55 protein-coding genes (2 of these 55 running past the window's edge) are annotated in these 55,246 nt (G+C 66.0%); 38 read left to right on the plus strand and 17 right to left on the minus strand.

Annotated features, from left to right (window positions below; all coding sequences use genetic code 11):
• From PJW05_RS00895 to madM, 15 genes are all read left to right on the plus strand, one after another.
• Positions 1–468 carry the end of an HlyD family secretion protein gene (locus tag PJW05_RS00895; protein ID WP_271410068.1) on the plus strand. It extends 594 nt beyond the left edge of the window, so 468 of the gene's 1,062 nt are visible here — the last part of the coding sequence; the start codon falls outside the window, past its left edge; its stop codon occupies positions 466–468.
• A gap of 4 nt (positions 469–472) precedes the next feature.
• Positions 473–1,501 carry a DUF2955 domain-containing protein gene (locus PJW05_RS00900; protein WP_271410069.1) on the plus strand — a complete coding sequence of 343 codons (1,029 nt, stop codon included), beginning with the start codon at positions 473–475 and terminating at the stop codon, positions 1,499–1,501.
• A 75-nt stretch (positions 1,502–1,576) separates the two neighbouring features.
• A complete protein-coding gene (locus PJW05_RS00905) occupies positions 1,577–2,548 on the plus strand; it encodes a GGDEF domain-containing protein (RefSeq protein WP_271410070.1) in 972 nt (323 codons plus the stop codon).
• Positions 2,549–2,643: 95 nt separating this feature from the next.
• Entirely contained in the window at positions 2,644–3,237 is a 594-nt protein-coding gene (locus PJW05_RS00910) for an RNA polymerase sigma factor (protein WP_271410071.1), read from the plus strand.
• Positions 3,234–4,238: a FecR family protein gene (locus PJW05_RS00915; protein ID WP_271410072.1), complete on the plus strand. Its 1,005-nt coding sequence runs from the start codon at positions 3,234–3,236 to the stop codon at positions 4,236–4,238. Before PJW05_RS00910 ends, PJW05_RS00915 begins: the two co-directional genes overlap by 4 nt.
• A 244-nt stretch (positions 4,239–4,482) precedes the next feature.
• Positions 4,483–6,897: a TonB-dependent siderophore receptor gene (locus PJW05_RS00920; protein WP_271410073.1), complete on the plus strand. Its 2,415-nt coding sequence runs from the start codon at positions 4,483–4,485 to the stop codon at positions 6,895–6,897.
• 245 nt (positions 6,898–7,142) lie between these two features.
• Positions 7,143–8,819, plus strand: coding sequence for a malonate decarboxylase subunit alpha (gene mdcA, locus PJW05_RS00925; RefSeq protein ID WP_271410074.1), 1,677 nt, complete (start codon positions 7,143–7,145; stop codon positions 8,817–8,819).
• Entirely contained in the window at positions 8,819–9,670 is an 852-nt protein-coding gene (locus PJW05_RS00930) for a triphosphoribosyl-dephospho-CoA synthase (protein ID WP_271410075.1), read from the plus strand. The genes mdcA and PJW05_RS00930 overlap by 1 nt, the downstream gene beginning before the upstream one ends.
• 2 nt (positions 9,671–9,672) lie before the next feature.
• Positions 9,673–9,972: a malonate decarboxylase subunit delta gene (locus PJW05_RS00935; RefSeq protein WP_271410076.1), complete on the plus strand. Its 300-nt coding sequence runs from the start codon at positions 9,673–9,675 to the stop codon at positions 9,970–9,972.
• The gene (locus PJW05_RS00940; RefSeq protein WP_271410077.1) at positions 9,965–10,819 is read left to right on the plus strand and encodes a biotin-independent malonate decarboxylase subunit beta; all 855 of its coding nucleotides are present in this window, start codon (positions 9,965–9,967) and stop codon (positions 10,817–10,819) included. Before PJW05_RS00935 ends, PJW05_RS00940 begins: the two co-directional genes overlap by 8 nt.
• Positions 10,816–11,598 carry a biotin-independent malonate decarboxylase subunit gamma gene (gene mdcE, locus PJW05_RS00945; RefSeq protein WP_271410078.1) on the plus strand — a complete coding sequence of 261 codons (783 nt, stop codon included), beginning with the start codon at positions 10,816–10,818 and terminating at the stop codon, positions 11,596–11,598. The genes PJW05_RS00940 and mdcE overlap by 4 nt, the downstream gene beginning before the upstream one ends.
• 130 nt (positions 11,599–11,728) lie before the next feature.
• Entirely contained in the window at positions 11,729–12,346 is a 618-nt protein-coding gene (locus PJW05_RS00950; RefSeq protein ID WP_271410079.1) for a malonate decarboxylase holo-ACP synthase, read from the plus strand.
• Positions 12,343–13,263, plus strand: a complete 921-nt coding sequence (gene mdcH / locus PJW05_RS00955; protein WP_271410080.1) for a malonate decarboxylase subunit epsilon — start codon at positions 12,343–12,345, stop codon at positions 13,261–13,263. Before PJW05_RS00950 ends, mdcH begins: the two co-directional genes overlap by 4 nt.
• A gap of 60 nt (positions 13,264–13,323) precedes the next feature.
• Positions 13,324–13,728 carry a malonate transporter subunit MadL gene (madL, locus tag PJW05_RS00960; protein WP_271410081.1) on the plus strand — a complete coding sequence of 135 codons (405 nt, stop codon included), beginning with the start codon at positions 13,324–13,326 and terminating at the stop codon, positions 13,726–13,728.
• Positions 13,729–13,733: 5 nt separating this feature from the next.
• A complete protein-coding gene (madM, locus tag PJW05_RS00965) occupies positions 13,734–14,498 on the plus strand; it encodes a malonate transporter subunit MadM (RefSeq protein ID WP_271410082.1) in 765 nt (254 codons plus the stop codon).
• Between the two features lie 70 nt (positions 14,499–14,568).
• Here madM and PJW05_RS00970 read toward each other — a convergent pair whose 3' ends face one another.
• The 3 genes from PJW05_RS00970 to PJW05_RS00980 all read right to left on the minus strand — a co-directional run bounded on the left by PJW05_RS00970 (position 14,569) and on the right by PJW05_RS00980 (position 16,633).
• A complete protein-coding gene (locus PJW05_RS00970; protein WP_271410083.1) occupies positions 14,569–14,913 on the minus strand; it encodes a hypothetical protein in 345 nt (114 codons plus the stop codon).
• Position 14,914: 1 nt separating this feature from the next.
• Positions 14,915–15,505 carry a hypothetical protein gene (locus PJW05_RS00975; RefSeq protein ID WP_271410084.1) on the minus strand — a complete coding sequence of 197 codons (591 nt, stop codon included), beginning with the start codon at positions 15,503–15,505 and terminating at the stop codon, positions 14,915–14,917.
• A gap of 210 nt (positions 15,506–15,715) precedes the next feature.
• Complete coding sequence (locus PJW05_RS00980; protein WP_271410085.1) at positions 15,716–16,633, minus strand: LysR family transcriptional regulator; 918 nt, start codon at positions 16,631–16,633, stop codon at positions 15,716–15,718.
• Between the two features lie 243 nt (positions 16,634–16,876).
• Here PJW05_RS00980 and PJW05_RS00985 point away from each other — a divergent pair, with 243 nt between their 5' ends.
• On the plus strand, positions 16,877–17,458 hold the full coding sequence (locus tag PJW05_RS00985) for an RBBP9/YdeN family alpha/beta hydrolase (RefSeq protein WP_271410086.1): 582 nt from the start codon (positions 16,877–16,879) through the stop codon (positions 17,456–17,458).
• Between the two features lie 209 nt (positions 17,459–17,667).
• Here the strand turns inward: PJW05_RS00985 and PJW05_RS00990 are convergent, their stop codons facing one another.
• The 5 genes from PJW05_RS00990 to PJW05_RS01010 form a co-directional block, all read right to left on the minus strand.
• Positions 17,668–18,858, minus strand: coding sequence for an MFS transporter (locus PJW05_RS00990; RefSeq protein WP_271410087.1), 1,191 nt, complete (start codon positions 18,856–18,858; stop codon positions 17,668–17,670).
• Between the two features lie 220 nt (positions 18,859–19,078).
• A complete protein-coding gene (gene tcyN / locus PJW05_RS00995) occupies positions 19,079–19,825 on the minus strand; it encodes an L-cystine ABC transporter ATP-binding protein TcyN (RefSeq protein ID WP_271410088.1) in 747 nt (248 codons plus the stop codon).
• Complete coding sequence (tcyL, locus tag PJW05_RS01000; protein WP_271410089.1) at positions 19,825–20,493, minus strand: cystine ABC transporter permease; 669 nt, start codon at positions 20,491–20,493, stop codon at positions 19,825–19,827. Before tcyL ends, tcyN begins: the two co-directional genes overlap by 1 nt.
• Positions 20,490–21,287: a cystine ABC transporter substrate-binding protein gene (tcyJ, locus tag PJW05_RS01005; RefSeq protein ID WP_271410090.1), complete on the minus strand. Its 798-nt coding sequence runs from the start codon at positions 21,285–21,287 to the stop codon at positions 20,490–20,492. The genes tcyL and tcyJ overlap by 4 nt, the downstream gene beginning before the upstream one ends.
• A gap of 110 nt (positions 21,288–21,397) precedes the next feature.
• The gene (locus PJW05_RS01010) at positions 21,398–22,399 is read right to left on the minus strand and encodes a D-cysteine desulfhydrase (protein WP_271410091.1); all 1,002 of its coding nucleotides are present in this window, start codon (positions 22,397–22,399) and stop codon (positions 21,398–21,400) included.
• Between the two features lie 284 nt (positions 22,400–22,683).
• Between PJW05_RS01010 and PJW05_RS01015 the strand changes: the two genes are divergently transcribed.
• The 9 genes from PJW05_RS01015 (at position 22,684) to PJW05_RS01055 (ending at position 30,671) form a co-directional block, all read left to right on the plus strand.
• A complete protein-coding gene (locus PJW05_RS01015; RefSeq protein WP_271410092.1) occupies positions 22,684–23,466 on the plus strand; it encodes a MetQ/NlpA family ABC transporter substrate-binding protein in 783 nt (260 codons plus the stop codon).
• 231 nt (positions 23,467–23,697) lie between these two features.
• Positions 23,698–24,888 carry a trans-sulfuration enzyme family protein gene (locus PJW05_RS01020; protein ID WP_271410093.1) on the plus strand — a complete coding sequence of 397 codons (1,191 nt, stop codon included), beginning with the start codon at positions 23,698–23,700 and terminating at the stop codon, positions 24,886–24,888.
• 314 nt (positions 24,889–25,202) lie between these two features.
• The gene (locus PJW05_RS01025; RefSeq protein ID WP_271410094.1) at positions 25,203–25,841 is read left to right on the plus strand and encodes a peroxiredoxin; all 639 of its coding nucleotides are present in this window, start codon (positions 25,203–25,205) and stop codon (positions 25,839–25,841) included.
• Positions 25,842–25,896: 55 nt separating this feature from the next.
• Positions 25,897–26,472, plus strand: coding sequence for an NADPH-dependent FMN reductase (ssuE, locus tag PJW05_RS01030; RefSeq protein ID WP_271410095.1), 576 nt, complete (start codon positions 25,897–25,899; stop codon positions 26,470–26,472).
• Positions 26,473–26,575: 103 nt separating this feature from the next.
• Complete coding sequence (locus tag PJW05_RS01035; protein WP_271410096.1) at positions 26,576–27,553, plus strand: sulfonate ABC transporter substrate-binding protein; 978 nt, start codon at positions 26,576–26,578, stop codon at positions 27,551–27,553.
• A 110-nt stretch (positions 27,554–27,663) separates the two neighbouring features.
• Positions 27,664–28,818: an FMNH2-dependent alkanesulfonate monooxygenase gene (gene ssuD / locus PJW05_RS01040; RefSeq protein WP_271410097.1), complete on the plus strand. Its 1,155-nt coding sequence runs from the start codon at positions 27,664–27,666 to the stop codon at positions 28,816–28,818.
• Positions 28,819–28,828: 10 nt separating this feature from the next.
• Entirely contained in the window at positions 28,829–29,614 is a 786-nt protein-coding gene (ssuC, locus tag PJW05_RS01045; RefSeq protein ID WP_271410098.1) for an aliphatic sulfonate ABC transporter permease SsuC, read from the plus strand.
• Positions 29,611–30,423: an aliphatic sulfonates ABC transporter ATP-binding protein gene (gene ssuB, locus PJW05_RS01050; RefSeq protein WP_271410099.1), complete on the plus strand. Its 813-nt coding sequence runs from the start codon at positions 29,611–29,613 to the stop codon at positions 30,421–30,423. Before ssuC ends, ssuB begins: the two co-directional genes overlap by 4 nt.
• A gap of 32 nt (positions 30,424–30,455) precedes the next feature.
• Positions 30,456–30,671, plus strand: a complete 216-nt coding sequence (locus PJW05_RS01055) for a TOBE domain-containing protein (protein WP_271410100.1) — start codon at positions 30,456–30,458, stop codon at positions 30,669–30,671.
• 176 nt (positions 30,672–30,847) lie between these two features.
• Here PJW05_RS01055 and aguA read toward each other — a convergent pair whose 3' ends face one another.
• The 5 genes from aguA to PJW05_RS01080 all read right to left on the minus strand — a co-directional run bounded on the left by aguA (position 30,848) and on the right by PJW05_RS01080 (position 36,498).
• Positions 30,848–31,954, minus strand: a complete 1,107-nt coding sequence (gene aguA / locus PJW05_RS01060) for an agmatine deiminase (RefSeq protein WP_271410101.1) — start codon at positions 31,952–31,954, stop codon at positions 30,848–30,850.
• A gap of 85 nt (positions 31,955–32,039) precedes the next feature.
• Positions 32,040–32,918, minus strand: a complete 879-nt coding sequence (aguB, locus tag PJW05_RS01065; RefSeq protein ID WP_271410102.1) for an N-carbamoylputrescine amidase — start codon at positions 32,916–32,918, stop codon at positions 32,040–32,042.
• A gap of 197 nt (positions 32,919–33,115) precedes the next feature.
• Positions 33,116–33,760, minus strand: a complete 645-nt coding sequence (locus PJW05_RS01070) for a TetR/AcrR family transcriptional regulator (RefSeq protein WP_271410103.1) — start codon at positions 33,758–33,760, stop codon at positions 33,116–33,118.
• A gap of 155 nt (positions 33,761–33,915) precedes the next feature.
• On the minus strand, positions 33,916–34,974 hold the full coding sequence (locus PJW05_RS01075) for a polyamine ABC transporter substrate-binding protein (protein ID WP_271410104.1): 1,059 nt from the start codon (positions 34,972–34,974) through the stop codon (positions 33,916–33,918).
• A 144-nt stretch (positions 34,975–35,118) separates the two neighbouring features.
• Positions 35,119–36,498, minus strand: coding sequence for a glutamine synthetase family protein (locus tag PJW05_RS01080; RefSeq protein ID WP_271410105.1), 1,380 nt, complete (start codon positions 36,496–36,498; stop codon positions 35,119–35,121).
• Positions 36,499–36,776: 278 nt separating this feature from the next.
• Between PJW05_RS01080 and PJW05_RS01085 the strand changes: the two genes are divergently transcribed.
• From PJW05_RS01085 to PJW05_RS01120, 8 genes are all read left to right on the plus strand, one after another.
• A complete protein-coding gene (locus PJW05_RS01085) occupies positions 36,777–37,529 on the plus strand; it encodes a gamma-glutamyl-gamma-aminobutyrate hydrolase family protein (protein ID WP_271410106.1) in 753 nt (250 codons plus the stop codon).
• Positions 37,530–37,671: 142 nt separating this feature from the next.
• Positions 37,672–39,030 carry a glutamine synthetase family protein gene (locus PJW05_RS01090; protein WP_271410107.1) on the plus strand — a complete coding sequence of 453 codons (1,359 nt, stop codon included), beginning with the start codon at positions 37,672–37,674 and terminating at the stop codon, positions 39,028–39,030.
• Between the two features lie 63 nt (positions 39,031–39,093).
• A complete protein-coding gene (locus PJW05_RS01095; protein ID WP_271410108.1) occupies positions 39,094–40,461 on the plus strand; it encodes an aspartate aminotransferase family protein in 1,368 nt (455 codons plus the stop codon).
• A gap of 158 nt (positions 40,462–40,619) precedes the next feature.
• Positions 40,620–41,720 (plus strand): polyamine ABC transporter substrate-binding protein, encoded by a 1,101-nt coding sequence (locus PJW05_RS01100; protein WP_271410109.1) that lies wholly within the window; start codon positions 40,620–40,622, stop codon positions 41,718–41,720.
• A gap of 159 nt (positions 41,721–41,879) precedes the next feature.
• Entirely contained in the window at positions 41,880–42,950 is a 1,071-nt protein-coding gene (locus PJW05_RS01105; protein WP_442969235.1) for a polyamine ABC transporter substrate-binding protein, read from the plus strand.
• Positions 42,951–43,089: 139 nt separating this feature from the next.
• Positions 43,090–44,232, plus strand: a complete 1,143-nt coding sequence (gene potA / locus PJW05_RS01110) for a polyamine ABC transporter ATP-binding protein (protein WP_271410110.1) — start codon at positions 43,090–43,092, stop codon at positions 44,230–44,232.
• Positions 44,229–45,140, plus strand: a complete 912-nt coding sequence (locus PJW05_RS01115) for an ABC transporter permease subunit (RefSeq protein ID WP_271410111.1) — start codon at positions 44,229–44,231, stop codon at positions 45,138–45,140. Before potA ends, PJW05_RS01115 begins: the two co-directional genes overlap by 4 nt.
• A complete protein-coding gene (locus tag PJW05_RS01120; protein WP_271410112.1) occupies positions 45,137–46,021 on the plus strand; it encodes an ABC transporter permease subunit in 885 nt (294 codons plus the stop codon). The genes PJW05_RS01115 and PJW05_RS01120 overlap by 4 nt, the downstream gene beginning before the upstream one ends.
• Before the next feature lie 135 nt (positions 46,022–46,156).
• On the opposite strand, the gene PJW05_RS01125 is transcribed toward PJW05_RS01120, so the two are convergent.
• A complete protein-coding gene (locus PJW05_RS01125; protein ID WP_271410113.1) occupies positions 46,157–46,909 on the minus strand; it encodes an NRDE family protein in 753 nt (250 codons plus the stop codon).
• A gap of 167 nt (positions 46,910–47,076) precedes the next feature.
• Between PJW05_RS01125 and PJW05_RS01130 the strand changes: the two genes are divergently transcribed.
• Genes PJW05_RS01130 through PJW05_RS01145 form a run of 4 tightly spaced genes read left to right on the plus strand, consistent with a single transcriptional unit; the run spans position 47,077 to position 50,469 of the window.
• Positions 47,077–47,859: a sulfite exporter TauE/SafE family protein gene (locus tag PJW05_RS01130; protein WP_271410114.1), complete on the plus strand. Its 783-nt coding sequence runs from the start codon at positions 47,077–47,079 to the stop codon at positions 47,857–47,859.
• Between the two features lie 9 nt (positions 47,860–47,868).
• Positions 47,869–48,669: a prolipoprotein diacylglyceryl transferase gene (gene lgt, locus PJW05_RS01135; RefSeq protein WP_271410115.1), complete on the plus strand. Its 801-nt coding sequence runs from the start codon at positions 47,869–47,871 to the stop codon at positions 48,667–48,669.
• Positions 48,669–49,463: a thymidylate synthase gene (locus tag PJW05_RS01140; protein WP_271410116.1), complete on the plus strand. Its 795-nt coding sequence runs from the start codon at positions 48,669–48,671 to the stop codon at positions 49,461–49,463. The genes lgt and PJW05_RS01140 overlap by 1 nt, the downstream gene beginning before the upstream one ends.
• A gap of 7 nt (positions 49,464–49,470) precedes the next feature.
• Entirely contained in the window at positions 49,471–50,469 is a 999-nt protein-coding gene (locus tag PJW05_RS01145) for a ribonuclease T2 family protein (RefSeq protein WP_271410117.1), read from the plus strand.
• A gap of 1 nt (position 50,470) precedes the next feature.
• Here the strand turns inward: PJW05_RS01145 and PJW05_RS01150 are convergent, their stop codons facing one another.
• The 3 genes from PJW05_RS01150 to PJW05_RS01160 all read right to left on the minus strand — a co-directional run bounded on the left by PJW05_RS01150 (position 50,471) and on the right by PJW05_RS01160 (position 54,853).
• On the minus strand, positions 50,471–51,841 hold the full coding sequence (locus PJW05_RS01150) for a GTPase/DUF3482 domain-containing protein (protein WP_271410118.1): 1,371 nt from the start codon (positions 51,839–51,841) through the stop codon (positions 50,471–50,473).
• The gene (locus PJW05_RS01155; protein WP_271410119.1) at positions 51,834–53,222 is read right to left on the minus strand and encodes a DUF2868 domain-containing protein; all 1,389 of its coding nucleotides are present in this window, start codon (positions 53,220–53,222) and stop codon (positions 51,834–51,836) included. Before PJW05_RS01155 ends, PJW05_RS01150 begins: the two co-directional genes overlap by 8 nt.
• Positions 53,223–53,317: 95 nt before the next feature.
• Complete coding sequence (locus PJW05_RS01160; RefSeq protein ID WP_271410120.1) at positions 53,318–54,853, minus strand: nucleobase:cation symporter-2 family protein; 1,536 nt, start codon at positions 54,851–54,853, stop codon at positions 53,318–53,320.
• A 307-nt stretch (positions 54,854–55,160) separates the two neighbouring features.
• Here PJW05_RS01160 and PJW05_RS01165 point away from each other — a divergent pair, with 307 nt between their 5' ends.
• Positions 55,161–55,246: the 5' end (the start) of a dihydrofolate reductase gene (locus PJW05_RS01165; RefSeq protein ID WP_271410121.1), read on the plus strand. 427 nt of this gene lie beyond the right edge of the window; the window shows 86 of its 513 coding nt (coding positions 1–86); it begins with the start codon at positions 55,161–55,163; its stop codon lies beyond the right edge, outside the window.

Consider the following 55,246-nt stretch of genomic DNA (forward strand, 5'->3'; position numbering starts at 1 on the left):
GAAATTCGCGCCGAGCGCGCCGGCACCCTGAGCAACCTGCAGCTCTCCGCGGGCGCCTTTCTCCACGCAGGCAGCCCGGTCGCCGCGCTGGTGGCGGACGAGGCGGACATCAGCGCCGACTTCCGCGAAAAAGCCCTGCGCTACGTGCGCCTGGACGATAGCGCCTCGGTGGTCTTCGACGCGCTGCCCGGGCAGATCTTCGGGGCCAGGGTCAGCGCTATCGACGCCGGTGTGAAGGAAGGTCAGCTGGACGCCAACGGTGAGCTCGCCGCCCCCGCGATATCCGACCGCTGGGTGCGTGATGCCCAGCGCCAACGCCTGCATGTCAGTCTCACCGAACAACTGCCCCAGGCCCTGCCCAGCGGCGCCAAGGCCACGGTACAGCTCTACCCGCGCGATTCGCACCTGGCGGACCTGTTCGGCCACCTGCAGATCGCCCTGATCAGCATCCTGCACTACCTGTACTGATCCCATGAACCGGCGAACCGTCCTGACCGAGAATGATCTGCGCCAGTGCCTGCGCCTGGCCGGCGGCGGCACCCTGGGGCTGTTCCTCTGCAAGCTGATGGGTTGGGACAACGGCGCCTTCTTCTGCGTTTATCCCATGCTGCTGCTCGGCCTCACGCCCAGCATCAATGCCCATGTGGTGCGCCAGTTCCTGCTGCAGGCGCTGGTGGTCAGCGGCGAGGTGCTGTTGATCTACGGCCTGTTCGGCGACCGCCCGCAGCTGATAGTGCCGCTGGCCTTCCTCGGCTTTCTCTGGCGTTTCCGCCTGATGGCCCAGGGGCCGCTGTTCATGTTCGGCGCCCTGGGCTGCGTGTTCCTCTCCATGCAACTGCACTTCGCCAGTTACCCGGACACCCACCTCTACGACCTGGTTGCCAGCAACCTGGTGGCCGCCGGCCTCACCGTGCTCATCGCCTGGCTGATGTTCTGGCTGTTTCCCGATGCCGAACCGCGCCCACCCCGGCCGGCGCCGGCGAAGGACCTGCCCAGCCAGCGCCACGAAGCGGTGCTTGGCGCCAGCATTGCCACCCTGTCGTTCATCCTGTTCCAGAGCTTCGACCTGCGCGATTCGCTGTCGGCCCAGGTGGCGTCGATCCTGGTGCTGTTCCCCATGCACTGGAACGGCATCCGCTTCGCCGGCCGCATTCGTGCCCTCGGCACCCTGCTCGGCTGCGCCCTCGGGCTGCTGCTGCAACTGGTGCTCTACAGCCACTACGACGTGCTGCCGCTGGTGACCCTGATGTACTGGACTGCCGCCTTCTGCTGCGCGCGGCTGCATGTGCTGGAGGGCGCGCAGGGCATTGGGTTCGGTGCCCTGACGACCCTGGCCATCGTGTTCGGCCAGTACCTTACGCCGCAGCACGACGTGGTCTATTCCATCGCCTACCGCCTGAGCTCGGTGTGTGTCGCGGTGTTCCTCACCCTGGTGGCGGTGTTCGTCCTGCACCGGCTGCTGAACCGTTTTCCTGCCTTCCGTCATGCCAGTCACGGCTGACCGTCGGCTCGATTGCCGGCCGCACTTTTGCCTGCCTAATCTGTCGAAGGCAGGTCTCTTGAAGGTAGTGGCCGAATGGAAACGTCCCTCGACGCCCCCAGCGAACTGGAAAAACTGACCCTTGCCCTGCTCCACAGCCGGGGCGAGGTGGAGCGTCTGCGCGAGCGCGAAGCCATCTTCAGCAGCCTGCTGGGTGGCGTGAATGCGGTGCTCTGGGCCTTCGACTGGCAAGCCCAGCGGGTCATCTATGTGAGCCCGGCCTACGAACGCCTATTCGGCCGTTCCGCCGCGCTGCTGCTGGCGGACTACAACGAATGGCGCAACTGCATCTACCCCGACGACCTGGACTACGCCGCACAGAGCTTTGCCGAGGTGCTGGAGAAGGGCGCCATCGAAGCCCGCGAGTACCGCATCATCCGCGCCGACGGCCAACTGCGCTGGATCAGTGACAAATGCTTCATCAGCCAGCGTGGTGGCGAGAACCAGCCGACCATCGTCGTCGGCATCGCCGAAGACATTACCGAGAAGAAGCAGCTGGAAGGCGAACTGCACCGCCTGGCCACCACCGATGTGTTGACCAAGAGCAGCAACCGCCGGCACTTCTTCGAATGCGCTGAACGCGAGTTCGCGCATTCCGTGCAGTTCGGCAGCCCGCTGGCCTTCATCCTGCTGGACATCGATGACTTCAAGCAGATCAACGATACCCACGGCCACCAGATGGGCGACCAGGTGCTGCAGCGTATCGCCCAGTGCGGCGCCAACGCCCTGCGCCGGGGCGACCTGTTCGGCCGCATCGGCGGCGAGGAGTTCGCCGCGCTGCTGCCCGGCTGCCCGCCCGACCTGGCCCGGCAAATCGCCGAGCGGCTGCAGCGGGAAGTACAGCGGCTGGGCTTCACCTGCGGGCGCAAGAGTTTTGGCGTTACCGTCAGCCAGGGCCTGGCCAGCCTGCGCGATGACGGCAGCCTCGACAGCCTCTACGCCCGCGCCGACGCGGCGATGTACAAGGCCAAGCGCAGCGGCAAGAACCAGATCGTCCTGGCGGATTGAGCGCGGCGGCGAGCATCGTCCTGCTAGGCAGGCTTATTTGATAAGCATTATCATTTGAGGCCTTTCTTCTCCTATGCGCCTGCCTGGCTCCCGTCATGTCCGATTCCCCACTCCCGGTCGATGCCGCGCCAAGCGACGCTTGCGTGCCCGGCGAGCCTGCGCGCCGGGAGGATTTCCTGCGGACCTTCCTGTCCCGTCGCCAACAGATGGAGGCTCTGGTCGGGCGCAAGGTCGGCTGCCGCGCCACCGCGGCTGACCTGGTGCAGGAGTTGTTTCTGCGTTTCTGGCGGCGTCCCGAGACGCCGGTGGAAGACCTGGGCAGTTACCTGCTGCGCAGCGCCCACAACATGGCGATCGACCATATGCGCAGCGAAGGATCGCGCACTCGCGCCGAAAGCGCCCTGCTGCCGGAGCAGCATTTGGCCGAGCCGTCCTCGCCCGAGTCCGCGCTGGAAGCTGGCAGTGAACTGCGCCATGTGGAAGCGGCGCTGCGCAACCTGCCCGAGCGCACGCGGCAGATCTTCCTGCTCAACCGCATCCACGGGCGTACCTACGGCGAGATCGCCCGCGCCATGGGCCTGACCCAGAGCGCCGTGGAAAAACATATGATGCGCGCCCTGGATGTCTGCAAGGCGAGCCTCGCCGAGGTCGCACAGGCTCATCACCACACCCGGAGCATCACGTCATGAGCCTCACGCCACCGCCCTTGCACGCCGTCGACGGCGACCGCGAGCCCGACCTCGACCAGGTCGCCTGGCTCTGGCTCGGGCGGCTGCAGGGTCAGCCGGAGCCGGCCTTGCGCAAGGCGTTCGAGACCTGGCTGTATGCCGCACCGGAACATGTGGATGCCTACACCCGCGCCCAGGACCTCTGGTGCCTGACCCAGACCGGCGCGTCGCGCCTGGCAGTGGATGAGGCGCAGAGCCTGGATGCCCTGCTGGCGCGCATGGCTGCCCCGCCGCGTCGCCGTTCCGCGCGCTGGATCGCGGCGCTGGCCATGGCCGCCAGCGTGCTGCTGATGACCTGGGTCGGCGGCTGGCAGCCCCTGGATCGATTGGATGACCTCGGGGCCGATTACGTCTCCGCCCCGGGCGAAGTACGCGAAGTCACCCTGGCCGATGGTTCGCGGATCACGCTGGACGCTGACAGCGCGCTGGCCGTGCGCTACGGCACCTATGCCCGGGAGGTGGAACTGCGGCGCGGGGCGGCCTACTTCAGGGTCACGCCGGGGCAAGTGCCGTTCGTGGTGGCGGCCCATGGCGGTGAGGCGCGGGTGCTCGGCACCCGCTTCGAAGTACGCCTGCGGCCGGCCGGTGCGCGGGTCACGGTGGAGCAGGGCCGCGTCGGTGTGCGCGCCCGCCCTGACGGCGTGCAGCAGATTCTGGGGGCCGGTCAGCAGGTCGCCTTCGCCAACGGTGAAGCCGGTCGAGTGGCGACGGTGGATACGGCGGCGCAGCTCGCCTGGCGGGAAGGCCGCCTGAGCTTCTATCGCGCGCCCTTGGGCGAAGTGCTGGCCGAACTGGATCGCTATTACCCGGGCCGCATCCTCCTGCTCGACCGCGAACTGGCCGACAAGCGCATCAGCGGCAGCTTCCCCAGCCACGACCCGGCGGCGGTGCTCACCTCGCTGCAGGCGGTGGTGGGTTTCAAGCAGGATGAACTGTTGGGGCGAGTGATGATCCTGCGCTGAGGCGCGGTCCGTCTCCAATCTCTTGTGGGGGCGAATTCAATCGCTAAGCAGACCGAAGGTATGCCCTACGCGCTTCCAGGGGGCAGCTGCGCTGCCCATAGCGAATGAATTCGCCCCCACAGAGAAGCGCTCCCCGGAAATTTTTAGTATTCCCACTGAGGTACTTCATGTCGGCATCCGTGTAGTGCTTGAAATGCGAGTAATTCGCAATAGAGAAGCCACTACATCCAGGGTGCGGGAATTCATGAAGTACAGGACAAAGCGGGTGCGGGATGGTGTGTTCGGGGGCCTGGGGATGGCTTCGTTGCTGGTGGCCGGGCCCCTGCTGCTGACTGCGGGGGCGGCCCAGGCCGAGGCCACGGCCGCCGCCCATGAATTCGATATCCCGGCCCAGCCGCTGCCCCTGGCGCTGGACGCCTTCAGCCGCGTTACCGGCCTCAGCGTGGTCTACACCCAGGATGCGCCGTACGGCGTGAAGGCCCCGGCGGTGCGGGGGCGAATGAGCACCGCCGAGGCCCTCGGTCGTCTGCTCGCCGGTTCCGGCCTCACCTGGCGCCAGCTCGGCGCCGACACCCTGACTCTGGAGCCCGCCGGCAACGATGGCGCGATGAAGCTCGACGCGGTGAACATCGATTCGCGCCTGGTCCAGGTCGGCAGCTACCAGCCGCCGCCGGTGACCGCGATCATGCGCTCCGAGGCGCCGCTGCTGGAGATTCCCCAGGCCGTGGCCGTAGTGCCGTCTCAGGTGCTGGCGGACCAGCAGCCGCAGCATCTTGACGACGCGCTCTACAACGTCAGTGGCATCACCCAGGCGAACACCCTCGGTAGCACCCTGGACGCGGTGATGAAGCGCGGTTTTGGCGACAACCGCGACGGCTCCATCCTGCGCGACGGCATGCGCACCATCCAGGGCCGCAACTTGACCGCCACCGCCGACCGCGTCGAAGTGCTCAAGGGGCCCGCCTCCATGCTCTACGGCATTCTCGACCCGGGCGGCGTGATCAACGTCATCAGCAAGAAGCCGCAGCTCGAGGCCTACCACGCCATCACCGGCCGCGCGTCCACCTATGGCGATGGCAAGAACGGCAGCGGCGGACAGTTGGATGTGACCGGCCCGCTCGGGGACACCGGCCTGGCCTATCGGCTGATCGCGGACTATGACGATGCCGATTACTGGCGCAACTTCGGCCACAGCCGCGAGAAGACCATCGCCCCCTCCATCGCCTGGTTCGGCGAGGACACCACAGTCAACCTCAGCTACGAACACCGCGAGTACAGCGTGCCCTTCGACCGCGGCACGGTGATCGACCCGCGCACCAACAAGCCGCTGAACATCCCCGCAGAGCGCCGCCTGGACGAGCCCTACAACAGCACCGAGGGCCGCTCCGACCTGACTATCTTCGACCTGTCGCACCGCCTCAGCGAAGACTGGAAGGCGCACTTCGCCTACAGCTACAACCGCGATACCTACGATGACTACCAGGCGCGGGTGATCAACATCAACACCAGCAACGGCACCGTCGGCCGTCGTCTCGATGGCACCCGTGGCGCGGTGAGCACCGAGCATTTCGCCACCTTCGACCTGGACGGCAAAATCGACCTCGGCGACATGCGCCACGACCTGCTGATGGGCGTGGATCACGAATACCGCAAGTTCTACCGCGAAGACCTGATCCGCCAGAACACCACGCGCCGGCTGAACTACAACGACCCGGTGTACGGCCAGGTGCCGGTGCCCACTACAGTGATCGCCCGCGACAGCGACCAGACCGACCGCATCGAGACCCAGTCGGCCTTCATCCAGGATTCGGTGCACCTGACCGACCGCTGGATCTTCGTCGCCGGTGCCCGTTACCAGCTCTACGACCAGTTCGCCGGGCGTGGCCGCCCCTTCCAGGCGAACACCGATATCGACGGCCAGACCTGGGTGCCGCGCGCCGGCCTGGTCTACCAATGGGGCGATACGCTGTCCTTCTACGGCGGCTACAGCGAGTCGTTCAAACCCAACTCCACCATCGCTCCCCTCACCGGCGGCGCGTCCATCAACGGTCTCGACCCGGAAGAGGGCAAGAGCTGGGAGATCGGCGCCAAGCTCGACATTCCCGGGCGTCTCACTGGCACCCTGGCGCTGTTCGACATCGACAAGTCCAATGTGCTGGTGACCCAGACCGTCAACGGCGAAACCGTCGCCAGCACCGCCGGCGAAGTGCGTTCAAGGGGTGTCGAGCTGGACCTCTCCGGCCAACTCACCGACGACCTCAGCCTGATCGGCAGCTATGCCTTCATCGACGCCGAGGTGACCAAGGACCCAGTGCTGGAAGGCAATCGCCTGCAGAACGTCGCGCGCCATACCGGCTCGCTCTCGGCGGTCTACGACTTCGGCCCGCTGTTCGAGGGCGACCGCCTGCGCGCCGGCTTCGGCGCCCGCTACACGGGCAAACGCGCCGGCGATGCCGAGAACACCTTCGACCTGGATGCCTACACCGTGGCCGACGCCTTCGCCAGCTACGAAACGCCCTTGGGCGAGAACCGCCTCAAGCTCCAGCTCAATGTGAAGAACCTGTTCGACAAGACCTACTACAGCTCGGCAGTGAACAACCTCAACGTCTCCATCGGCGATCCGCGGTTGGTGCAGGTGTCCACCACCCTGGAGTTTTGACCGCGCGGGGCGCTTGTGCAGGTTGGCGCCTCGCGGGAACGGACCTGGTGTGGGAGCGAATTCATTCGCGATAGGGCGCCACGGCCCGCTTCGCGAATAAATTCGCTCGTACAAAAAAGCCTGGCTACGCGCCCGGTGGAGGGATCGTTAACCTCAACGTAACTATCACGCCTCCAGCTTGATTGATGACCCACCGGTCACGCTCCTAAGGTTCGCTCCACGACAGCGGACCTCGTGGAGCCACCATGACAACAAGACCCTCTCCCCCGCCGCAGTGGTCGCGCCGGCGCGCCGAAAAGCAGCGCCGTCTCGACCGGGTGCGCAACCTCGCCGACGGCGTGGTGCTGCCCAGCGAACGGATCGTCGAAGCCCTTGAAGCGCTGATCGCTCCCGGCGACCGTGTGGTGCTCGAAGGCAACAACCAGAAGCAGGCGGATTTCCTCTCCCGTTCCCTGGCCAAGGCCGACCCGGGCCGCCTGCACGACCTGCACATGATCATGCCCAGCGTCAGCCGCGCCGAGCATCTCGACCTCTACGAGCGCGGCATCGCCCGCAAACTCGACTTCTCCTTCGCGGGCCCGCAGAGCCTGCGCATCGGCCAGTTGCTGGAAGACGGACTGCTGGAAGTCGGCGCCATTCACACGTACATCGAGCTCTACTCGCGCCTGCTGGTGGACCTCATCCCCAACGTCGCGCTGGTCGCCGGCTTCATGGCCGACCGTGAGGGCAACCTCTACACCGGCCCCAGCACCGAGGACACCCCGGCCCTGGTGGAACCCACCGCTTTCAGCGATGGCATCGTCATCGCCCAGGTCAACCAACTGGTGGATGATGTGCGCGACCTGCCGCGGGTGGATATCCCGGCCTCCTGGGTCGACTTCGTGGTCGTCGCCGACCAGCCCTTCTACATCGAGCCGCTGTTCACCCGCGACCCGCGCCATATCAAGCCGGTGCACGTGTTGATGGCGATGATGGCGATCCGTGGCATCTACGAGAAACACCAGGTGCAGTCGCTCAATCACGGCATCGGCTTCAACACCGCCGCCATCGAGCTGATCCTGCCCACCTACGGCGAGTCCCTCGGCCTGAAAGGCAAGATCTGCCGCAACTGGACCCTCAACCCGCACCCGACGCTGATCCCCGCCATCGAGACCGGTTGGGTGGAAAGCGTGCACTGCTTCGGCACCGAGCTGGGCATGGAGGACTACATCGCCCAGCGCCCGGACGTGTTCTTCACCGGCCGCGACGGTTCCATGCGCTCGAACCGCATGATGTGCCAGCTGGCCGGTCAGTACGCCGTGGACCTGTTCATCGGCGCCACCCTGCAGGTGGATGGCGACGGCCATTCCTCTACCGTCACCCGTGGCCGCCTGGCCGGTTTCGGCGGGGCGCCGAACATGGGCCACGACCCGCGCGGCCGCCGTCACGCCACGCCCGCCTGGCTCGCCATGTGTCAAGAAAGGGGGACCGAGCCGGTGACCCTGCTGGAGCGCGGCAAGAAGCTGGTGGTGCAGATGGTCGAGACCTTCCAGGAAGGCGGCAAACCCACCTTCGTCGAGACCCTGGACGCGGTCGAGGTGGCGAAGAAGGCCGGCATGCCGCTGGCGCCGGTGATGATCTACGGCGACGACGTCACCCACCTGCTCACCGAGGAGGGCATCGCCTACCTCTACAAGGCGCGCAGCCTCGAAGAGCGCCAGGCGATGATCGCCGCCGTCGCCGGCGTCACGGCCATCGGCCTGCGCCATGACCCGAAAGAGACCCTGCGCATGCGCCGCGAAGGGTTGATCGCATTGCCGGAAGACCTCGGCATCCGCCGTACACAAGCCACGCGGGAACTGCTGGCGGCGAAGAGCATCGCCGAACTGGTGGAGTGGTCCGGCGGCCTTTACAACCCCCCGGCCAAGTTCAGGAGTTGGTGATGAGCGCAGTCTCCCTACGCAATGCCGACCTGCCGCTGGCCGACTGGCTGGCCGACCTGGCGGTGGACGCCCTGATCGACGAAGCCGACCTCTCGCCCAAGCCGGCGCTGGTGGACCGTCGCGGCAGCGGTGCCCACCAAGACCTGCACCTCGGCCTGATGCACGCCTCGGCACTGTCCCTCTGGCCCTGCTTCAAGCAGATGGCGGAGGCCGCGCAGGCCCATGGCGAAATCGGCCAACCCCTGCGCGAGGCACTTGGCCGCATCGGCCGCGAAGGCGAAGCGGCGATGCTTGCCGTGACCGCCGGCGTGAACACCCATCGCGGCGCCATCTGGGCCCTCGGCCTGCTGGTGGCGGCGAAGGCACTGGCGCCGGACGCCGGCGACGCACGCGGCATTGCCCTGCGCGCTGCGCGCATCGCCCTGATCGACGACCGCGCAGCGCCCCGCACCGACAGCCACGGTGCCCAGGTCACCCGTCGTTACGGCGCCCGTGGGGCACGGGAGGAGGCCCAACTCGGCTTCCCCGCCGTGATCGCCCACGGCCTGCCGCAACTGGTGCGCAGCCGCGCCGCAGGTGCCGGGGAGCAGAATGCGCGCCTCGACGCGCTGCTGGCGATCATGACCGTCCTCGCCGACACCTGCGTGCTCTGGCGCGCCGGGCTGGAAGGGCTGGCCGCCATGCAGCAGGGCGCCCGCGCCGTGCTCGACGCCGGCGGCAGTGCCAGCCTCGACGGCCGTCGCCGACTGCGCATGCTGGACGCCCGCCTGTTGCACCTCAACGCCTCGCCTGGCGGCGCCGCCGACCTGCTGGCCGCCTGCCTGTTCCTCGATAAAGCCGGGAGCCTGTGACCATGGAAACCCTGTCCTTCCAATTTCCCGCCGGCGAGCCGGCCCGTGGCCGCGCCCTGGTGGGCTGCGTCGGCTCCGGCGACCTCGAAGTGCTGCTGGAGCCGGGCAGCGCCGGCACCCTGACGATCCAGGTGGTGACGTCCGTGAACGGCAGCGGACCGCGTTGGCAGCAGCTGTTCCAGCGTCTGTTCGACGGCCAGACGCCGCCGGCCCTGAACATCGATATCCACGACTTCGGCGCCACGCCGGGCGTCGTGCGCCTGCGCCTGGAACAGGGCCTGGAGGAGCTTGCATATGACTGACACCGCACGCCTGCTCGAAGCCCGCAGCTTCGTCGAACTGGGCGCCCGCCAGCGCGCCCGCGAATTGCTGGACGCCGGCAGCTTCCGTGAACTCGTTGGCCCCTTCGACCGGGTCATCTCCCCCTGGCTGCCACGCCAGGGCATCGTGCCCCAGGCCGACGACGGCGTGGTGGTGGCCAAGGGCAGCATCAATGGCCAGCCGGCGGTGATCGCCGCCATCGAAGGCGCTTTCCAGGGCGGCAGCATGGGTGAAGTCGGTGGCGCGAAGATCGCCGGTGCGCTGGAGCTGGCCGCGGAAGATAACCGCCAGGGCATTCCCACCTGCGCCGTGCTGCTGCTGGAAACCGGCGGCGTGCGCCTGCAGGAAGCCAACCTGGGCCTGGCCGCCATCGCCGAGATCCAGGCGGCCATCGTCCAGCTCCGCCAGTACCAGCCGGTGATCGGTCTGGTCGCCGGCCCTGTGGGCTGCTTCGGCGGCATGTCCATCGCCGCCGGCCTGTGCAGCCACCTGATGGTTACCCGCGAGGCGCGCCTGGGCCTCAACGGACCGCAGGTGATCGAGCAGGAAGCCGGCCTTGCCGAATACGACTCCCGCGACCGCCCCTTCATCTGGAGCCTCACCGGCGGCGAGCAACGGGCCGCCAGCGGACTGGTGGACGCCTACGTCGCCGACGATATCGATGCCATCCGCGAGACCCTGCAGGGCCTGCTGGCCCAACCTGAGCACGGCCTGCCGCGCAGCCGCCGGCATGCCTGGTTCCTCGACCGCCTGGCGCGCCTCGGAGCCGACTGCCAACAACTGGACGCCGCCGCCGTGCGCGCCCTTTACCAGGGAGAACAGCAATGAGCCGTGGATTGAACTGGCTGCGCGGCCTGGCCGGCGGCGACGCACTGGCCGGCTTCCCGGCCTCGGTGAAGGTGGTGGACGGCGAACTGGGCAACCGTGCCGCGCGCTTCATCGCCGTGGTACCGGACGCCGACAATCCCTTCCCCCGGGCTCGCAATGGCGAGGTCGGCCTGCTGGAGGGCTGGGGTTTGGCCAAGGCGGTGGATGAAGCCATCGCGGCCGACCGCGACAGCGCCAAGCGCGTGCTGGTGGCGCTGGTGGATGTGCCGAGCCAGGCCTATGGTCGCCGCGAGGAGGCCCTGGGCATCCACCAGGCCCTGGCCGGGGCGGTGGACGCCTACGCCCGCGCCCGCCTGGCGGGTCACCCGGTGATCGGCCTGCTGGTGGGCAAGGCCATGTCCGGCGCCTTCCTCGCCCACGGCTACCAGGCCCAGCGTCTGATCGCCCTGGACGACGGCGGGGTGATGGTCCACGCGATGGGCAAGGCCGCGGCCGCGCGCATCACCCTGCGCAGCGTGGAAGAGCTGGAAGCACTGGCCGCCAAGGTGCCGGCCATGGCCTACGACCTGGAGAACTTCGCCTCCCTCGGCCTGCTCTGGGAGCGGGTGACGGTGGGCGACGCGGAGCAGCCGGGCGACGCTGATTTCACCCGCGTGCGCGACGTGCTGGTACGCGCGGTGGTGGATATCGGTGACAGCACCGACCTTTCCGGGCGTCTCGGCGCGGAGAATCGCGCGGCGTCGTCGCGTGTCAGGGAGAGGCTGCGGGCACAGTGGTAGGTCCTCGTAGGTCGGGCTGAGGCACGAAGCCCGACACGGCGGTGCCTGGCCGTGAATCGCTGGGCCTCGCTGCGCTCGGATCAACGTGGCCCGCACCCACCTACAACTCACCCACACCAAGGAGCGACGCATGAACAAGACTCCAAAACCCCACGACCTGCTCTGGGGCATGACCCCGGACCAGCTCCCCGCGAACGCCCCTGCCTGGGCGTGGCAGGTGTTGGCCGCCGGGCATCCGGTGGTGGTGCGTCGTGCGCTCTGCGAGCCCGGCCATGTGGCCGTCGGCATCCGTGGCGCCAGCCGTGACCAGCGCCTGGCCGCGATCATGCCCATCCGTTCCATCCGGCGTCTGCTCAGCCCCGAACAACTGCGGCCTCTCGGTCCCGGCGATCTTCCGGCGTTGCGCGCCCTGGAAACCGTCGCGTCGATGCTGGACGCCACCGACCGTTCCTGGGGGCCCACCGGCGGCGTCGGTTTCCAGCTCGCCACTGGTATTCCGGTGCTGCATGCCGCCAGCGATCTGGACCTGCTGCTGCGCACCCGCGAACCTTTCGAACGTCAGCAGGCCCGTACGTTGTTGGCGGCCCTGGCCGAAGCCCCCTGCCGCATCGACCTGCAACTGGAAACGCCCCTGGGCGCCGTGGCCCTGCGCGAATGGGCCGGGGAATCCCGCCGCGTACTGTTGAAATGTGCCGAAGGGGCGCGGCTTGTGGATAACCCCTGGCAGCCCATGGAGCGCGCTGCGTGAGCAGCCTTTTCGCCTTCCCCGGGCAGGGTGCGCAGCAGGTGGGCATGCTCCACCAGCTGCCGACCGAATGCAGCGCCTGCCTCCTCGAGGCCAGCGACGCCCTGGGCGAAGACGTGCTGGCGCTGGATTCCGCCGAGGCGCTGAAATCCACCCGCGCCGTGCAGCTCTGCCTGCTGGTCGCCGGGGTGGCCGGCGCGCGGCTGCTGATGGCGCGCAGCCCGGCGCCCGACTACGTGGCGGGCCTTTCCATCGGTGCCTATGCGGCTGCAGTCGTCGCCGGCTCGCTGGACTTCGCCGATGCCGTGCGCCTGGTGGCCCTGCGCGGCGAGCTGATGCAACGGGCTTATCCACAGGGCTACGGCATGACCGCCATCCTCGGTCTCGACCAGGCGACGGTGGAGCGGCTGCTGGCCGAGGCCGAGGGGCCGGTCTATCTCGCCAACATCAACGCCGACAACCAACTGGTGATCGCCGGCAGCGACGCCGCCATGGCAACCGTCGCCGAGCGCGCGCGGGCCCTGAGTGCCGGCGCGGCGAAGCGCCTGGCGATGAGCGTACCCTCCCATTGCACCTTGCTGGAGACACCGGCCCGCGAGCTAGCCGATGTGTTCGCCGGCGTCGAGCTGCGCCGCCCGGCGATCCGCTATCTCAGTGGGACCACGGCGCGGCCGGTGTTCGACCCGGAGCGCCTGCGCGACGATCTCGCCTTCAACATGTGCCGCGTCATCGACTGGCACGGCACCCTGCGCACCGCCTACGAGCGCGGGGTGCGCCTGCATGTCGAACTCCCCCCCGGGGCCGTGCTCAGCGGCCTCGCGCGGCGGGTGTTCGAACAGGGCACGGTGGTCGCCTTCCAGGGCGCTCGTCTGGACACGCTGGACGCCCTGCTGCGTCAGGAGGTAAGCCAAACCCGATAACCGCCGTGCATTTCGAAGGACAAGAACAAGCAACTTCGACCCAACGCGAGGACAACAACAATGATCATCTACGGTGTGGCCTTCCTGGCCCTCTGCACCCTGGCAGGCCTGTTCATCGGTGAACTGCTGGGCAAACTCCTGGGCGTGCCCGCCAACGTCGGCGGCGTCGGCATCGCCATGCTGCTGCTGATATTCATCGGCAGTTACCTGCACAAGCGTGGCCTGATGGGCGCCAAGTCGGAACAGGGCGTGGAGTTCTGGAGCGCCATCTACATCCCCATCGTGGTTGCCATGGCGGCCCAGCAGAACGTGCTCGGCGCCCTCAGCGGCGGCCCCATGGCGATCCTCGCCGGCATTGCCGCGGTGGCCCTGGGCTTTGCCATGGTCCCGGTGCTCGATCGCCTCGGGCAAAAAAAGAAGCCGGTGGCGGCCGCCACTGATCCCCTGACCCCTGCCCAGCGGTGACCGCCATGTACGAATCCATGCTGAAAGTGATTGGCGGCTACGGCCTGATCAGTGGTTTCGCGGTGATCGGCGCGACCATGTGGTTCTCCTACTGGATCTCCGCCAGGCTCACCCGTGGCCGCCTGCACGGCTCGGCCATCGCCATCCTCCTCGGCCTGCTGCTGTCCTACGTCGGTGGCGTGGTGACCGGCGGGCAGAAAGGCCTGGTGGATATCCCACTGCTGTCTGGCATCGGCTTGCTGGGCGGCGCCATGCTGCGGGACTTCGCCATCGTCGCCACGGCCTTCGGGGTGAACATCGAGGAGCTCAAGCGTGCCGGTGTGTCGGGCGTGGTGGCGCTGTTCTTCGGGATCGGCACCTCCTTCGTCGCCGGCGTCGGCGTGGCGCTGGCCTTCGGCTACACCGATGCGGTGAGCCTGACCACCATCGGCGCCGGTGCCGTGACCTATATCGTCGGCCCGGTGACGGGCGCGGCCATCGGCGCCAGTTCGGAGGTGATGGCGCTGTCCATTGCCGCGGGTCTGGTGAAGGCGATCATGGTGATGGTGGCGACCCCCTTCGTCGCCCCGCTGATCGGCCTGAACAACCCGCGCACGGCGGTGATCTTCGGCGGCCTGATGGGCACCTCCAGCGGCGTCGCCGGCGGCCTGGCGGCCACCGACCCCGCGCTTGTGCCCTACGGCTGCCTGACCGCCGCCTTCTACACCGCCCTGGGCTGCCTGCTGGGGCCGTCACTGCTGTTCTTCGTCATGCGCGGTATTACCGGCTGAGAAGCGCTGCCAAGGCCCCGATCTGTCACGGGTGCCTTGGTGCGTCCCCTCGCCAGCGGATCGCTTTCGATTAAAAGGTGAGTTCTATGTGGGTCCGGTACGCTGAGAAGGTGTAGACCATGCAGGCCTGGCCATTGAGCTTCAGGGTGCCGCTGGAGAGCTTTCCGGCGATGTCTCCAAGTGCTTCCCGCAGCCACTTGCGATGGGCCCCGATAGCGGCGCCGGATGCCAGCCCCGAGACAAGATTCAGCATCTCGCTGTTGCATGTTCTGTGGCTTTCGATGGCCTGCTGCACAACATCCACCGTCATCTCGTTGAAACGATGCGTTCTGTCTGCAAAGACCTCGGCGTATCGGCCCCAGAGAAGCCGCATGACCTGATAAAGGGCGTCCCGTTCCGCGTTTTCAAGATACATATCACTTCTCCGGCGGCGGTCCATTCAGATACAGGTTGTCCAGTATCAGCTCCTGCAGTTGTTCCTCGCTGATGCCAAATGTCGTGATTAAATTGAGTGCGCGGGCGTTATTGTCTGCGGTCAGGTGGGCCATTATTTGCCGATTCTTGTCATCCATTACCAAGTAGGCCTGGCCACCGGGTATCTTCAATACTTTGGTGCGGCGCCCTTTCACAGTGGCGCGCCAGGTATTTTCGATGTCCTCGAGCGCCACATCGCTCAAACCAAGTTCGGGCGTGAGTTTCTCCAGCTTCAGTACAAGTCTGGGGAACTTTCGCATATCGATCTCATAGCCGAACTCGGGGTTGTAGAACGCAGAGATGGAGATCCATCGCTGCAATTCCTTGTCTCTCCGATCAAATGCCAGTGAGATGCCATTTCTTTCAGAACCCATGATCGTCACGCCCCGTAGAGCATCGGTGGGTAGCAGGATCGAATATGGCCCGACCAATAGGTCGGTATAGGCGTTTTTATTCATCTCTGTCGGGTTGGACATGCATCCGTTCAGCACAAGAGAAAGCGCCATAAGGAGTACTTGGCGTGTAAGGCTCATTCTTTTCTCCAAGTTGTTGGGCGCTGAATATCTTAACTTTACCAATGCGAGGAAGTTCGCAGTGAGACTCGGGTTTTTGCTTGGGAAAGTTCGAAATATAGCGGTGGAATCAACCCGCGGAATGACGCGGAAAATTCCCGCAATGGGCCGGTCCGACGAGGCAGCGGGAGGCCATGCTCCGGGCGCGCTGGCAAGCTGGGCGTTCTCGGTTCAGCCTTCGTTGCGCAGGCTGTACATGCGGCATTCGGCGACCAGCGCGAGCAGGTTCGGGTCGCGCTCGCGGGCTTTCAGGAATACCGCGCCGATGTGCTGCTGCAGGCGATAGCGCGCCTGCAGCGGGATCAGCTTCACGCGGTTCTCGTAGACCGCCGCGATGCGTCCCGGCAGCAGGGCATAGCCCACCCCGGAGCTGACCATGCTGAGCAGGGTGAAGATGTCGTTCACCTGCATCGCCACCTTGGGCTCGAAGCCGGCCTGCTGGAACACGCGCGCGCCGTCGCGGTGGGTGGCGAAGCCCTGGGTGAGGGTGATGAAGGTGGAGTCGGCGAGGTCCGCCAGGTCCACTTCGGCCTGGTCGGAGAAGGGCGAGTCGGTGGGCACGGCGAGGAAGATGTCGTCGGAAAACAGCGGCAACTGCTCGCAATCCGGGTCGCTCACGCTTTCGTCAAGGGACACCAGAATGGCGTCCAGCTCCAGGTTTTTCAGGCGATAGAGCAGGTCGACGTTGGAGCCCAGGGTGAGGTCGATGTTCAGTTCGCTGCGCCGCAGCTTCAGGCCCATCACCAGTTGCGGCACGGTCTTCACCGTCAGCGAGTAGAGCGCGCCGAGCTTGAAGCGCTCGGCGGAGAACCCGGCCGCCTCGCGGGTCAGGCGCACCATCTCGACGGCGTCCTGAATCAGCTTCTGCGCCTTTTCCTCCAGCACGTAGGCGCTTTCCAGCGGCGTCAGGTTGCGTCCCTCGTGCTTGAACAGCGGGCAACGCAGGGCGCTCTCCAGGGAATGGATGGCCCGGTGCACGCTGACGTTGCTGGTGTTCAGCTCGGCCGCTGCGCGCGACAGGTTGCCGCTGCGCATGAAGGCGAGAAAGGTTTCCAGCTTCTTCAGGGTGAGTTCTTCGTCGATCTGCATGGCGGCCGCTTGAGTTCGTAGCTTGCGTAGGATGGGTAGAGCTTGCGAAACCCATCGAATCTCGGACACACCCGCATGGGTTTCGCTCCGCTCTACCCATCCTACAGGGGGGCGGTTGCGCAGCGGAGATGACCTTTAGCGAATAAGCTAATAACGCATAAGTAAATAAATTCTTATTCCTTAACAGATATATGGCGACCTCCTAGACTGCCCAGCATCGAACGTCAGCAAGGAGGGCTCGCCATGCGCAGCCAGGCCATTCGTTACCTGATCCTGCCGGGATGGCAGGGCTCGTCCATCGATCATTGGCAAAGCCATTGGCAGCGCACGTTGCCCAATGCCAGCCGGGTCGAGCAGGCCGACTGGAACAACCCGGACCGCGAGGCCTGGGTGGCGGCGCTGGAGCGCGCCATCGACGCCGAACGCACCCCTGCCATTCTCATCGCCCACAGCCTGGGCTGCGTGACCGTGGCGCACTGGGCCGCGCAGGCCGACCCGGATGTGCTGCATCGCGTGCGCGGTGCCCTGCTGGTGGCGCCGGCGGACGTGCAGCGCCCCGGCTGCCCGGAGCCCTTGAAGGGCTTCGCGCCGATTCCCACGGCTCTGTTGCCGTTCCCGACGCTGCTGGTCGGCTCGGACAACGACCACGCCGCCAGCCCGCAGCGGGCCCTGGAAATGGCCAGCGATTGGGGCTCGGAAGCGGTCCTCCTCACGGGGGCCGGGCATATCAACGTGAAGTCCGGGCACCACACCTGGGAGCAGGGTTTCGCCCATCTCTACCGTCTGCAAGGCCGCGTCGAAGCGTTCGCTCGCCAGCGCGCCTGAGTCGCCCGCTACTCCGCTGCGGGCGGCTATGGCTTTTCGCCTCGACCTTCGAAGCCCCTCGGCGCCGCTTGGTGGGTCGGTGAAGCGTGACCCACCCTACAAGGCTGGAGAGATAGAAGGTTGGCGTAGCGCGCAGCGAAACCCAACGAATCGGTTGTTGGGCCTCGCTGCGCTCGGACCAGCGTGGCCCGCACCCACCTACCGGAACATCAGTGAAGCTGTCCGCTGGCCTTCAAATGGTCCTTCACTGCGCGCAGGCGCGGCAGCGGCAGGCACACCAGGATGGTCAGGGCCAGTACACCCACGCCCATCAGCGGCAGGTTGTTCAGACCCAGGTTGGTGCTCAGCCAGAGGCCGCCGACAAAGGCGCCGCTGGCGTTGCCCAGGTTGAAGGCGGCGTGGCTGAGGGTGGCGGCCAGGCTCGCCGATTCGCCGGCCTGCTCCACCAGCAGCAGTTGCAGCGGTGAGGAAATGGCGAAGCTGGCAACGCCCCAGAGGAACAGGCAGCCCAGCGCCAACACCGGAATCTGCGCGAAGACGAACAGCCCCAGCAGGCACAGCGCGCTCACACCGAAGGCCAGCGGCAGCGAATGGCGGAAACCCCGGTCGGCCAGGCGCCCGCCCAACAGGTTGCCGATGGTCAAGCCGATGCCGAACAGCAGCAGGGCGAAGTTGGCGTGTTGCGGCGTGAAGCCGGAGACGTCGCGCAGCAGCGGGCTGATGTAGGTGAACACGCCGAACAGCGCCACCGACGACAGGCTGCAGACGAACAGCGCATGCAGTACCGGGCGCCGCAGGATGCCGTCCCAGGCGCCGGCTGCGTTGGCCTGCGGCCTGGCGGTGATCGGCAGCCAGAGGGCCTGGGCCAGCAGCGTGAGGGCCCCCAGGCCGGCCACCACCATGAAGGTGACCCGCCAACTGGTGGCCTGGCCCAGCCAGGCGCCGGCCGGCACGCCGAGTACGTTGGCGATGGTCAGGCCGCTGAGCACCAGGGCCATGGCCGAGGCGCGGCGATGGGGCGGCGCCAGTTCGGCGGCGAGCAGGGTGGCGCAGCCGAAGAAGCCGGCGTGGCTGAACGCGGTGAACATGCGCATGGCCAGCAACCATTCGTAGTTCGGCGCCAGGGCACAGCCGAGGTTGCCCAGGGCGTAGGCGCCCATCAGCCAGAGCAGGGCCTGGCGCCGGGGCAGGCGGCCCAGCAGCGGGCCCAGCAGCGGCGCGCCGATCACCACGCCCATGGCATAGGCACTGACCAGCAGCCCGGCATCGGACAGGCTGACCTGCAGATCGCTGGCCACTTCGGGCAGCAGACCCATGATGATGAATTCGCTGCTGCCGACGACGAAGCCGCCGAGGGCGAGGGCCAGCAACGGCAGGGAGAGGAGGGTGCTCGGGTTCATGGGGGTTCCGGTGGCGGGGCGTTCTTGCGAGGGGCGCGGATTCTACGCGGATTTCCTTGCAGGGGGCTTACCGGTCGCGGCGGACCGGAGGAACACCTTGTGGGGGCGAATTCATTCGCTATGCAGACCGCAGGTCTGCCTCGGACTTCCAGGGGGCAGCTGCGCCGCCCTTAGCGAATGAATTCGCCCCCACGAGGAGCGGCAAGGCGCCGGCGAAGCCTCAGCCCTGCAGGAACTTGCTCAGAAACTGCTTGGTGCGCTCTTCCTGTGGTGCGCTGAACAGGGCCTTGGCATCGCCCTGTTCGACGATCACGCCCTTGTCGATGAAGATCGCACGGTTGGCCACGTCGCGGGCGAAGCTCATTTCATGGGTGACGATGACCATGGTGCGCTTCTCCTCGGCCAGGCCTCGGATGGTCGCCAGCACCTCGCCGACCAGCTCCGGGTCCAGCGCCGAGGTGGGTTCGTCGAAGAGGATCACATCCGGCTCCATGGCCAGGGCACGGGCGATGGCCACGCGCTGTTGCTGGCCGCCGGAAAGGCGCTTGGGGTAGGCATCTTCCTTGCCCGCCAGGCCGACCTTGGCCAACAGCCGACGCGCCTTTTCGACGGCGCGTTCGCGCGGCTCCTTCTTCACCACCACCGGGCCTTCGATGACGTTCTCCAGCGCGGTGCGATGGGGGAAGAGGTTGAAGCTCTGGAAGACGAAACCGACGTGCTGGCGCAGCTTGCGGATCAGGCCCTGCTGTTGCTTCAGCGGCCGGCTGGCGTCGATCTCGATCTCGCCGACCTTGATGAGCCCGCCACTGGGTTCTTCCAGCAGGTTCAGGCAGCGCAGCAGGGTGGTCTTGCCCGAGCCGCTGGGGCCGATGATGGCGACCACTTCGCCCGGTTCGATGGTCAGGTCGATGCCCTTGAGCACTTCCTGGCCCTTGAAGGATTTGGTCAGGTTACGAACGGTGATCATCAGGCGTCGCGCTCATGCTGGTTGACCCGCGCCTCGAGGCGGCCCTGGACGTGCGACAGCACGGTGGCCAGCACCCAGTAGATCAGCGCGGCGGCCAGGTACATGGTGAAAATCTCGAAGGTGCGCGCGGTGATCAGTTGCGCCTGGCGGAACAGTTCCGGCACCTGGATGGTGGCGGCCAGGGCGGTGTCCTTCACCAGCGAGATAAAGCTGTTGCCCAGCGGCGGCAGGGCGGTGCGCGCGGCCTGCGGGAGGATGGCGCGGACCAGGGTCTGGGTGCGGCTCATGCCGATGCTGGCGGCGGCTTCCCATTGCCCCTTGTCGATGGAGGCGATGGCGGCGCGGAGGATTTCCGAGGTGTAGGCGGCCATGTTCAGCGAGAAGCCGATCAGCGCCGCGGGCAGCGGTTCGAGCTGGATGCCCAGTTGCGGCAGGCCGTAATAGATCATGAACAGCTGCACCAGCAGCGGCGTGCCGCGGAAGAAGGACACGTAGATCCGCGAGGTCCAGCGCAGGGCGGTGAATCCGTAGAGGCGCATCAGGGCGAGGACGAAGCCCAGCAGCAGTCCGAAGAACATGCCGCCAAGGCTCAGCACCACCGTAAACACCGCGCCCTTCAACAGGAAGGGCGCGGAATCCAGCGCCAGTTGCAGGCTGCCTTCGATCATTGGGTCACGTCAGCCTTGAACCACTTCTCGGAGAGCTGCTTCAGGGTGCCGTCGGCCTTCAGCTTGGCCAGGGCCTTGTCGAGGGCGGCCAGCAGTTCCGGGTTGCCCTTGCGCAGGGCGATGCCGGCTTCCTGGCGGGAGAAGGGTTCGCCGGCCACGGCCAGGCGGCCGCCGGTCTTCTCGACCATTTCGAAGGCGGCCAGTCGGTCGACCAGGATGGCGTCGATGCGGCCGACGTTGAGGTCCTGGAACTTGGTGGGGTCATCGTCGTAGGTGCGGATGTCGGCCTGCGGGACGTTGTCCTTCAGCCATTGCTCGTAGTTGGTGCCCAGGCCCACGCCGACCTTCTTGCCGGCCAGGTCGGCCGCGGTCTTGATCTCGCCTTCGGTGCCCTTGCGCACCAGGGCCTGGATGCCGGAGACGGTGTAGGGGGTGGAGAAGTCGTACTTCTTCTTGCGCTCGTCGGAGATGGTGACCTGGTTGATCACCACATCCAGGCGCTTGGACTCCAGCGCGGCGAGAATGCCGTCCCACTTGGTCGGCTGGAACTCGGCCTTCACGCCGATCTCCTTGGCCAGGGCCTCGGCCAGTTCAACTTCGAAGCCGGTCAGCTTGCCGTTCTCGTCCTGGTAGTTGAAGGGCGGGTAGGTGCCTTCCAGGCCGACCTTGATGGCGCCTTTCTGCTGGATGTCCTGGAGCAGGTCGGCGGCATGGCTGGTGCCGACGAAGCCGGCGCCGAGCACCAGGCTCAGGCTGCCGAGGATGAACTGGCGACGCAGGGTTGCGAATGTCATGGGAGCCTCACGGGGCAGGTGGCAAAAGGGGGTGGCAACTCTAGGGTGTCGGCTATATGCGACGAAATTTCCAAGAATTATCGATTGCTGCCATTTTGCAATAAGCAGCCTCAAGCGATGCCCGCTGGATGATAGGCGAACAGCGCCGGCGAGCCACCGGTGTGCAGGAACAGCACCGGGCCGTCACCTTCGAAGGCGCCCTTGGCAATGCCGTCGAGCAGGCCGGCGAAGGCCTTGCCGGTGTACACCGGGTCCAGCAGCAGGCCTTCGTGGCTGGCCAGCAAGCGCATGGCCTCCAGGGTGGCGGCACTGGGTTCGCCATAGCGCGGGGCGAAGTACTGGTCCCACAGCTCCACCTTGAGAGCCTTCGGGACTTCCACGCCAAGCAGGTCGGCGGTGCGTTGCAGCAGGCCTTCCACCTTGGGGCGCTGGGTGGCGGCGGGGCGCGAGACGGTCACGCCCACCACCCGCGTGCCGGGCAGGGCGTGTTCCAGGGCCAGCGCCAGCCCGGCGTGGGTGCCGGCGCTGCCGGAGGCCAGGACCACGGCGGCGAAGCGCTCACCGCTGGCCTTGATCTGCTCGGCCAGCTCCAGGCCGGCGCGCACGTAGCCCAGCGCACCGAGGGCGTTGGAGCCACCGATGGGCACCAGGTAGGGGCGCTTGCCGGCGCCGCGCAGGCGTTCGCCGGCGGCGGCGAGGAGGTCGTCAGCGTTGTCCAGGCTGGCCACCAACTCCACCTCGGCGCCGAACAGGTCGAGCAGCAGGCGGTTGCCGTTTTCCAGGTAGTTGCGGTCGGTGCTGCCGATGGGGTTCTCCAGCAGGGCGACGCAGGCAAGGCCCAGGCGCGCGGCCAGGGCGGCGGTCTGGCGCACATGGTTGGACTGGATGGCGCCGGCGGTGACCAGGGTATCGGCGCCCTGGGCCAGGGCCTCGGCGGCGAGAAACTCCAGCTTGCGCACCTTGTTGCCGCCCAGGGCGAACGGGGTGATGTCGTCACGCTTCACATAAACGCCGCGGCCGAGCTGCTGCGACAGTCGCTCCAGCCTGTCCAGCGGGGTGGGGGCGGGAACCAGTGGCAGACGGGGGAAGCGGGCGAGGGCGGCATTAAGCATGGTGGCGGCTCGGCGGGCAGTTGCGAAGGCTGCCACTCTAGTGAGCCAGCGCCTGGCAGGCAATTCTCGGAGGCGACATGAACATTCCAGTCAGTCAGGCAAGGGACAGGGTTGGCGTTGTCGCATTCTTTTAACTTATGGAATAAGAGATGAACCAATAGTTATTTGATCGTTATAAAAAATCTTCGTAACGTCGCGCTCAACCCGGCACACCCAGACCGGGCATCCCAACACCCGCTCGCGGCTGAAGATCCAGCCGGGGCCCCGCAATCGAAAGGATCATCATGAAGAAGTCCCTGCTGCTGACCGCCCTGGCCGCTGCCCTGTCCGTGTCCTTCGCCAACGCTGGCGAGAAACTGGTGGTCGCCGCCACCCCGGTGCCCCACGCGGAAATCCTCGAACTGGTCAAACCCCAGCTGGCCAAGGAAGGCGTGGACCTGGAAGTGAAAGTCTTCACCGACTACGTGCAGCCCAACCTGCAGGTGGACCAGAAGCGCCTGGACGCCAACTACTTCCAGACCAAGCCCTACCTGGACAACTTCAACAGCGGCAAGGGCACCCACCTGGTGATCGTCCAGGGCGTGCACGTCGAACCCTTCGGCGGTTACTCCAGCAAACACAAATCCCTGAAGGACCTGCCGGACGGCGCCACCATCGCCATCCCCAACGAGGGCAGCAACAGCGGCCGCGCCCTGCTCCTGCTGCAGAAGGCCGGGGTGCTGAAGCTGAAGGATCCGAAGAACGCCCTGGCCACGCCCAAGGACATCGCCGAGAACCCGCACAACTTCAAGTTCAAGGAACTGGAGTCGGCGCTGCTGCCGCGCGTGCTGGATCAGGTCGACCTGGCCCTGATCAACACCAACTACGCGCTGGAAGCCAAGCTGAACCCGACCACGGACGCCCTGGTGCTGGAAGACCGCACGTCGCCCTACGTGAACTACCTGGTGGCCCGTCCGGACAACAAGGACAGCGATGCCATCAAGAAACTCTCCACCGCGCTGACCAGCCCGGAAGTGAAAGCCTTCATCGAGCAGAAGTACTCCGGCGCGGTGGTTCCCGCGTTCTGATCACAGGCTAGCCACGGTGGCGGGTGCATGACCCGCCCCTCCTCACGCCGACGAGTCTCGACTATCGTCGGCGTTCTTTTTTTCGGGGCGGAACGTTGATCTTTGTGGGCGCGAATTCATTCGCGATGGACCGCGCAGCGGACCCTAATGGCAGACCTGCGGCCTGCTTTCGCGAATGAATTCGCTCCTACAGGTTTGTGCCCCATCCGTTTCCTCGCTCGGAGGTACTCCATGTCCGACCCAAAACCCGGCCTGTCCACTCGATCCGTGCACAGCGGCAACGACATCGACCAGAAGATGGTCACCCGCCCGAAGAGTCTGCCGATCTACGAATCCTCGGTGTTCGTCTACGACTCCCTGGCGCAAGTGGACGACTTTCTCGCCGGCAATCCCGACAATTACATGTACACCCGCATCGCCAACCCCAACCAGGCGGCGCTGGAGCAGTTGGTACGCGACCTGGAAGGTGGCGAGTCGGCGCTGTTCTCCGCCTCCGGCATGGCCTCGGTGAGCGCGGCGCTGCTGGGACGGCTGAATGCGGGCGACCACCTGATCGCCAGCCGCGAGTTGTATGGCACCACCCAGAGCCTGATCGAGAAGGAACTGGCGCGTTTCGGTATCCGCGCCACCCTGGTGGAGATCAACGATCTGGCGGCGGTGGAAGCGGCCATCACCCCGGCGACGAAGATCATCTACACCGAGACGGCCTCCAATCCGCTGGTGCGGGTCAGCGATGTGCCGGCCCTGGCGCAGTTGGCCAAGGCTCGGGGCCTCAAGCTGCTGGTGGACAACACCTTCCTCTCGCCGGCGCTCTACAACCCGTTGGCCGACGGCGCCGACCTGGTGCTGCACAGCACCACCAAGTACCTCAACGGCCACAGCGATGCCACCGGCGGCATCCTGGTCGGCGATGCCGAGTGGATCGGCCAGGCGCGGCGTTTCCAGATCAATGCCGGCGGCAGCGCCAGCCCCTTCGAATCCTGGCTGACCTTCCGCGGCGCCAAGACCCTGGCGCTACGCATGAAGGCCCACTCGGCCAATGCCCTGGCGTTGGCCGAGGCCCTGGAGGCCCACCCGAAGGTGGCCCAGGTGTTCTACCCGGGCCTGCCTTCGCACCCGGATCATGCGCTGGCCCGGCGGCTGTTCCCCAAGGGGGCCTCGGGCATGCTCAGCTTCACCCTGCGTGGCGGACTGACCGAAGTGGACGCGCTGATTCGCGCCCTGAAGAACACCGCCTTCGCGCCGTCGCTCGCGGGCGTTGCCAGCAGCATCACTCACCCTGGCAAGACCAGCCACCGCGCCCTGTCCGCCGAGGCCCTGGCGGAGCTGGATATCCACGACGGCACCATCCGCGTGTCGGTGGGCATCGAGGATGCGGCGGACATAGTCGCCGACTTCATGCAGGCGCTGGACAGTCTCTGACACGCTGTCCGGGAGCGGTTCACCGGCGACGGGCGCCATCGGCGTTCCGCTGGTGAGTCGCGAGATCTGAGGTCGCGGAGCCTGTGTCTGGCGTTTAGCCTCGCAGGCTCAGGCCAACCTGCGGGCCATTCGCGAACGAATTCGCACGCAGGGATGCGCCGGGAGCCTTACTGCAGAGGTTTTCCCGGCGTTCCCATGTCCGCAATTTGATAGGTTAATAAGTTATAAATAAATCATTATTTATTTCTTTTAATTTTCATCGCGGCTGCTCATAGTCGGCTCCACGGAACGACACCCGATCAAGGAGCAGCACCATGAGTATCCGCCTTGGCGATCTCGCCCCCGACTTTGAGCAGGACTCCAGCGAAGGCCGCATCCGCTTCCACGAATGGCTGGGCAGCAGTTGGGGTGTATTGTTCTCGCACCCGGCCGACTTCACGCCGGTGTGCACCACCGAGCTGGGTTTCACCGCCAGGCTGAAGGACGAATTCGCCGCCCGCGGGGTGAAGGCCATCGCCCTCTCCGTGGACCCGGTGGATTCCCATCACCGCTGGATCGATGACATCAACGACACCCAGGGCACCCGGGTGAACTTCCCGATCCTCGCCGACGCCGATCGCAAGGTCTCCGACCTCTACGACCTGATCCACCCCAACGCCAACGACACCCTGACCGTGCGTTCGCTGTTCATCATCGACCCGAACAAGAAGGTGCGCCTGATCATCACCTACCCCGCCAGCACCGGGCGCAACTTCAACGAGATCCTGCGGGTGATCGACTCCCTGCAACTGACCGACCACCACAAGGTCGCCACCCCGGCCAACTGGCAGGACGGCGACGACGTGGTGATCGTGCCCTCGCTCAAGGATGAAGACGAAATCCGTCAGCGCTTCCCACGCGGCTACAAGGCGGTCCGGCCATACCTGCGCCTGACGCCGCAACCCAATCGCTGAACCGGCCCGGCGCAAGGAGAGACTGCGCCGCCCCTGAATCCGAGAGGACCGAACCATGGTGGTGGTGACCCTGTCCGGCAGTCCCAGCCCGACCTCGCGCTCCGCCGCGCTGCTGGCGCGCGCGCGGCAGTGGCTGGAACGCCACGGCGTCGAGGTGACGGGTTTCGCGGTGCGCGATTTCCCCGCAGAGGACCTGCTGCACGCGCGCTTCGACAGCCCCCGTGTGCAGCACCTGATCGAGCAGGTCAGTCAGGCCGATGGCCTGCTGCTGGCCACGCCGGTCTACAAGGCGTCGTTCGCCGGCGCCCTGAAGACCCTGCTGGACGTGCTGCCCGAGCGGGCCCTGGCCGGCAAGGTGGTGCTGCCCATCGCCACCGCCGGCAGCAACGCCCACATGCTGGCGCTGGACTACGCCCTGCGGCCGGTCCTGGCGGCCCTCAAGGCCGAGGACGTGAAGCTCGGCGTATTTGCCGACGATCGCCAAGTGGCGTTCGAGAACGGCGAGCTGCGATTGGCCCCGTCGCTGGCGCTGCGCCTGGACGAAGCCCTGGCGCAGTTCCACCAGGCCCTGGCCCGCCGGCCACGTCCGCTGGCCCCTGACGCCCTGCGCCACGCGCGCTGGAGCGTCTGAACCGAATCAACCGCTCCCGCCGGGAGCACTGAACCCGCCTTACTCACCCGCCAACGAGGCGAGCAGGCGCACACAAGCACGAGCAAAGTCAGAGGAGAGCGCCATGCGCACCATCACTTTGCGTCGGAGCCTGGCTGCGCTGTTCACCGCGGCCCTGGCTTTCGGCGCCATCACCCAGGCACAGGCCGAGACCCTGCGGATCGGTTACCAGAAATACGGCACCCTGGTGCTGCTCAAGGCCAAGGGCACGCTGGAGAAGCGCCTGGCGGCACAGGGCATCCAGGTCAAATGGACCGAGTTCCCGGGCGGCCCGCAGTTGCTGGAGGGCCTGAACGTCGGCGCCATCGACTTCGGCGTCACCGGCGAGACGCCGCCGGTGTTCGCCCAGGCCGCCGGCGCCGATCTGCTCTACGTGGCTTATGAGCCGCCGGCGCCCACCAGCGAGGCGATCCTGGTGCCCAAGGACTCGGCCATCCAGTCGGTGAAAGACCTGGCCGGCAAGAGGGTCGCCTTGAACAAGGGCTCCAACGTCCATTACCTGCTGATCCGTGCCCTCGAAGAGGCCGGCCTCACGTACCGCGACGTCCGGCCGGTGTACCTGCCGCCGGCCGACGCCCGCGCGGCCTTCGAGCGCGGCAGCGTGGACGCCTGGGCGATCTGGGACCCCTTCCAGGCTGCCGCCGAGAAACAACTGGCGGCCCGTACCCTGCGCAACGGCCAGGACATCGTCGACAACCACCAGTTCTACCTGGCCACTCGCTCCTTTGCGCAGCAGCACCCCCAGGTGGTCAGTGCCCTGATCGAGGAAGTGCGCGCCGTGGGCGAAGACGCCAAGGCCGACCCGGACAAGGTCACCGAACAGGTGGCGCCGTTGCTGGGCCTGCCCCGGGACATCACCTCCGTCGCGGTGAAACGCCGTGGCTACGGCGCCGGGCCGCTGACCCCTGAGGTGGTGGCCGCGCAGCAGAAGATCGCCGACACCTTCACCGGCCTGAAGCTGATTCCGAAACAACTCAGCATCAAGGACGTGATCTGGACGCCGCCGGCCTCGGTGCCCCCGGCCAAGGTCGCCCAGCCGTAATTCCGAAGCATCGGGTGAGGGTGCGCCCGCCGGCGCTTCCCGCATCCGAGCACGGTCCGCCCCAGCCCCTCTCCCGGAGCGAGAGGGGCACACATGAAGGAGAGCACTCCATGAGCCTGAACATCTTCTGGTTCCTTCCCACCCATGGCGACGGCCACTTCCTCGGGACATCCGAGGGTGCCCGCGCCGTTGACCACGGCTACCTGCAGCAGATCGCCCAGGCCGCCGACCGCCTCGGCTACGGCGGCGTACTGATTCCCACCGGGCGTTCCTGCGAGGACTCCTGGCTGGTGGCCGCCTCGCTGATCCCGGTGACCCGGCGCCTGAAATTCCTCGTCGCCCTGCGACCGGGGATCATTTCGCCCACGGTGGCCGCGCGCCAGGCCGCTACCCTGGATCGCCTCTCCGGTGGCCGCGCGCTGTTCAACCTGGTGACCGGCGGCGACCCGACCGAGCTGGCCGCCGATGGCCTGCACCTGAACCATGAAGAGCGCTACGAAGCGTCCGCCGAGTTCACCCGCATCTGGCGCCGCGTGCTGGAAGGCGAGACGGTCGACTACCAGGGCAAACACATCCAGGTGAAGGGTGCGAAGCTGTTCTACCCGCCGCTTCAGCAACCGCGCCCGCCGTTGTACTTCGGCGGCTCCTCCGAGGCCGCGCAGGACCTGGCGGCGGAGCAGGTGGAGCTCTACCTGACCTGGGGCGAACCGCCGGCGGCGGTGAAGGAAAAAATCGAGCAGGTGCGCGCCAAGGCCGCCCAGCGAGGTCGCAGCGTACGCTTCGGCATCCGCCTGCATGTGATCGTGCGGCAGACCAATGAAGCCGCCTGGGCCGCCGCCGAGCGTCTGATCGAAAAGCTCGACGACGCCACCATCGCCAAGGCCCAGGCCGCCTTCGCCCGCTTCGACTCGGTGGGCCAGCAGCGCATGGCCGCCCTGCACAATGGCAAGCGCGACCAGTTGGAGGTCAGCCCCAACCTCTGGGCCGGTGTCGGTCTGGTGCGTGGCGGTGCCGGCACCGCGCTGGTGGGCGACGGTCCCACCGTGGCCGCGCGGGTCAAGGAATACGCTGACCTGGGCATCGACACGTTCATCTTCTCCGGCTACCCGCACCTGGAAGAGTCCTACCGCGTTGCCGAGTTGCTGTTCCCGCACCTGGACGTGGCGCGTCCGCGCTCCACTGACGGCCTGGGCTTCGTCAGCCCCTTCGGCGAAATGGTGGCCAACGAGGCGCTGCCCGAAGCCAAGCTGGCCTCGCAGAGCTGAGGGGGCAGGGATGACGTTCAATTCCATACTCCTGCGCCTGGCGCCCTGGGCCCTGCCCCTGGCGCTGCTGGCGATCTGGCAGGGCGCCGTGGTCACCGGCCTGCTCTCCACCCGCATCCTGCCGGCGCCCAGCGCGGTGCTGGCGGCGGGCTGGGACCTGCTCGCCAGCGGCGAGATCTGGACCCACCTGGCCGTCAGTGGCTGGCGTGCCGGCATCGGCTTCGTCATTGGCGGCGGCCTTGGGCTGTTGCTGGGGTTCATCACCGGCCTGTCGACGTGGGGCGAGCGCCTGCTCGACAGCTCGGTGCAGATGATCCGCAACGTGCCGCACCTGGCGCTTATCCCGCTGGTGATCCTGTGGTTCGGCATCGACGAGTCGGCGAAGGTCTTCCTGGTCGCCCTCGGCACCCTGTTCCCCATTTACCTCAACACCTACCACGGCATCCGCAACGTCGATCCGGCACTGGTGGAAATGGCGCGCAGCTATGGGCTGACGGGCTTCGCCCTGTTCCGTCAGGTCATCCTGCCGGGCGCGTTGCCTTCGATCCTGGTGGGGGTGCGCTTCGCCCTGGGGCTCATGTGGCTGACGCTGATCGTCGCCGAGACGATTTCCGCCAGTTCCGGTATCGGCTACCTGGCGATGAACGCCCGCGAGTTCCTACAGACCGATGTCGTGGTGCTGGCGATCCTGCTCTACGCGGTGCTCGGCAAGCTGGCTGACCTCCTCGCCCGTGGCCTGGAACGCATCTGGTTGCGTTGGCACCCGGCCTACCAGGCCAAGGGAGGTGCCGCATGACCGCCGCCCTGCAGGCTCCGCAACGCCTCAAGCGGGGTATCCCGCTGGCGTTGCGGGGTATCGGCAAGGCCTTCGGTGAACGCGAGGTGCTCAAGGGCATCGACCTCCTGATCCCCGCTGGCCAGTTCGTCGCCGTGGTCGGCCGCAGCGGATGCGGCAAGAGCACCCTGCTGCGCCTGCTGGCGGGACTGGACAAGCCCTCCCGTGGCGAGCTGCTGTCCGGCTCGGCGCCGCTGGAAGAGGCCCGCGAAGACACCCGGCTGATGTTCCAGGACGCCCGGCTGCTGCCCTGGAAGCGGGTGATCGACAACGTGGGCCTGGGACTTTCCGGTGACTGGCGTCCACGCGCCCTGGAAGCCCTGGACGCGGTGGGCCTCGCCGACCGCGCCCGGGAATGGCCCACGGCCCTCTCGGGTGGCCAGAAGCAGCGCGTGGCGCTGGCCCGCGCGCTGATTCACCAGCCGCGCCTGCTGCTGCTGGACGAGCCCCTGGGCGCCCTGGATGCCCTGACCCGCATCGAAATGCAGCAACTGATCGAACGGCTCTGGCAGCAGCATGGCTTCACCGTGCTGCTGGTGACCCATGACGTGAACGAGGCGGTGGCTATCGCCGACCGGGTGATCCTGATCGAAGACGGTGCCATCGGCCTGGACCTGGCCGTCGACCTGCCCTGCCCGCGAGCGCGCGGTTCGGCACGCCTGGCGGCGCTGGAGGCCGACGTGCTGGAGCGTGTGCTGGCGTTGCCCGCGGCGCCCCCGGAAGCGGAACCCGTTTCACCCTTGCCCACGCAATTGCGCTGGGCGCTCTGAACCCTCAATCCCGAACAAAGGAAGACATCGCCATGACCATCAAAGCCATCAACGTCCGCAACCAGTTCAAGGGCACCATCAAGGACATCATCGAAGGCCCGGTGCTTTCCGAGATCGATGTGCAGACCGCCGCCGGCATCGTCACTTCGGTCATCACCACCCGTTCCGTGCGCGAGCTGGAACTGGGGGTGGGCTCCGAGGTGATCGCCTTCGTGAAGTCCACCGAGGTGTCGATCGCCAAGCTGTGAAGCTGCTGTGACCGTAGGATGGGTCGGGCGGCGTTCCGCGAGCGGAGCGAAACCCATGCTGGTGTGCGCGGAATTCGATGGGTTTCGCGGGCTCTACCCATCCTACGATTCGCCCCGTTCCACGCCCTCAAAAACCACCCCCCGCATCTGCGGGGGGTGGTTCATTCAGCCTTGGCTCAGCGCTTTTGCGGCGCTGGCTGCTGCTGGGTGATGCAGTGGATGTTGCCGCCGCCGAGAAGAATCTCCCGGCCCGGCACCATCACCACCTCATGCTGCGGGAAGACGCGCTTGAGGATGGCTTCGGCCGTGGCGTCCTTCGCGTCGTCGAACTTCGGCGCGATGATGCCGCCGTTGACGATCAGGAAGTTCACGTAGGAGCCGGCCAGGCGGATCGACGGATCGCGTTCCTGGGTGCCCTCCACCAGGTCCACGCCGGCGCACTCTTCCTCGGTGGCGTAGATCGGTCCGGGAATCGGCATCTTGTGCACCACCAACTGGCGGCCCTTGGCGTCGCGGGCGTGCTCCAGCACCTTCATCGCCGCCTGGCAACGCGGGAAGTTCGGGTCGTGCGGGTCGTCGGTCCAGGCCAGCAGGACTTCGCCCGGGCGCACGTAGCAGCAGAAGTTGTCCACATGGCCGTCGGTCTCGTCGTTGTAGAGGCCGTCCGGCAGCCAGATCACGGTTTCCACCGCCAGTTGCTCGCGCAGCACCGCTTCGATCTGTTCGCGGTCCAGGTGCGGGTTGCGGTTCTTGTTCAGCAGGCATTCCTCGGTGGTGATCAGGGTGCCTTCGCCATCCACGTGGATGGAGCCGCCTTCCAGCACGAAGCCGTCGGTGCGGTAGCGCTTGCAGCCTTCGATCTCGAGGACCTTGCGCGCCACCTGGTCGTCGCGGTTCCAGGGGAAGTAGAGGCCGCCATCGAAGCCGCCCCAGGCGTTGAAGGTCCAGTCCACGCCACGCACTTCGCCACTGTCGTTGATCACGAAGGTCGGGCCGGTGTCGCGCACCCAGGCGTCGTCGTTGGAGATTTCCACCACACGGATATTCGGCTTGTCGAGGCGCGCGCGGGCGTTCTCGTACTGGCCTGCGGAGACGCAGACGGTCACCGGTTCGAAGCGGGCGATGGCCTTGGCCACGGCGGCGAACGCGGTCTGCGCGGGCTTGCCGCCCAGGCGCCAGTTGTCCGGGCGCTCGGGCCAGACCATCCAGGTGCGGGTATGGGGTTCCCACTCGGCGGGCATGCGGAAGCCGTCGTCGCGGGGGAGGCTGTTCAGTGTGTTCATCAACAATTCACCGTCTGAAATGGAGCAGGGGCCAACCCGCTGGCGAACAGTGCATCGCCATCGGGCTGGCCCCTGAATTCGGGCATCAGGATTCGAGGGAGCCGTCCAGGGTCTTGATCGGGGAGTATAGATTCGGGCGACGATCGCGGAACACACCCCAGGCGCTGCGCACGTGCTCCAGTTTGTCCAGGTCGAAGCTGTGTACCAGGATGCCTTCTTCGGTCTCGTTCAGTTCCTCGACCTTCTTGCCGAACTGGTCGGCGATGAAGGAGGAGCCGTAGAAGGTGATGTCGTAGCCGTCCTGCTCTTCCTTGCCGATGCGGTTGGAGGCCACCAGCGGCATCAGGTTGGCGCCGGCATGGCCTTGTTGCACGCGCTGCCAGTGGTCACGGGAGGTGATGCTGGCGTCGTGGGGTTCGCTGCCGATGGCGGTGGGGTAGAAGAGGATCTCGGCGCCCAGCAGGGCCATGCTGCGGGCCGCTTCGGGGAACCACTGGTCCCAGCAGATGCCGACGCCGATCTTCGCGTAGCGGGTGTTCCACACCTTGAAGCCGGTGTCGCCCGGATTGAAGTAGTACTTCTCGTGGTAGCCGGGGCCGTCCGGGATGTGGCTCTTGCGGTACACGCCCAGGTTGGAGCCGTCGGCATCGAGGATGGCGATGCTGTTGAAGCGCGCGCGGCCGGCCTGCTCGAAGTAGCTGATGGGCAGCACGACTTGCAGCTCGCGGGCGACGTTCTGGAAGTGCGCGATGGCTTCGTTGGTCTCGGTGCTGGTCGCCAGCTGGAGGTAGTCCGGGTTCGGCTTCTGGCAGAAATAGGGGGTCTCGAAGAGTTCCTGGATCAGGATGATCTGCGCGCCCTTGGCGGCGGCCTGGCGCACCAGTTTCTCGGCGTTGGCGATGTTCGCGGCGCGATTCCAGGAACAGGCCATCTGGGTGGCAGCGACGGTAACGATGCGGGACATGGAGACACCTCGTCAGAACGAATTCAGTTCGATTGCCGGATAGTTATCGGTAATCGGGGCGGTTCCGTGCTGGCGGGCTGGGGCCGCCGTGCGGATGGCGACTTTATATCCGATAAAAATCTGCATTTAAAGCGTGATTTTTCTATCAGGAGAGGTTTCCTGATTTATTTGCGGATAAATATCTGGATTCTGCCCCGTCAGATCGCCAGGGGCAGTGCCCGCTTCTGCAGGTAGGGCGGCAGGTAGAGGCCGAGGTAGGCGTCGAATACGCGCATGCCTTCCTCCGCCAGACGCGGAGTGATTTCGCCGTGCAATTGCACCGAGCGGGCGTAGACGCGGTCGCCCAGTTCCATGGCCAGGGCGAAGACGTCGACATCGTCGGGCAGGGTCGGCAGTTCGAAATGCCGCTCGAACAGCGCATGCATCAGCCGACCCAGCTCGATGTCGTGCTGGCGGTCGGCCCGGGTGACTTCGCTGAGGCCGTGCTGGGCCAGGATCAGCTGGCGCGCCGCGGCGTCGTCGGCATAGATCGACAGCATGCGTTCTTCGACGATCCGCGAGAGGTCATGCCAGTGTCGCAGCTCCTCGTGGCCGATGGGCACTTGCAGGCAGGCGCGGAAAGCGGCGTGGATGTCGGCGGTCAGCGCTTCGAGAATCGCCGGCACGCTGGAGAAGAAGTGGTAGACGGAGGAGGGCGGCATGTCCGCGCGCTCGGCGACGCTGTAGATCGACAGGTTGGCCACACCCTGTTCGGCCAGCAGGGCGCGGGCGGCGTCGAGAATCCCGGCGATACGCAGTTGGCTGCTGGCGCGTGGCTTGCGGGGGGTGGCGTGGCGCGGCATGGGCGGCTCCTTTCCATAGAGGCCGCTATTGGAATCCAGGCGGGACTCCCTGAGCAAGTGAGGAAGGGGACACAGCTTGGTGCTGAGCCCGCGAGGCCCAACGATTCAAGGCATCGAGCCTTGCAGCGTTGGACCTCGCTGCGCTCGGCGCCCACCTACTGGCCGTCGCGGAAGGCCGTCCACACCTCGTCGCGGGTGGCACTGAGCTTCTCGGGTACCGGCTCGACGGGGAACAGGCGGCGTTTGGTGTCCTTGTCCGGGTACAGGCCGGGCTGGTTGCGCAGGGCTTCGTCCAGGTACTGGCGGGCGTCGGCGTTGCCGCTGGGGTAGAGGGTGGCGCTGGTGACCTTGGCCGCCACCTGCGGGCGCAGCATGAAATCGATGAAACGGTGCGCCAGGTCGGCGCGGTTGGCGCTGGTGGGGATGGTCAGGTTGTCGATGAACAGCACCGAGCCTTCGTCCGGCACCATGAAGGTTACCGGCTGGCCGGCCGCGGCGGCGTTCAGGGCGTCGCCGACCCAGGCCATGGCGACGCAAAGGTTGCCGGCGTTGAGGTCGCCGATGTAGCGCTCGCTGTCGACGTAGCGCAGGTGTGGCCGCAGGCCGGTGAGGGTCTCGGCGCTGCGCTTGAGGCGGCTCGGCGCGCTGCGGGCGAGGTTGCGGCCCTGGTAGTTGAGCAGCACGGCGAGGGTTTCGTCGGGGGCATCCAGCAGGCTGATGCCGCACTGGCCGAGGCGCGCGCTCTGTTCGGCGTCGAACAGCAGGCTCCAGCTGTGGGGCAGCGGGCCGCCGAAGGCCCTTTCCGCCTGGGGCAGGTTCACCGCCAGGCCGACGGCGCCCCACAGGTAAGGCACGGCGTGCTGGTTGTTCGGGTCCATGGCGGCCAATTTGCTCAGCAACTGTTTGTCCAGGTGCTGGCGATTGGGCAGGCGGGAGAAGTCCAGGGGCTGCAGGCGACCTTCCTTGATCAGGCGCGGCAGGTCATTGTGGGAGGGCACGGCGACATCGATGGGCTCGCCGCCGGCCAAGGTCTTGTCCAGCTCCTCGGCACTGCTGAAGGTGTGGTATTCGACGCGAATGCCGGTTTCCTTGTGGAAGTCTTCCAGCACCTCGGGGGCGATGTAGTCGTTCCAGTTGTAGACGCGGATCAGGTCCTCGGCCTGGGCCAGCGTGGGGAGCAATGCGAGCAACAGCGGGGCGAGCAAGCGGGGCATGGGGCGTCCTCCGGAGCATGCGGTTTCTTGTTGTCGTTTCTTGCGGGTGCTGCGAGACGCCGGCGGCCGGAACGGCCCGCCGCGCCAGGTATCACAGGTGCAGATACAACAACGCCGGCCCTGGGGCCGGCGTTGTGGACTCGCTTACACGGTATGCAGGTACCAGTTGTACTCGAGGTCGGAGATGGAGTGCTCGAACTCTTCCAGCTCGCTTTCCTTGCAGGCGACGAAGATGTCGATGTAGTCCGGGCTGATGTACTTGGCCAGGATCTCGCTGTCATCCAGCTCGCGCAGGGCGTCGCGCAGGTTGTTCGGCAGGCTCTGCTCCAACTGCTCGTAGGCGTTGCCTTCGATGGGCGTGCCCGGCTCGACCTTGTTGGTCAGGCCGTGGTGAATGCCCGCCAGGATTGCCGACATCATCAGGTAGGGGTTGGCGTCGGCACCGGCCACGCGGTGTTCGATGCGCACGGCGTCCGGGCTGCCGGTGGGCACGCGGACGGCCACGGTGCGGTTGTCCAGGCCCCAGCTCGGCGCGTTCGGCACGTAGAACTGCGCGCCGAAGCGGCGGTAGGAGTTCACGTTCGGGCAGAGAAACGCCATGGAGGCCGGCATGGTCTCGAGCACACCGCCGACTGCATGGCGCAAAGCGGCGTTCTGCTCGGGATCATCGGCGGCGAAGATGTTCTTGCCGGTCTTCTTGTCGATCAGCGAGATGTGCACGTGCAGGCCGTTGCCCGCCTGGCCCGGGTAGGGCTTGGCCATGAAGGTGGTATCCATTTCATGGTCGTAGGCGATGTTCTTGATGAGGCGCTTGAGCAGCACGGCGTAGTCGCACGCCTTGAGAGCGTCCTCGACGTGGTGCAGGTTGACCTCGAACTGCGCCGGGGCGCTTTCCTTGACGATGGCGTCGGCCGGGATGCCCTGGACCTTGGCGCCTTCGAGGATGTCTTGCAGGCAATCGGCGTACTCGTCCAGGTCATCGATCAGGTAGACCTGGGTGGACTGCGGGCGCTTGCCGGAGATCGGGGAACGCGGCGGCTGCGGACGGCCGTTGATGTTCTCCTGATCGATCAAATAGAACTCGAGTTCGAAGGCGGCGCAGATGGTCAGGCCGAGTTCGTCGAACTTCTCCACCACGCGACGCAGGACCTCGCGCGGGTCGGCGAAGAAGGGTTCGCCTTCGAGTTCGTGCATGGTCATCAGCAGTTGCGCGGTGGGGCGCTTCTGCCAAGGTTCGTCGCTGAGGGTGGTGGGGATGGGATAGCAGATGCGGTCTGCGTCGCCGATGTCCAGGCCGAGGCCGGTGCTTTCGACGGTGGATCCGTTGATATCGAGCGCAAAGATCGAAGCGGGGAGGTTGATGCCTTTCTCGTAGACTTTGGTCAGGCTGGCGCGTTCGATACGCTTGCCTCGCACCACTCCATTCATATCCGCAATCAACAGGTCGACGAACTGGACCTCAGGATGCTCCTTAAGGAACTCGTTCGCTTCTTGAAGCTGAACGGCACGCGGGGGTACCGACATGATGCAACACCTTTTTTGTTAAAAATATCAATCACGCTCTATCTGAGGTGTGAGTCAATCCGAATCACCCCAGGATGTCAAGCGAGCCCTATTTTGCCCCAAAAATGGGCCTGATGGCCAGTTTTGGGGCGTTCCGGGGCATCCGAACCGCTCTGGAAGCCATGCTGGCTGCGGTGCTCAGTGGGGCGTGTTCAATTTTTTACAGCCCTATTGTGTAAAAAAATGAACAACGCTAAGCTCGGTCGCAACCCATAACAGACAAATAAAACGGGTGTCTCATGTCTCGCCTGCCGTTGATCGGCGTAACCGCTTGCACCAGAGAGATCGGTCCTCAGACCTATCATATAGCTGGTGACAAGTATGTTCGTGCGGTGGCGGTCGGAGCCGGCGGTGTTCCGCTGATGATTCCGGCCCTGGCTGAACTGATGGATTCCGCGACGCTCCTGGCCAGCCTGGACGGTCTCCTGTTTACCGGTTCCCCGTCCAACGTGGAGCCTCATCATTATAAGGGGCCCGCTTCCGAGCCAGGCACCCATCACGATCCCGCCCGGGATCGCACTACCCTGCCCCTGGTCCGCGCGGCGATCGCCGCCGGTATTCCCGTTCTGGGCATTTGCCGTGGTTTTCAGGAAATGAACGTGGCTTTTGGCGGCACCCTGCACCAGCGCGTGCATCAGGTAGAAGGATACATGGACCACCGCGAGCCGGCCGACGAGCCGCTCGAGGTGCAATACGCCCCCCGACACCCGCTGCGGGTGCAGCCGGGCGGCGTGCTCGACGGCATCGGCTTGCCGTCCGAGATTCAAGTCAACTCCATTCATGGCCAGGGCGTTGAACGTCTGGCGCCGGGCCTGCGTGTAGAGGCTCTGGCGCCTGATGGGTTGGTCGAGGCCTTTTCGGTCGAAGGCGCCAGGAGCTTTGCCCTGGGGGTGCAGTGGCATCCCGAGTGGCATGTGCAGACCAACCCGAACTATCTCGCCATCTTCCAGGCCTTTGGTGAGGCTTGCAGGGAGAAGGCGGGGCAACGCTGAACAGGAGGCTCTCTTCAGGAAACCGGCGAAGTTGCCGTGTCGCGCAGTTCGGACTGTACTGTCCGCGGCCGGTGCCTCGATGGGCGTGTCCGGCACGAACCTGTAGAAGCCGCCGAGTGAAGCTCTCAACCCTGAGGTCTTTATGACTACCAAGCTCGACCAGCTGACCAGCTGGCTGAAAGAACGCAAAATCACCGAAGTTGAATGCATGATCAGCGACCTTACCGGCATTGCCCGCGGTAAGATCTCGCCGACCAACAAGTTCCTGGACGAGAAGGGCATGCGCCTCCCCGAGAGCGTGCTGCTGCAGACCGTGACCGGCGACTATGTTGAGGACGACATCTATTACGAGCTGCTCGACCCGGCGGACATCGACATGTTCTGCCGCCCGGACGAGAGCGCCGTGTACCTGGTGCCCTGGGCCATCGAGCCCACCGCCATGGTGATCCACGACACCTTCGACAAGCAGGGCAATCCCATCGAGCTGTCCCCGCGCAACCTGCTGAAGAAGGTTCTCAGGCTCTACGCCGACAAAGGCTGGAAGCCCATCGTCGCGCCGGAGATGGAGTTCTACCTGACCAAGCGCTGCGACGACCCGGACTTCCCGCTGCAGGCCCCGCTGGGCCGCTCCGGCCGCCCGGAAACCGGCCGCCAGTCCTTCTCCATCGACGCGGCGAACGAGTTCGACCCGCTGTTCGAGGACATGTACGACTGGTGCGAGACGCAGGACCTGGACCTGGACACCCTGATCCACGAGGAAGGTCCGGCGCAGATGGAGATCAACTTCCGTCACGGCGATGCCCTCGAACTGGCGGACCAGATCCTGGTGTTCAAGCGCACCATGCGCGAGGCCGCGCTCAAGCACAACGTGGCGGCGACCTTCATGGCCAAGCCGATCACCGACGAGCCGGGCAGCGCCATGCACCTGCACCAGAGCGTGATCGACATCAAGACCGGGAAGAACATCTTCTCCAACGATGACGGTTCCATGAGCGAGCTCTTCCTCAACCACATCGGCGGCCTGCAGAAGTACATCCCCGAAGTGCTGCCGCTGTTCGCGCCCAACGTGAACTCCTTCCGCCGCTTCCTGCCGGACACCTCCGCGCCGGTGAACGTGGAATGGGGCGAGGAGAACCGCACCGTGGGCCTGCGCGTGCCGGATGCCGGTCCGCAGAATCGCCGCGTGGAGAACCGCCTGGCCGGCGCCGACGCCAACCCCTACCTGGCCATCGCCGCCAGCCTGCTGTGCGGCTATATCGGCATGGTCGAAGGTGTGGAGCCGAGCGCACCGGTCAAGGGCCGTGGCTACGAACGCCGCAACCTGCGCCTGCCGCTGACCCTCGAGGCGGCGCTGGAACGCATGGAATCCTGCCGCGACATCGAGCGGTACCTGGGCGGCAAGTTCGTGACCGGCTATGTCGCGGTCAAGCGCGCCGAGCACGAGAACTTCAAGCGGGTGATCAGCTCCTGGGAACGCGAGTTCCTGTTGCTCTCCGTCTGATGCGGAAACGGAGGCCGGCCGGAACGACCGGCCCTCCTGACGAGTGTTTACTGAGGTAAAGAAATGAACAGCCAAGTGACCAACCCCCAGACCCTTGAATGGCAAGCGCTCGGTCGTGACCACCATCTGCCGCCGTTCACCGACTACAAGGCGCTGAACGCCAAGGGTGCGCGGATCATCACCAAGGCCGAAGGCGTGTATGTCTGGGACAGCGAGGGCAACAAGATCCTCGACGGCATGGCCGGCCTGTGGTGCGTCAACGTCGGTTACGGCCGCGAGGAACTGGTCCAGGCGGCCACCCGGCAGATGCGTGAGCTGCCCTTCTACAACCTGTTCTTCCAGACCGCGCACCCGCCGGCGGTGGAACTGGCCAGGGCGATCGCCGAAGTCGCGCCGGAAGGCATGAACCATGTGTTCTTCACCGGCTCCGGCTCGGAAGCCAACGACACCGTGCTGCGCATGGTCCGCCATTACTGGGCGACCAAGGGCCAGCCACAGAAGAAGGTCATCATCGGTCGCTGGAACGGCTATCACGGCTCCACCGTGGCCGGCGTCAGCCTCGGCGGCATGAAGGCCCTGCATGGGCAGGGCGACCTGCCGATTCCGGGCATCGAGCACATCGCCCAGCCCTACTGGTTCGGCGAAGGCGGCGACATGCCGCCGGCCGAGTTCGGCGTCTGGGCCGCCGAGCAACTGGAGAAGAAGATTCTCGAAGTGGGCGAGGACAAGGTCGCCGCCTTCATCGCCGAGCCCATCCAGGGCGCGGGTGGCGTGATCGTTCCGCCGGAAACCTACTGGCCGAAGATCCGCGAGATCCTCGCCAAGTACGACATCCTGTTCATCGCCGACGAAGTGATCTGCGGCTTCGGCCGTACTGGCGAGTGGTTCGGCAGCCAGTACTACGGCAACGCCCCGGACCTGATGCCGATCGCCAAGGGCCTGACCTCGGGCTACATCCCCATGGGCGGCGTGATCGTGCGTGACGAGATCGTCGATGTGCTGAATGAGGGCGGCGAGTTCTACCACGGCTTCACCTACTCCGGTCACCCGGTGGCCGCCGCGGTGGCGCTGGAGAACATCCGCATCCTGCGCGAAGAGAAGATCGTCGAGAAGGTGAAGGCGGAAACGGCACCTTATTTGCAACAGCGCTGGCAGGAGCTGGCCGACCACCCGTTGGTTGGCGAGGCGCGCGGGGTCGGCATGGTGGCCGCCCTGGAACTGGTCAAGAACAAGCAGACCCGGGAGCGTTTCGCCAATGGCGTGGGGATGCTGTGCCGCGAGCACTGCTTCCGTAACGGTCTGATCATGCGGGCGGTGGGTGACACCATGATCATCTCGCCGCCGCTGGTGATCAGCAAAGACGAAGTCGACGAACTGGTGATCAAGGCGCGCAAGTGCCTCGACCTCACCCTGGCGGAAGTAAAGGGCTAGGAAAAAGAGGGCTCGATGGTGGCATTTCAATAGGCCGCCTGTTGTAAGCGAGCCCTCTACCTTGCCAGACTTCCCCGGTGCGTTGGCCAGGCTCACCGAGTGGTGGCGTATTCGGTACGACGCCACTCGGACACTTCAACAAAAAAGGAGCTACGCGCATGATCAAAACCTTCGGCAAGACCCTGCTCGCCATGACCCTGGCGGGTGCCGTGGCCGGCATGGCCCAGGCTGACGACAAGGTGCTGCACGTCTACAACTGGTCGGACTACATCGCGCCGGATACGGTCGACAAGTTCACCAAGGAAACCGGTATCAAGGTCGTCTACGACGTCTTCGACTCCAACGAGACCCTCGAAGCCAAGCTCCTGGCCGGCAAGTCCGGTTACGACATCGTGGTGCCGTCCAACAACTTCCTCGCCAAGCAGATCAAGGCCAAGGTCTATCAGCCCCTGGACAAGTCCAAGCTGCCGAACTGGAAGAACCTGGACCCGAACCTGCTGAAGACCGTCGAGGTGTCCGACCCGGGCAACCAGTACGCCTTCCCCTACATGTGGGGCTCCATCGGCATCGGTTACAACCCGGACAAGGTCAAGGCCGTCCTGGGTGAGAACGCCCCCGTGGACTCCTGGGACCTGCTGTTCAAGCCGGAAAACATCGAGAAGCTGAAATCCTGTGGTGTGTCCTTCCTCGACTCGCCCACCGAGATTCTGCCGATCGCCCTGCACTACCTGGGCTACAGCCCGGTGAGCCAGGACCCGAAGGAACTGAAGGAAGCCGAGGCGCTGTTCCTGAAGATCCGTCCGCACATCACCTACTTCCACTCCTCCAAGTACATCTCCGACCTGGCCAACGGCAACCTCTGCGTGGCGGTGGGCTACTCGGGTGACGTGTACCAGGCCAAGTCCCGCGCCGAAGAGGCCAAGGGTGGCGTGACCGTTGCGTACAACATTCCGAAGGAAGGCGCAGGCACCTTCTTCGACATGATCGCGATTCCGGCCGACGCCGCGAACACCGATGCGGCCTACGCCTTCATGAACTTCCTGATGAAGCCGGAAATCATGGCCGAGATCACCAACTTCGTGCAGTTCCCGAACGGCAACGCCGCCGCCACTGAGCTGGTGGACGAGGCGATCCGCAAGGACCCGGGCATCTACCCGAGCGAGGCGACCATGGCCAAGCTCTACGCCTTCCCGGACCTGCCGGCCAAGGTGCAGCGCGCCATGACCCGCGCCTGGACCACCATCAAGTCGGGCAAATAAGCACGACTGCCGTGCCCGGCGGGGGTTCCCGCCGGTGCCCGGACCGTGCTGCGCAACCCCGCGAGTTGAACAGTCCGGGGCGGAATCGACCCGGGCGACTTCCAACACCGCTGGAAACAACAAGAGGACGAACCTGTGCACTTCCCCATCCGCAAGATGATGATCACTGCCGCAGCGACCCTGACCCTGGCTTCCCAGGCGCAGGCGGAGCAGACGGTGCATATCTACAACTGGTCGGACTACATCGGCGAGACCACTTTGGCGGATTTCCAGAAGGAAACCGGCATCAAGCCGGTGTATGACGTCTTCGACTCCAACGAAACCCTGGAAGGCAAGCTGCTGGCGGGCCGTACCGGCTACGACCTGGTGGTGCCCTCCAACCACTTCCTCGGCAAGCAGATCAAGGCGGGCGCGTTCCAGAAACTCGACCGCGGCCAGTTGCCCAACTGGCAGAACCTGGACCCCAAGCTGCTCAAGCAACTCCAGCGCAACGACCCGGGCAACGAATACGCCGTCCCCTACCTGTGGGGCACCAACGGCATCGGTTACAACGTCGAGAAGGTCAAGGCCGCGCTCGGTGTCGACCACATCGACTCCTGGGCGGCGATCTTCGAGCCCGAGAACATCCAGAAGCTCAGCCAGTGCGGCGTGGCCTTCCTCGACTCGGCGGACGAGATGATCCCCGCCGTGCTCAACTACATGGGCCTGGACCCCAACAGCACCAACCCGGACGACTACGAGAAGGCCGAGGAGAAGCTGATGGCGGTACGCCCCTACGTCACCTATTTCCATTCTTCCAAGTACATCGGCGACCTGGCCAACGGCGACATCTGCGTCGCTGCCGGCTTCTCCGGTGACATCTTCCAGGCCGCAGCCCGCGCCGAGGAAGCCGGCAAGGGCATCGAGATCGTCTACGCGATCCCGAACGAGGGCGGCAACCTCTGGTTCGACATGCTGGCCATTCCGGCGGATGCCGCGAACGCCAAGCAGGCGCATGCCTTCATCAACTATCTGCTCGAGCCCGAGGTGATCGCCAAGGTCAGCGATTACGTCGGCTACGCCAACCCCAACCTCAAGGCGGGGGAGTTCATGGATCAGGAAGTACGCACCGACGAGTCCGTCTACCCGCCACAAGCGGTGCTGGACAAGCTGTACGTTTCGGCGGAACTGCCGCCGAAGGTTCAGCGGCTGATGACCCGCAGCTGGACCAAGGTCAAGTCGGGCAAGTGATGCACGGCCGATGGTGCCCGCGGCGTGGCGGGCCCATCGGGAAACCCAGGCCTTGCCGGGCAGGATGTCTGGTTCGCGCCCATGCTGTATAAACGCGCCCGGCCGCGGTGGTCAGGTAGCAAATTCTGGGAGTGTGGTAATGGCAATAGCCTCCGGTGCCTACAAGAAAGCCCTCGAGGGCAGCCAGCAACCCAAAGAGGTGCTGGTCAAGATCGACCGGGTGACCAAGAAGTTCGACGAGACGGTGGCGGTGGAGGATGTATCCCTGACCATCAACAAGGGTGAGATCTTCGCCCTGCTCGGCGGCTCCGGTTCGGGTAAATCAACTCTGTTGCGCATGCTCGCGGGCTTCGAGCGGCCAACCGAAGGGCGCATCATGCTCGACGGCGTCGACATCACCGACATGCCGCCCTATGAGCGCCCGATCAACATGATGTTCCAGTCCTATGCGCTCTTCCCGCATATGACTGTTGCGCAGAACATCGCCTTCGGACTTAAACAGGACAGACTCCCGGCGGCGGAGATCGACGAGCGCGTCAACGAGATGCTCAAGCTCGTGCAGATGACCCAGTACGCCAAGCGCAAACCGCACCAGCTGTCCGGCGGCCAGCGCCAGCGCGTGGCCCTGGCCCGTTCGCTGGCCAAGCGTCCGAAGCTGCTGCTGCTCGACGAGCCCATGGGCGCCCTGGACAAGAAGCTGCGTTCGCAGATGCAACTTGAGCTGGTGGAAATCATCGAGCGCGTGGGCGTGACCTGCGTGATGGTGACCCACGACCAGGAAGAGGCCATGACCATGGCCCAGCGCATCGCCATCATGCACCTGGGCTGCATCGAGCAGATCGGCAGTCCGGTGGACATCTACGAGACCCCCATCAGCCGCCTGGTGTGCGAGTTCATCGGCAACGTCAACCTCTTCGAGGGCGAAGTGGTCGAGGACTACGAGGCCCATGCGCTGATCGCCTGCCCGCAGCTGGAGCGCCCGATCTACGTTGGCCATGGCGTGACCACCTCGGTGCAGGACAAGCGCATCACCTACGCCCTGCGTCCGGAGAAGCTGCTGGTGACCACCGAGCAGCCCACCTGCGAGTACAACTGGTCCCGCGGCAAGGTGCACGACATCGCCTATCTCGGCGGCCACTCGGTGTTCTACGTCAAGCTGCCGAACGGCACCGTCGTCCAGTCCTTCGTCGCCAACGCCGAGCGCCGTGGCGCCCGTCCGACCTGGGATGACGAAGTCTTCGTCTGGTGGGAAGACGACAGCGGCGTGGTGCTGCGGTCATGAACATCGCCAAGAAGCTGCAAAGCCTGGTCCCCACGGGCCGGCATCTCGTCATCGGGGTTCCGTTCTTCTGGCTCTTCCTGTTCTTCCTGCTGCCCTTCGCCATCGTGCTGAAGATCAGCTTCGCGGAAGCGGACGTGGCGATCCCGCCGTATACCGAGGTCTACGCCTGGGTGGACAACCAGATCCAGCTCATCCTCAACCTGGGCAACTACTTCCTGCTCAGCGAGGACGAGCTTTACCTGGCGGCTTACCTCGGTTCGCTCAAGGTGGCGTTCTTCAGCACCCTGATATGCCTGCTGATCGGCTACCCGATGGCCTACGCCATCGCCCGCGCCAGCAAGGAAGCCCAGACCGTGCTGCTGCTGCTGATCATGATGCCGACCTGGACCGCGATCCTGATCCGCGTCTACGCCTGGATGGGCATCCTCAGCAACAACGGCCTGCTCAACAGCTTCCTGATGGGCATCGGGCTGATCGACCAGCCGCTGCAGATCCTCAACACCAACCTGGCGGTGTACATCGGCGTGGTGTACTCCTACCTGCCGTTCATGGTGCTGCCGCTCTACGCGAACCTGGTGAAGCATGACCTCAGCCTGCTGGAGGCCGCCTCCGACCTCGGGTCGAGCACCTTCAACAGCTTCTGGAAGATCACCGTGCCGCTGTCGAAGAACGGCATCATCGCCGGCTCCATGCTGGTGTTCATCCCGGTGGTGGGCGAGTTCGTGATCCCGGAACTGCTGGGTGGCCCGGAGACCCTGATGATCGGCAAGGTGCTGTGGCAGGAGTTCTTCAACAACCGCGACTGGCCGGTGGCGTCCGCCCTGGCGGTGGTGATGCTGGCGATCCTGCTGATCCCCATCATCCTCTTCAACAAGAACCAGGCGAAGGAACTGGAGGGCAAGGTATGAAGCGCTTCAGTTTCTCCAGTGTGATGCTCTGGGTGGGTCTGCTGTTCATCTACCTGCCCATGGTCATCCTGGTGATCTACTCGTTCAACGCCTCCAAGCTGGTGACGGTCTGGGGCGGCTGGTCGGTGAAGTGGTACGTGGGCCTGCTGGACAACACCCAGTTGATGAACTCGGTGTTCCGTTCCCTGGAGATCGCCCTGTACACCGCCATCGCAGCGGTGGCCCTGGGCACCCTGGCCGCCTTCGTGCTCACCCGCATCCCGCGTTTCCGTGGCCGCACCCTGTTCGGCGGCATGGTCACCGCGCCGCTGGTGATGCCCGAGGTGATCACCGGTCTGTCCCTGCTGCTGCTGTTCGTGGCCATGGCCCAGTTGATCGGCTGGCCCGAGGAGCGCGGCATGGTGACCATCTGGATCGCCCACACCACGTTCTGCTCGGCCTATGTGGCCATCGTGGTGTCGGCGCGGTTGCGGGAGCTGGACCTCTCCATCGAGGAAGCGGCCATGGACCTGGGCGCGCGCCCCTGGAAGGTGTTCATCCTGATCACCATTCCGATGATCGCGCCCTCCCTGGCAGCGGGCGGCATGATGTCCTTCGCCCTGTCCCTGGACGACCTGGTACTGGCGAGCTTCGTGTCCGGTCCCGGCTCCACCACCCTGCCGATGGAGGTGTTCTCCGCCGTGCGCCTGGGCGTGAAGCCGGAGATCAACGCCGTGGCCAGCCTGATCCTGCTCAGCGTGTCGCTGTTCACCTTCCTCGCCTGGTTCTTCACCCGCAAGGCCGAGGAGCGTCGCAAGCGTGCCATCCAGCAGGCGATGGAAACCATGGCCGAGGAAGCGGCGTCCTCCAACTGGAAGCCGGCCTCTACCCAGACCGCCTGATCCAGCGCTGTAACGACAAAGGCCACCTTCGGGTGGCCTTTGTGTTTTCGGCGTCATCCTGGAATGCCATGTGTGGAAGCGATTTCAATCGCGAATGAATTCGCTCCCACGGGGCAGTCGGGAACTCAGGCGGGCTTAGTCCGCCAGCTCCATCCGCACATCCCCCAGCTTGGCGCCATACGGGCCGTAGCTGCGCTCCACCAGTTCGCGGCTGCCATCGGCACGGACGACCAGCGCCGAGCTGGCGCGGGTGCCGTAGGTGCGGGTGGCGATGAATACGCTGGAGAGCATGCGCTCGGTGTTCAGCCCCACTCCGGTGTCCGGCAGGATGTGGTCCGGCGCTACCTCCGGGTCGTGCAGCAGGTTGAGCAGGGCGTCGGTGGACGGCGGGTTCAGGCACTCGGCGATGGCCGCCTTGCCGCGCTCGACCTTGGGCCAGGGGGTATCCAGGTCGGCGTTGGAGACGCCGTAGATGCCGGGCTTGAGATTGATCGGCCCGCCCGTGCGCGGGTTGAGGAACCAGAGTTCGCGGTCGTCCCCCACCAGCAGGTTGAAGCCGGAATAGTCGCCGGCCCGGCGCAATGCGTCCTCGAGAAACTCGCCGGGCCCCATGGTGCCGCGCAGGAACTGCACGCAGAGCTCGCCACGGGTTCGCCCGACCGGCGGCGTCCGGGGATCGCGGATATTGGTGAGCGCGGCGAAGCGGCCCTTGGGCCCTGCACCGAGCCAGGTGCCTCCGGCTTCCAGGTCACGGCCGGCGATAACGCCGGGAGCGTCTTCCCAGCGGGCCATGGGGAGGGTGGGACGTGCGTAGAATTCATCGCGGTTTGCTGCAAGCACCAGCGGGACTTCGTGTCCGGGGCGCCATGCGAATACGATCAGGCACATGGAGTCGTCTCCTTTTTATGAGCCGGAGTGTAGCAGTCGGTAGGAAAACTACATCAATTGAAATGGTTTTCCACCGGGTCGTCGACTGCCCGCAATGGCGTCCATCGCTCCCGGTGGAGCCCGGTTCGGGCTTCCGTTAACATGCCGCTTTGTTTTCGGGGGTGTCCATGGAATTCCTGCTCTACCTGGTGCTTGGCGCGTGCGCTGGAGTGCTGGCCGGGCTGTTTGGCGTCGGCGGCGGCATGATCATCGTGCCGGTGCTGGTGTTCAGCTTCACCGCCCATGGGTTCGATCCGGGCATCCTCACCCACCTGGCCGTGGGCACCTCCTTGGCCACCATCATTTTCACCTCGGTCAACTCGGTGCGCGAGCACCACCGCAAGGGTGCGGTGCGTTGGTCGACATTCGCCTGGATGGCGGTGGGCATCCTGATCGGCGCCGGCCTGGGTTCCCTGACCGCAGCGTCCATCCAGGGGCCGATGCTGCAGAAGATCATCGGGGTTTTCGCCATACTGGTGGCGATGCAGATGGGCCTGGACCTGAAGCCCAATGCCAGCCGCGATGTTCCGGGCAAGCCTGGGCTGACCCTGGCGGGTGCGGTGATCGGCTGGGCATCGGCGATCTTCGGTATCGGCGGCGGTTCGCTGACGGTGCCCTTCCTGACCTGGCGCAGCGTGCCGATCCAGCAGGCGGTGGCCACGTCCGCCGCCTGTGGCCTGCCCATCGCCGCGGCGAGCGCGCTGTCGTTCATGCTGCTGGGCTGGAACAATGCCAGCCTGCCGCCCTACAGCCTGGGCTTTATCTACCTTCCGGCGCTGGTGGGCATTGCCGTCACCAGCATGTTCTTCGCCCGCTTTGGCGCGCGCCTGGCCCACCGGCTGCCGCCGCGCCTGCTGAAGCGCCTGTTCGCCCTGCTGCTGCTGGCAGTGGGTCTGAACTTCCTGATCTAAGGAGCTGTGATGCTGGCTTATCCCCAGATCGACCCGGTGGCCCTGGCCATCGGACCGCTGAAGATCCACTGGTACGGCCTGATGTACCTGATCGGCATCGGGGGCGCCTGGTGGCTGGCCTCGCGCCGCCTCAAGGCCTTCGATCCCACCTGGACGAAGGAAAAGCTCTCCGACCTGGTGTTCTGGGTCGCCCTCGGCGTGATCGCCGGCGGCCGTCTCGGCTATGTGCTGTTCTACGACCTGTCGGCCTATATCGCCAACCCGTTGCTGATCTTCGAAGTCTGGAAGGGCGGCATGTCCTTCCACGGTGGCCTGATCGGCGTGATGCTGGCCACCCTCTGGTTCGGCAAACGCCACAACAAGAGCTTCTTCCAACTGATGGACTTCATCGCGCCCCTGGTGCCCATCGGCCTGGGCGCCGGCCGCATCGGCAACTTCATCAACGCTGAGTTGTGGGGCAAGGCCACCGATCTCCCCTGGGCGATGATCTTCCCCACCGACCCGGCCCAGCTGCCGCGCCATCCGTCGCAGCTCTACCAGTTCGCCCTGGAAGGCGTGGCGCTGTTCGCCATCCTCTGGTTCTACTCGCGCAAACCCCGCCCGACCATGGCGGTTTCCGGCATGTTCGCGCTGTTCTACGGCATTTTCCGCTTCGCCGTGGAGTTCGTCCGCGTCCCCGATGCCCAGCTTGGTTACCTGGCCTTCGGCTGGCTGACCATGGGCCAGGTCCTCTGCCTGCCGATGATCGTCGGCGGCATCGCTTTGATCGTCTGGGCCCACCGCCGCCAGGCCGCCCAAGGAGCCGTCTGATGAAACAGTACCTCGACCTGATGCGCCGCGTGCGCGAGACCGGCACCTTCAAGAGCGACCGCACCGGCACCGGCACCTACAGCGTGTTCGGCCACCAGATGCGCTTCGACCTGGCCGATGGCTTCCCCCTGGTGACCACCAAGAAGTGCCACCTGAAATCCATCGTCCACGAGCTGTTGTGGTTTCTGCAGGGCGACACCAACATCAAGTACCTGAAGGACAACGGCGTCTCCATCTGGGACGAGTGGGCCGACGAAGAGGGCAACCTGGGGCCGGTCTACGGCTACCAGTGGCGCTCCTGGCCGGCGCCCGACGGCGAATCCATCGATCAGATCGCCAAGGTGGTGGAGATGATCAAGAAGAGCCCGGACTCGCGCCGCCTGATCGTTTCCGCCTGGAACCCGGCCCTGGTGGACGAGATGGCCCTGCCGCCTTGCCACGCGCTGTTCCAGTTCTACGTGGCCGACGGCAAGCTGAGCTGCCAGTTGTACCAGCGCTCGGCGGACATCTTCCTCGGCGTGCCCTTCAACATCGCCAGCTACGCGCTGCTCACCCTGATGGTGGCCCAGGTCTGCGACCTTGAGCCCGGCGAGTTCATCTGGACCGGCGGTGACTGCCACCTGTACGCCAACCATATCGAGCAGACCGACCTGCAGCTCACCCGCGAGCCGCTGCCGCTGCCGACCATGAAGCTGAATCCCGAGGTGAAAGACCTGTTCGCCTTCCGCTTCGAGGACTTCGAGCTGGTGGGCTACCAGTCCCATCCGCACATCAAGGCCCCGGTCGCGGTCTGAGCCGACGATGAAATGGCCAGTCGCGGCCCTGCTCACGGGCCTGCTCGGCCTCTGGCCGGCCTTTGCCGCCTGGGCCGAACCGGCCCAGGGCCGCTTCGTCGCCAGCCAGCGCTGCGAGGCCTTCCAGTCCATCCGCAAGCGCACCAACCCGGACGGGCTCGAAGTGAGGCCGGGGCAGCGCTACGAAGTGGTGGAAGTGAACAAGCGCGACTACGACTGGCTGCGCATTCGCCTGCCGGCTAGCGCTACGCCGCTGCGCTGGGTTTCCGCCGGCTGCGGGGCTGTCGAAGGGCTGGTGTTCAACACCGGCAAGGCGCAAGGGTCTGCCACCGGCGGCGATATCTGCAGCCTGCCGGACCAGCACGACGGTTATGTGCTGGCCGCCACTTGGCAACCGGGGTTCTGCGAACACGCCTCCTACCAGGGCAGCAAACCCGAGTGCGAGGCGCTGGACGCCGGTGAGCTGCGGATTTCCCACCTGACGCTCCACGGCCTCTGGCCCAATCGCCAGTCCTGCGGCAAGCACTACGGCCATTGCCAGGGGCCGCAGATGAACCTCCGCGCCGACACCCTGGATTATGTGCGGCCGTGGATGCCGAACTTCCAGTACAGCACCCGCTTCGGTCGTTACCAGTGGGACAAGCACGGGATTTGCCAGACGCAGATGGACGACGATACCTACTTCCGCCGCGCCGTCGACCTGGTGCGCCAGCTGGATGAGTCGAAGGCCGGCCAGTACGTGGTCGCCAACATCGGTGGCGGCATTTCCAGGCGCGTCTTCTACCAGAAGGTGGAGGACGAGTTCGGTAGCCGCGAAGCGTCGCACAACTTCCTGCTCATCTGCAGCGGCCAGTACCTGCAGGAAATCCGCGTGGCCCTGCCCCGCGAGCTGAAGACGGCCGACAGCCTGGTAGGCGTGGTCGACGGCCAGTTCGCCAGTCGCCGGCCGGCCGACCGCAACGAGTGCCGAGCGGACCGCATTCTCATCGAAGCGGGCGGCCGCTGAGCTAGGGCTGCAAACCCTTTGCCAGGCTGGCCACCCAGCCCTGGCGTTCCGCCTGTTCCAGCTCCGCGCCGGGATTCAGCGACGACCATTCCGGGTGGGCACGTGCCTTGGCCAGCACGGGCGGTAGCTTGCCTTCGCGCCATTGCTGCTCTTCCGGGGTGCCGATGCGCACCGCCTCGAAGGCCGCGTGGCCGCGGGCGTCCAGCGCCGCCAGCAACTGGCGTTGACGCAGGGCGAGCAGGCGCAGGATGGCGTCGTCCACGGTCAGTTCGCGTTGTCCCTTGATCTTGCCCAGCAGACGTTCGCCGTAATGGCCGAAGGTCTGCCAGGCGCCCCCGGCGATGGCGCCAAGGGCCGCGGCGGCGCCGAGGGTGAGGCCGCCCACCAGCAGGTCGACACCGGCCCCGGCTGCCGCGCCCGCGGCCATGCCGCCGCCCAGGCGTACACCCAGTTGCCTGAGGGTCTCTGGATTGAACAGGTCGTCGCCCCAGCGGCCGTCCAGCAATGGCAGTTCGCCGGCGGCGGCATCGCCCTGGTTGAAGGCGTAGAGCCGCAGCAGCGCTTCCACACAGCGCTGCTCACGCTGGCGCACCTGCTGGCGCAGAATCTCGGTGGCGGCCTGCAGCGCGGCGTCCTGGGCCGGCACGCTGCGCCGACAGGCGGCCACGTCCAGCAGGAGTTCGGCGATCAGCCGGGCGCCGGTCTCCAGGCGCAGACGCCGTTGCGCCTGGTGATCGTCCACCAGGCGCTGCAGTTGCGGACGGGCGCGCTCCAGCAGCAGGGCGAGGCTGTCATAGAGGCGCTGCTCGCCGTCCAGCGGCGGCGCCACGCTGTCGAAGCGCACCAGGGCATGCAGGCCGAGGCGGGCCAGGGCCTCGCGCCAGTCGGCCTCGCGGTGGCCTTCGCTGGCGACGAAGTTCAGCACTGGCAGCAGCGGGCGGCCGCACATGGCGAGCACCGCCAACTCGTCACGGTACTTGGCCAGCACCGGCTCGCGGGCGTCGATCACATAGAGCCCGGCGTCGGACGCCAGCAGTTGGCGCAGGACCTTGGCTTCCTGCTCGAAGCGTTGGCGCGCCTCGCTGCCGTCGAGGAAACGGGCCAGCCTTGCCGGACCGTCCAACCGTTCCCCGGGACGGTCCAGGCGCTCCAGGTGGTCGAGCAGGGCGATGGCGTCCTCCAGGCCGGGGGTGTCGTAGAGCTCCAGCAGCGGCTCGCCGTCCACCGACAAGCGCGCGCCTTCCACATGGCGGGTCGTGCTGGGCCGATGAGAAACCTCGCCGAAGTCGCGATCACGCAGCAGGGTGCGCAGCAGGGAGGTCTTGCCGACATTGGTGTGGCCGACCACGGCCAGTTTCAGCGGCTTAGTCATGGCCGCGCTCCAGCCAGCGCAGGGGGGCGCCCTGGGCGTGGGGCAGGGCAAGGCGGTCGAGGGCCTGGTGCCAGTCTTCCAGGCGCTGGCTGTCGAGGGCTTCGCCGGCAGGGGGCGGCAGCAGCCAGACGCGGGTCTGCGCCGCGCTGCGCGCCAGTTCACCGATCAGCGCCAGGGTGCCACGGTCCGGCGAGCGGCGTGGGTCGCAGGCCACCGCCAGGCGCTGCGGGGGGAAGCGGCTGAGCTGGTCCAACAGGCGCTGGCGCTGTTCGCGGCTGTCCAGCACGCCGGCATCGCCCACCCCTCGGGGCAGAGCCGGCGGCCAGGGCTGGCGGTCATCCAGTTCGATGCCCACCAGCAGCGCGCCATGGCTCTCGCCGTCCCGTTGGCCGGCATGGGGGGCGGGCAAGGTGGCGGGGGCTGCATCGCAGACCCCCAGGCGCTCGCTGGCCGGTTGCAGGCGTTCGCGCAGTAGGCCATAGCCGGGCAGGCCGAGGTCCAGGGCCAGGCGGGTGCGGCCCTGCGACCAGCGCCATCCGCAGAACAGGCCAAGCAGCAGGCGCGGCAGCAGGCCGTAGGTGAAGACCACGCCGAGCAGCCAGCCGGACCAGGCCTGGCGCGCGGCCTCTGCACTGACCACGCTGCTGCTGGCGCGGATGGTTTCGGCGTCCGGCAGGCTGAAACCGAGCAGCGCGGGCAGGGCGCCCAAGGCCTGGGTGAGGACGACGAAGGTGTCGCTACCGAGGATGGTGGTTTCCCAGACGAAACCGTAGCGGCGGGTGGCGAGCAGCAGCAGGAGCACCAGCAGGGCGCTGCCGAGGCTCAGCGACCAGGCGCCATGGACCAGGGCGCCCAGGGCCCAGCGGGTCAGCCGCTGGCGTTGCAGCAGCAGGAGCAGGGCCGGGGCCAGGTGCGCGGCCTGGGCGTCGCGGGCGAGCTTGCCGCTGGTCCAGAGCCAGAACCGGCCGAGCAGGCTGGTGCCGCGGCCGAATCCGAAGGACAGCACCCAACCGAACAGCATCAGCAGGTGCAGTCCGAGCAGGCTGCCCAGGGCCCAGAACAGGTTGACCGGGCGTTGACCGTCGCCCAGCGCGGCCACCGCCAGGCCGGCGCCGCTTGCCAGGGCGAGCAACGTCAGCAGCAGGCCGGCGAGCCGGGCGCCCTGGCGCCAGTGCTGCAGGGCCTCGGCCTGGCCGTCACGCTCGGCCAGCCAGAGGGCGCGGGTCTGGATGCGTTGTGCAAGGTCGCCGCCGGTGGCATTGGCGCGACGGTTGGCTTCGGCATCTTCGAGGGGGCCTGCGTGTTCTTCGCGCAGGCGGATCGCCTCGGTCAGCCAGAGGCGGTCGATGTGGGAGAGGGGGGTGGAGTCGGGTTGGCTCACGAAGGGCCTCTTGGCCAAGGGTGAGCCCAGAGGATAGCCGTTGCGGGCGGGCCGTTCATCAACGGAAGGCCGGCGCAGGGCGCCGGCCTTCGCGGTCAGTGGCTGTGGGAACCGGCTGCCACCTTGACCCTTGGGGTCGGGGGCTCGCCGTGATGGTCGCTGGGGTCACAGACCTTCACCTCCTTGCCGTCGCAGTCGTACAGCTTGCCGTCGCGGAAATAGTCGCCCTCGTGCAGGGCGGCGATGTCCTGGTAGCGCAGGGTGCGCTCGCTGGCGGCGACGAACACCGACTGCTGGTCGGAGTTGCCGGCCTTCAGGTGGTTGAAGATGAGGTTCAGTGCGATGGCCATGATGGCGGCGGAGCTGATGCCGGAATGGAAGATGGTTTCGAACCAGGCCGGGAAGTGGTGGTAGAAGGTCGGCGCGGCGATCGGGATCATGCCGAAGCCGATGGAGGTCGCGACGATGATCAGGTTCATGTTGTTGCGGTAGTCCACCTGGGCCAGGGTGCGGATGCCCGAGGCGGCCACGGTGCCGAACAGCACCACGCCCGCGCCGCCCAGCACCGACGTGGGAACGGCGGCGATCAGGCGGCCCATCACCGGCAGCAGGCCGAGGGTTACCAGGATCAGGCCGGCGGTGGCCACCACGTAGCGGCTCTTCACGCCGGTCACCGCCACCAGGCCGACGTTCTGGGCGAAGGCGCTCTGGGTGAAGGAGCCGAACAGCGGGGCCAGCGAGCTGGAGATCATGTCCGCGCGCAGGCCGTTGCCCAGGCGCTTGGAGTCCACCTTGGTGCCGATGATTTCACCGACCGCGAGGATGTCGGCGGAGGTTTCCACCAGGGTCACGATGATCACGATCAACATCGACAGGATTGCGGCGATCTGGAACTCCGGCATGCCGAAGTGCAGCGGGGTGGGCATCGCCACCAGCGGGCCCTCGAGCACCTTGGAGAAGTCCGCCATGCCGGCGAACACCGCCACCAGGGTGCCGATGACCATCGCCAGCAGGATCGACAGGCGCGAGATGCTCGCGCTGCCCAGCTTGCTCAGCAGCAGCACGGTGGCCAGGGTGAAGGCGGCCAGGCCGATGTTGGCGACGCTGCCGAACTCCGGCGACTGGCTGTTGCCGCCCATCGCCCAGCGCGCGGCCACGGGCATCAGGGTGAGGCCGATGGTGGTGATGACGATGCCGGTCACCAGGGGCGGAAAGAACTTGGTGATGCGTGAGAACACCGGTGTGATCAGCAGGCCGATCAGCGAGGCCGAGATCACCGCGCCCAGCACCACGGGGATGCCGCCCTGACCATTGCCGCCGATGATGGCGATCATAGTCGCCACGCCGGCGAAGGACACGCCTTGCACCAGCGGCAGCTGGCAGCCGAAGAACGGCAGGCCGATGGTCTGCAGCAGGGTCGCCAGGCCGCCGGCGAACAGGGAGGCCGCGATCAGCAGGCCGATGTCCGCGGGCGATAGCCCGGCGGCCTGGCCGATGATCAGGGGTACCGCGACAATTCCGCCATACATGGTCAGCACATGCTGCAGACCGTAGGCGAGGTTGGCTCCAATGCCGAGGTTTTCGTCTTCGGGGCGTTGCACCGGAGACGGACTTGCGGTTGGGACTGTCATGGTGAGCACTCGCTTTTGTTATTGTGCTGGCAACTGTAGACAATTAATAAGACTGTTGGCTAGTTCTTTGTATACAATTCTTCCGTCACGTTCTTTCGCCGATTTACCGTGTACTGTCGAGCAATTCCACCGAAATACAGCGATACGGTAGCTGACCTTTCGGTCAGAAAAATGATTGTCGACGAATGGTCTCCGACAATGTGGCGCGCCTCCGCGCCATGCGTGTCCGGAACCTGGCCGACCGGGACGCGGGCACTCAACGTCCGTTGGCTTTCTCTGGGCAGCCTCAGCCGGTATTCTCGCCGCCATGAAAAAGACCCTGCCCCTCTGCCTGATCGCCGCCCTCGCGCAGAACCGCGTGATCGGCCGTGACAACCAACTGCCCTGGCACCT

The sequence above is a fragment of the Pseudomonas sp. Q1-7 genome (genome assembly GCF_028010285.1).
GTDB lineage: Bacteria > Pseudomonadota > Gammaproteobacteria > Pseudomonadales > Pseudomonadaceae > Metapseudomonas.

What these genes read in the sequence shown, in the direction of transcription:
- PJW05_RS00900 (WP_271410069.1), top strand. Translation starts at nt 473, where the DNA reads ATGAACCGGCGAACCGTCCTGACCGAGAATGATCTGCGCCAGTGCCTG.
- PJW05_RS00905 (WP_271410070.1), top strand. Translation starts at nt 1,577, where the DNA reads ATGGAAACGTCCCTCGACGCCCCCAGCGAACTGGAAAAACTGACCCTT.
- PJW05_RS00910 (WP_271410071.1), top strand. Translation starts at nt 2,644, where the DNA reads ATGTCCGATTCCCCACTCCCGGTCGATGCCGCGCCAAGCGACGCTTGC.
- PJW05_RS00915 (WP_271410072.1), top strand. Translation starts at nt 3,234, where the DNA reads ATGAGCCTCACGCCACCGCCCTTGCACGCCGTCGACGGCGACCGCGAG.
- PJW05_RS00920 (WP_271410073.1), top strand. Translation starts at nt 4,483, where the DNA reads ATGAAGTACAGGACAAAGCGGGTGCGGGATGGTGTGTTCGGGGGCCTG.
- mdcA (WP_271410074.1), top strand. Translation starts at nt 7,143, where the DNA reads ATGACAACAAGACCCTCTCCCCCGCCGCAGTGGTCGCGCCGGCGCGCC.
- PJW05_RS00930 (WP_271410075.1), top strand. Translation starts at nt 8,819, where the DNA reads ATGAGCGCAGTCTCCCTACGCAATGCCGACCTGCCGCTGGCCGACTGG.
- PJW05_RS00935 (WP_271410076.1), top strand. Translation starts at nt 9,673, where the DNA reads ATGGAAACCCTGTCCTTCCAATTTCCCGCCGGCGAGCCGGCCCGTGGC.
- PJW05_RS00940 (WP_271410077.1), top strand. Translation starts at nt 9,965, where the DNA reads ATGACTGACACCGCACGCCTGCTCGAAGCCCGCAGCTTCGTCGAACTG.
- mdcE (WP_271410078.1), top strand. Translation starts at nt 10,816, where the DNA reads ATGAGCCGTGGATTGAACTGGCTGCGCGGCCTGGCCGGCGGCGACGCA.
- PJW05_RS00950 (WP_271410079.1), top strand. Translation starts at nt 11,729, where the DNA reads ATGAACAAGACTCCAAAACCCCACGACCTGCTCTGGGGCATGACCCCG.
- madL (WP_271410081.1), top strand. Translation starts at nt 13,324, where the DNA reads ATGATCATCTACGGTGTGGCCTTCCTGGCCCTCTGCACCCTGGCAGGC.
- madM (WP_271410082.1), top strand. Translation starts at nt 13,734, where the DNA reads ATGTACGAATCCATGCTGAAAGTGATTGGCGGCTACGGCCTGATCAGT.
- PJW05_RS00970 (WP_271410083.1), bottom strand. Translation starts at nt 14,913, where the DNA reads ATGTATCTTGAAAACGCGGAACGGGACGCCCTTTATCAGGTCATGCGG.
- PJW05_RS00975 (WP_271410084.1), bottom strand. Translation starts at nt 15,505, where the DNA reads ATGAGCCTTACACGCCAAGTACTCCTTATGGCGCTTTCTCTTGTGCTG.
- PJW05_RS00980 (WP_271410085.1), bottom strand. Translation starts at nt 16,633, where the DNA reads ATGCAGATCGACGAAGAACTCACCCTGAAGAAGCTGGAAACCTTTCTC.
- PJW05_RS00985 (WP_271410086.1), top strand. Translation starts at nt 16,877, where the DNA reads ATGCGCAGCCAGGCCATTCGTTACCTGATCCTGCCGGGATGGCAGGGC.
- PJW05_RS00990 (WP_271410087.1), bottom strand. Translation starts at nt 18,858, where the DNA reads ATGAACCCGAGCACCCTCCTCTCCCTGCCGTTGCTGGCCCTCGCCCTC.
- tcyN (WP_271410088.1), bottom strand. Translation starts at nt 19,825, where the DNA reads ATGATCACCGTTCGTAACCTGACCAAATCCTTCAAGGGCCAGGAAGTG.
- tcyL (WP_271410089.1), bottom strand. Translation starts at nt 20,493, where the DNA reads ATGATCGAAGGCAGCCTGCAACTGGCGCTGGATTCCGCGCCCTTCCTG.
- tcyJ (WP_271410090.1), bottom strand. Translation starts at nt 21,287, where the DNA reads ATGACATTCGCAACCCTGCGTCGCCAGTTCATCCTCGGCAGCCTGAGC.
- PJW05_RS01010 (WP_271410091.1), bottom strand. Translation starts at nt 22,399, where the DNA reads ATGCTTAATGCCGCCCTCGCCCGCTTCCCCCGTCTGCCACTGGTTCCC.
- PJW05_RS01015 (WP_271410092.1), top strand. Translation starts at nt 22,684, where the DNA reads ATGAAGAAGTCCCTGCTGCTGACCGCCCTGGCCGCTGCCCTGTCCGTG.
- PJW05_RS01020 (WP_271410093.1), top strand. Translation starts at nt 23,698, where the DNA reads ATGTCCGACCCAAAACCCGGCCTGTCCACTCGATCCGTGCACAGCGGC.
- PJW05_RS01025 (WP_271410094.1), top strand. Translation starts at nt 25,203, where the DNA reads ATGAGTATCCGCCTTGGCGATCTCGCCCCCGACTTTGAGCAGGACTCC.
- ssuE (WP_271410095.1), top strand. Translation starts at nt 25,897, where the DNA reads ATGGTGGTGGTGACCCTGTCCGGCAGTCCCAGCCCGACCTCGCGCTCC.
- PJW05_RS01035 (WP_271410096.1), top strand. Translation starts at nt 26,576, where the DNA reads ATGCGCACCATCACTTTGCGTCGGAGCCTGGCTGCGCTGTTCACCGCG.
- ssuD (WP_271410097.1), top strand. Translation starts at nt 27,664, where the DNA reads ATGAGCCTGAACATCTTCTGGTTCCTTCCCACCCATGGCGACGGCCAC.
- ssuC (WP_271410098.1), top strand. Translation starts at nt 28,829, where the DNA reads ATGACGTTCAATTCCATACTCCTGCGCCTGGCGCCCTGGGCCCTGCCC.
- ssuB (WP_271410099.1), top strand. Translation starts at nt 29,611, where the DNA reads ATGACCGCCGCCCTGCAGGCTCCGCAACGCCTCAAGCGGGGTATCCCG.
- PJW05_RS01055 (WP_271410100.1), top strand. Translation starts at nt 30,456, where the DNA reads ATGACCATCAAAGCCATCAACGTCCGCAACCAGTTCAAGGGCACCATC.
- aguA (WP_271410101.1), bottom strand. Translation starts at nt 31,954, where the DNA reads ATGAACACACTGAACAGCCTCCCCCGCGACGACGGCTTCCGCATGCCC.
- aguB (WP_271410102.1), bottom strand. Translation starts at nt 32,918, where the DNA reads ATGTCCCGCATCGTTACCGTCGCTGCCACCCAGATGGCCTGTTCCTGG.
- PJW05_RS01070 (WP_271410103.1), bottom strand. Translation starts at nt 33,760, where the DNA reads ATGCCGCGCCACGCCACCCCCCGCAAGCCACGCGCCAGCAGCCAACTG.
- PJW05_RS01075 (WP_271410104.1), bottom strand. Translation starts at nt 34,974, where the DNA reads ATGCCCCGCTTGCTCGCCCCGCTGTTGCTCGCATTGCTCCCCACGCTG.
- PJW05_RS01080 (WP_271410105.1), bottom strand. Translation starts at nt 36,498, where the DNA reads ATGTCGGTACCCCCGCGTGCCGTTCAGCTTCAAGAAGCGAACGAGTTC.
- PJW05_RS01085 (WP_271410106.1), top strand. Translation starts at nt 36,777, where the DNA reads ATGTCTCGCCTGCCGTTGATCGGCGTAACCGCTTGCACCAGAGAGATC.
- PJW05_RS01090 (WP_271410107.1), top strand. Translation starts at nt 37,672, where the DNA reads ATGACTACCAAGCTCGACCAGCTGACCAGCTGGCTGAAAGAACGCAAA.
- PJW05_RS01095 (WP_271410108.1), top strand. Translation starts at nt 39,094, where the DNA reads ATGAACAGCCAAGTGACCAACCCCCAGACCCTTGAATGGCAAGCGCTC.
- PJW05_RS01100 (WP_271410109.1), top strand. Translation starts at nt 40,620, where the DNA reads ATGATCAAAACCTTCGGCAAGACCCTGCTCGCCATGACCCTGGCGGGT.
- PJW05_RS01105 (WP_442969235.1), top strand. Translation starts at nt 41,880, where the DNA reads ATGATCACTGCCGCAGCGACCCTGACCCTGGCTTCCCAGGCGCAGGCG.
- potA (WP_271410110.1), top strand. Translation starts at nt 43,090, where the DNA reads ATGGCAATAGCCTCCGGTGCCTACAAGAAAGCCCTCGAGGGCAGCCAG.
- PJW05_RS01115 (WP_271410111.1), top strand. Translation starts at nt 44,229, where the DNA reads ATGAACATCGCCAAGAAGCTGCAAAGCCTGGTCCCCACGGGCCGGCAT.
- PJW05_RS01120 (WP_271410112.1), top strand. Translation starts at nt 45,137, where the DNA reads ATGAAGCGCTTCAGTTTCTCCAGTGTGATGCTCTGGGTGGGTCTGCTG.
- PJW05_RS01125 (WP_271410113.1), bottom strand. Translation starts at nt 46,909, where the DNA reads ATGTGCCTGATCGTATTCGCATGGCGCCCCGGACACGAAGTCCCGCTG.
- PJW05_RS01130 (WP_271410114.1), top strand. Translation starts at nt 47,077, where the DNA reads ATGGAATTCCTGCTCTACCTGGTGCTTGGCGCGTGCGCTGGAGTGCTG.
- lgt (WP_271410115.1), top strand. Translation starts at nt 47,869, where the DNA reads ATGCTGGCTTATCCCCAGATCGACCCGGTGGCCCTGGCCATCGGACCG.
- PJW05_RS01140 (WP_271410116.1), top strand. Translation starts at nt 48,669, where the DNA reads ATGAAACAGTACCTCGACCTGATGCGCCGCGTGCGCGAGACCGGCACC.
- PJW05_RS01145 (WP_271410117.1), top strand. Translation starts at nt 49,471, where the DNA reads ATGAAATGGCCAGTCGCGGCCCTGCTCACGGGCCTGCTCGGCCTCTGG.
- PJW05_RS01150 (WP_271410118.1), bottom strand. Translation starts at nt 51,841, where the DNA reads ATGACTAAGCCGCTGAAACTGGCCGTGGTCGGCCACACCAATGTCGGC.
- PJW05_RS01160 (WP_271410120.1), bottom strand. Translation starts at nt 54,853, where the DNA reads ATGACAGTCCCAACCGCAAGTCCGTCTCCGGTGCAACGCCCCGAAGAC.